This window comes from Dermacoccus sp. CCH2-D9 (genome assembly GCF_001556795.1).
In the GTDB taxonomy this organism is placed as follows: Bacteria; Actinomycetota; Actinomycetes; order Actinomycetales; family Dermatophilaceae; genus Dermacoccus; species Dermacoccus nishinomiyaensis.
Window position 1 is genome coordinate 1 of sequence record NZ_LSJT01000113.1, and the last position, 48646, is coordinate 48646.

At 70.3% G+C, this 48646-nt stretch carries 34 protein-coding genes, 1 tRNA gene and 1 pseudogene; 30 read left to right on the plus strand and 6 right to left on the minus strand.

The window, feature by feature from the left end:
* A partial coding sequence (locus AX669_RS09865; protein ID WP_156444982.1) for an ABC transporter ATP-binding protein occupies nucleotides 1–1284 on the plus strand: 1284 nt, incomplete at its 5' end.
* Nucleotides 1281–3101 carry an ABC transporter ATP-binding protein gene (locus AX669_RS09870; protein WP_062258162.1) on the plus strand — a complete coding sequence of 607 codons (1821 nt, stop codon included), beginning with the start codon at nucleotides 1281–1283 and terminating at the stop codon, nucleotides 3099–3101. The genes AX669_RS09865 and AX669_RS09870, both read left to right, overlap by 4 nt.
* Before the next feature lie 99 nt (nucleotides 3102–3200).
* On the opposite strand, the gene AX669_RS13960 is transcribed toward AX669_RS09870, so the two are convergent.
* The gene (locus tag AX669_RS13960) at nucleotides 3201–3488 is read right to left on the minus strand and encodes a WYL domain-containing protein (protein WP_050786432.1); all 288 of its coding nucleotides are present in this window, start codon (nucleotides 3486–3488) and stop codon (nucleotides 3201–3203) included.
* 634 nt (nucleotides 3489–4122) lie between these two features.
* Here AX669_RS13960 and AX669_RS09885 point away from each other — a divergent pair.
* The 18 genes and pseudogenes from AX669_RS09885 to AX669_RS09970 all read left to right on the plus strand — a co-directional run bounded on the left by AX669_RS09885 (nucleotide 4123) and on the right by AX669_RS09970 (nucleotide 24970).
* On the plus strand, nucleotides 4123–4821 hold the full coding sequence (locus AX669_RS09885) for an SDR family oxidoreductase (RefSeq protein WP_006943784.1): 699 nt from the start codon (nucleotides 4123–4125) through the stop codon (nucleotides 4819–4821).
* Nucleotides 4822–5141: 320 nt separating this feature from the next.
* Nucleotides 5142–6722 (plus strand): HNH endonuclease signature motif containing protein, encoded by a 1581-nt coding sequence (locus AX669_RS09890; RefSeq protein WP_082740820.1) that lies wholly within the window; start codon nucleotides 5142–5144, stop codon nucleotides 6720–6722.
* A gap of 574 nt (nucleotides 6723–7296) precedes the next feature.
* Nucleotides 7297–7659: pseudogene (hisI, locus tag AX669_RS09895) on the plus strand (phosphoribosyl-AMP cyclohydrolase); the annotation flags it as partial.
* Nucleotides 7660–7820: 161 nt separating this feature from the next.
* Nucleotides 7821–9380 carry an anthranilate synthase component I gene (locus AX669_RS09900; RefSeq protein WP_062258166.1) on the plus strand — a complete coding sequence of 520 codons (1560 nt, stop codon included), beginning with the start codon at nucleotides 7821–7823 and terminating at the stop codon, nucleotides 9378–9380.
* Complete coding sequence (locus tag AX669_RS09905) at nucleotides 9377–10057, plus strand: Trp biosynthesis-associated membrane protein (RefSeq protein ID WP_062258168.1); 681 nt, start codon at nucleotides 9377–9379, stop codon at nucleotides 10055–10057. The genes AX669_RS09900 and AX669_RS09905 overlap by 4 nt, the downstream gene beginning before the upstream one ends.
* A 2-nt stretch (nucleotides 10058–10059) precedes the next feature.
* Complete coding sequence (locus AX669_RS09910; RefSeq protein WP_074039567.1) at nucleotides 10060–10302, plus strand: HGxxPAAW family protein; 243 nt, start codon at nucleotides 10060–10062, stop codon at nucleotides 10300–10302.
* 91 nt (nucleotides 10303–10393) lie between these two features.
* On the plus strand, nucleotides 10394–11230 hold the full coding sequence (trpC, locus tag AX669_RS09915) for an indole-3-glycerol phosphate synthase TrpC (protein WP_062258172.1): 837 nt from the start codon (nucleotides 10394–10396) through the stop codon (nucleotides 11228–11230).
* On the plus strand, nucleotides 11227–12504 hold the full coding sequence (trpB, locus tag AX669_RS09920) for a tryptophan synthase subunit beta (protein WP_062258175.1): 1278 nt from the start codon (nucleotides 11227–11229) through the stop codon (nucleotides 12502–12504). Before trpC ends, trpB begins: the two co-directional genes overlap by 4 nt.
* Complete coding sequence (gene trpA, locus AX669_RS09925) at nucleotides 12501–13301, plus strand: tryptophan synthase subunit alpha (protein WP_006943817.1); 801 nt, start codon at nucleotides 12501–12503, stop codon at nucleotides 13299–13301. Before trpB ends, trpA begins: the two co-directional genes overlap by 4 nt.
* Complete coding sequence (locus tag AX669_RS09930) at nucleotides 13298–13801, plus strand: MauE/DoxX family redox-associated membrane protein (RefSeq protein ID WP_231729550.1); 504 nt, start codon at nucleotides 13298–13300, stop codon at nucleotides 13799–13801. Before trpA ends, AX669_RS09930 begins: the two co-directional genes overlap by 4 nt.
* 81 nt (nucleotides 13802–13882) lie before the next feature.
* Entirely contained in the window at nucleotides 13883–14602 is a 720-nt protein-coding gene (locus AX669_RS09935) for a thioredoxin domain-containing protein (protein ID WP_062258176.1), read from the plus strand.
* Nucleotides 14602–15501 (plus strand): prolipoprotein diacylglyceryl transferase, encoded by a 900-nt coding sequence (gene lgt, locus AX669_RS09940; RefSeq protein WP_006943814.1) that lies wholly within the window; start codon nucleotides 14602–14604, stop codon nucleotides 15499–15501. The genes AX669_RS09935 and lgt overlap by 1 nt, the downstream gene beginning before the upstream one ends.
* Nucleotides 15502–15669: 168 nt before the next feature.
* Nucleotides 15670–20205, plus strand: a complete 4536-nt coding sequence (gene gltB / locus AX669_RS09945) for a glutamate synthase large subunit (protein WP_062258178.1) — start codon at nucleotides 15670–15672, stop codon at nucleotides 20203–20205.
* Nucleotide 20206: 1 nt separating this feature from the next.
* A complete protein-coding gene (locus AX669_RS09950) occupies nucleotides 20207–21664 on the plus strand; it encodes a glutamate synthase subunit beta (protein ID WP_062258180.1) in 1458 nt (485 codons plus the stop codon).
* Nucleotides 21665–21834: 170 nt separating this feature from the next.
* Nucleotides 21835–23310, plus strand: a complete 1476-nt coding sequence (gene pyk / locus AX669_RS09955) for a pyruvate kinase (RefSeq protein WP_062258185.1) — start codon at nucleotides 21835–21837, stop codon at nucleotides 23308–23310.
* A gap of 86 nt (nucleotides 23311–23396) precedes the next feature.
* Nucleotides 23397–23477: transfer RNA gene (locus AX669_RS09960), tRNA-Leu, on the plus strand.
* A gap of 70 nt (nucleotides 23478–23547) precedes the next feature.
* A complete protein-coding gene (locus AX669_RS09965) occupies nucleotides 23548–24360 on the plus strand; it encodes a shikimate 5-dehydrogenase (protein ID WP_006943807.1) in 813 nt (270 codons plus the stop codon).
* A 10-nt stretch (nucleotides 24361–24370) separates the two neighbouring features.
* Nucleotides 24371–24970 (plus strand): ANTAR domain-containing response regulator, encoded by a 600-nt coding sequence (locus AX669_RS09970; protein ID WP_006943731.1) that lies wholly within the window; start codon nucleotides 24371–24373, stop codon nucleotides 24968–24970.
* 75 nt (nucleotides 24971–25045) lie between these two features.
* Here the strand turns inward: AX669_RS09970 and AX669_RS09975 are convergent, their stop codons facing one another.
* Nucleotides 25046–25507: a PaaI family thioesterase gene (locus tag AX669_RS09975; protein ID WP_369815081.1), complete on the minus strand. Its 462-nt coding sequence runs from the start codon at nucleotides 25505–25507 to the stop codon at nucleotides 25046–25048.
* A gap of 46 nt (nucleotides 25508–25553) precedes the next feature.
* Between AX669_RS09975 and polA the strand changes: the two genes are divergently transcribed.
* Nucleotides 25554–28223: a DNA polymerase I gene (gene polA, locus AX669_RS09980; RefSeq protein ID WP_062258187.1), complete on the plus strand. Its 2670-nt coding sequence runs from the start codon at nucleotides 25554–25556 to the stop codon at nucleotides 28221–28223.
* Between the two features lie 123 nt (nucleotides 28224–28346).
* Here the strand turns inward: polA and AX669_RS09985 are convergent, their stop codons facing one another.
* Both AX669_RS09985 and AX669_RS09990 read right to left on the minus strand, forming a co-directional pair.
* Complete coding sequence (locus AX669_RS09985) at nucleotides 28347–29435, minus strand: sugar phosphate nucleotidyltransferase (RefSeq protein ID WP_062258188.1); 1089 nt, start codon at nucleotides 29433–29435, stop codon at nucleotides 28347–28349.
* A complete protein-coding gene (locus AX669_RS09990; protein WP_197418891.1) occupies nucleotides 29432–31417 on the minus strand; it encodes an acyltransferase in 1986 nt (661 codons plus the stop codon). The genes AX669_RS09985 and AX669_RS09990 overlap by 4 nt, the downstream gene beginning before the upstream one ends.
* Before the next feature lie 94 nt (nucleotides 31418–31511).
* On the opposite strand from AX669_RS09990, the gene AX669_RS09995 reads away from it, so the two are divergent.
* The 4 genes from AX669_RS09995 (at nucleotide 31512) to AX669_RS10010 (ending at nucleotide 37141) form a co-directional block, all read left to right on the plus strand.
* Complete coding sequence (locus AX669_RS09995; protein ID WP_006943805.1) at nucleotides 31512–32102, plus strand: hypothetical protein; 591 nt, start codon at nucleotides 31512–31514, stop codon at nucleotides 32100–32102.
* A gap of 45 nt (nucleotides 32103–32147) precedes the next feature.
* Nucleotides 32148–34142, plus strand: a complete 1995-nt coding sequence (locus tag AX669_RS10000; RefSeq protein WP_062258192.1) for an acyltransferase — start codon at nucleotides 32148–32150, stop codon at nucleotides 34140–34142.
* A gap of 33 nt (nucleotides 34143–34175) precedes the next feature.
* On the plus strand, nucleotides 34176–36134 hold the full coding sequence (locus AX669_RS10005; protein WP_082740829.1) for an acyltransferase family protein: 1959 nt from the start codon (nucleotides 34176–34178) through the stop codon (nucleotides 36132–36134).
* A 134-nt stretch (nucleotides 36135–36268) separates the two neighbouring features.
* On the plus strand, nucleotides 36269–37141 hold the full coding sequence (locus AX669_RS10010; RefSeq protein WP_062258196.1) for a class I SAM-dependent methyltransferase: 873 nt from the start codon (nucleotides 36269–36271) through the stop codon (nucleotides 37139–37141).
* Nucleotides 37142–37269: 128 nt separating this feature from the next.
* Here AX669_RS10010 and AX669_RS10015 read toward each other — a convergent pair whose 3' ends face one another.
* The gene (locus tag AX669_RS10015; protein ID WP_156444983.1) at nucleotides 37270–38601 is read right to left on the minus strand and encodes a lipopolysaccharide biosynthesis protein; all 1332 of its coding nucleotides are present in this window, start codon (nucleotides 38599–38601) and stop codon (nucleotides 37270–37272) included.
* Between the two features lie 114 nt (nucleotides 38602–38715).
* On the opposite strand from AX669_RS10015, the gene AX669_RS10020 reads away from it, so the two are divergent.
* From AX669_RS10020 to AX669_RS13435, 5 genes are all read left to right on the plus strand, one after another.
* Nucleotides 38716–42966, plus strand: coding sequence for an alpha-(1->3)-arabinofuranosyltransferase family protein (locus tag AX669_RS10020; RefSeq protein ID WP_156444984.1), 4251 nt, complete (start codon nucleotides 38716–38718; stop codon nucleotides 42964–42966).
* Between the two features lie 2 nt (nucleotides 42967–42968).
* Nucleotides 42969–43811: a glycosyltransferase family 2 protein gene (locus tag AX669_RS10025; protein ID WP_062258203.1), complete on the plus strand. Its 843-nt coding sequence runs from the start codon at nucleotides 42969–42971 to the stop codon at nucleotides 43809–43811.
* Entirely contained in the window at nucleotides 43808–44881 is a 1074-nt protein-coding gene (locus AX669_RS10030) for a glycosyltransferase family 4 protein (protein WP_062258205.1), read from the plus strand. Before AX669_RS10025 ends, AX669_RS10030 begins: the two co-directional genes overlap by 4 nt.
* Entirely contained in the window at nucleotides 44865–46820 is a 1956-nt protein-coding gene (locus tag AX669_RS10035) for a hypothetical protein (RefSeq protein ID WP_062258207.1), read from the plus strand. The genes AX669_RS10030 and AX669_RS10035 overlap by 17 nt, the downstream gene beginning before the upstream one ends.
* Nucleotides 46821–46907: 87 nt before the next feature.
* Nucleotides 46908–47057 carry a hypothetical protein gene (locus AX669_RS13435; RefSeq protein ID WP_156444985.1) on the plus strand — a complete coding sequence of 50 codons (150 nt, stop codon included), beginning with the start codon at nucleotides 46908–46910 and terminating at the stop codon, nucleotides 47055–47057.
* 114 nt (nucleotides 47058–47171) lie between these two features.
* On the opposite strand, the gene AX669_RS10040 is transcribed toward AX669_RS13435, so the two are convergent.
* Entirely contained in the window at nucleotides 47172–48407 is a 1236-nt protein-coding gene (locus AX669_RS10040) for a glycosyltransferase family 4 protein (protein WP_062258209.1), read from the minus strand.
* Between the last annotated feature and the right edge of the window lie 239 nt (nucleotides 48408–48646).

Here is a 48646-nt window from a genome sequence, read left to right on the forward strand (position 1 = left end):
GGTTCGCTGCTCGTGGTCCTCGTCGGCGCCGAGCGGGTCGCGTCAGGCGCGATCACGGCGACCGACGTCGTCGAGGTGGCGTACCTGTTCAACCTGCTCGCATGGCCGGTGCGTGCGTTCGGCTGGATCCTGTTCAGCCTGCCGCAGGTCGCGATCGGGTGGAAGCGCGTCAAGCCAATCCTCGACGAGGCGGGCTCGACCGTGGTGCCCGCGCGCACGCTGGAGCTACCCGGTGGGCCGATCGGCGTCGAGGTCGAGCACGTGACGTTCCGTCACGACGCGCGGCCGGCGGTGGGGGCTGATGCTGGGAGCGAGTCGGAGGACGGTTCCGACGTGGCCGAGGGCCTTCAGGAGCGGCGCGCAGCGTTGACCGACGTGACGCTGCGCGTGCCCGCGGGCGGATCCCTTGCCGTCGTCGGGGCGACGGGTGCCGGCAAGACGACGCTCGCGCAGGTCATCGCGGGGCTGACGACGCCCGATTCGGGCAGCGTGCTCTATGACGGCGTGCCCGCCGCGCATGCCGTGGCACGCGAGGAGCGGGTGGCCCTCGCGACACAGGAGGCGTTCGTGTTCAACGAGTCGACGCGTGAGAACGTCGCGCTGGGGCGCGCCGGTGTGGATGCGGGGGCTATTGATGCGGCGCTCGGTGTCGCGCACGCCAAGGGGTTCGTTGCGGCGCTGCCGGAGGGGGAGGACACTTCGCTCGGCGAGCGCGGATCGCGGCTCTCTGGCGGTCAGCGTCAGCGCGTGGCGCTCGCGCGCGTGCTCGCGGGACGCCCCGGGCTCGTCGTGCTCGACGATGCGACGAGTGCCATCGACCCCGCGGTCGAAGGGCAGATCCTCACGTCCCTCGAGGAGGCGACGGACGGCTGCACAAGCGTCATCATCGCGCACCGCCGCTCGAGCATCCTGCTCGCCGACGAGGTCGCGTTCCTCGACGCCGGGCGCGTCGTCGCTCAAGGCACGCACGAAGAACTCATGGCGACGCAGCCGGCTTATGCGCTGTTGCTCACGGCGTACGAGACGCAGGACTCTTCAGCGTCCGGGGACGAGTCTGAGGGCGAGGGCCAAGGCGACTCAGACCGCAGCGCATCGGACGGGGCGACATCGGCTCCGCCTCATGCGGGGTCGGACGAGGCGCCCGCGGGGCAGGAGATCGCAGGGCAGACGGGGGTGTTCCACGAATCGGGTGAAGCGGGCGAACGCGGCGCGTTGGGAGCCATGACCGCGGCACCCGAAGCGTCGGTCGTCGATGCCGTCCGCGAGGAAGGCGAGGCGCGATGAAGCGGCGCTCGACAACCGCCACGGAGACAGCCGCCACGGCACAGGCGGCCGGCGCGACTCCCGTCGTCAGTGATCGCGGCACCCTGCGGCGCGGCCTGCAGCTCGCACCCGAGATGACGCGTGGGCTCGGGTGGACGCTGCTGCTCGCTCTCGTCGCGACGACGAGCAACGTCATCGTCCCCATGACGATCCAGCGCGCGATCGATGACGGCATCCTCGCGCCGGGCGGCATCGACCTCGGTGTCGTGCGCTGGACGTGTGCGCTCGCGGTGGTCGGCGTCGTCGTCGCCGGGCTGTGCTCGTACGTGATGAACGTGCGGCTGTTCAAGGCGTCGGAGGCGGGTCTCGCGACGTTGCGCGTCAAGGCGTTCGCGCACGTGCACGCGCTGTCGACGTTGACGCTCAATGCGTCGCGGCGCGGTTCGATGGTCTCGCGCGTGACGAGTGACGTCGACCAGATCTCGATGTTCGTGCAGCGCGGCGGCATGATGCTCATCGTCTCGATCGGGCAGTTGCTCGTCGCGACGGCCCTGATGCTGTGGTACTCGCCGCTGCTGACGGCCGTCGTGTGGGCGACGTTCGTGCCGCTCGTGTTCCTGCTGCGGCACTTCCAGCGCGTCGTCGGGCGCGCGTACGGCGTCGTGCGTGAGCGCGTCGCGGACATGCTCAGTGCGATCTCGGAGTCGGTCGCGGGTGCCGCGACGGTGCGGTTGTTCGGGGTGCAGGAGCGCACGCAGGCGCGCATGGACGAGACGATCGAACGTCAGCGTCGGGCGGCCATCAGCGCGCAGATCCGCGCGGTCGGTGCGTTCGTGTCGGGGCAGGGCATCTCGGGGCTCGCGCTCGTCCTCGTGCTCGCCGTCGGCGCGTGGCAGGGGGCGCACGGGCGGATGAGCGTCGGTGAGATCACGGCGTTCGTGTTCCTGACGAACCTGTTCACGCAGCCGGTGCAGACGGCGACGGAGGTGCTCAACGACCTGCAGAACGCGCTTGCCGGGTGGCGTCGCATCATCGAGGTGCTCGACACGCCACTCGAGGTCGAGCCGCCCACCGAGCCGGTGACGTTGCCGCGAGGGCCCGTCGGGGTCGAGTTCGATGACGTGACGTTCGCGTATCGCGCGGGCGACAAGCCCGCGATCGTCGGGCTGACGGCGTCGGTGGCCGCAGGTCGTCGTGTCGCCGTCGTCGGTGAGACCGGTTCGGGCAAGAGCACGCTCGCGAAGTTGCTGACACGACTCGTCGATCCGTCCGACGGTGTCGTGCGTCTCGGAGGCGTCGATCTGCGCGACCTCGACGACGCGTCGCTACGCGCGTCCGTCGCGTACCTGCCGCAGGAAGGGTTCTTGTTCGACGGCACGATCGCCGACAACGTGCGCTTCGCGCGCCCCGACCTGTCGAATGACGACGTCGCCGCCGCGTTCGACGCCATCGGCTGCGGCGCGTGGTTGGCGGGGCAGCCCGCCGGAGTGCTGACGCAGGTCGGCGCTCGCGGCGGGCGGTTGAGTGCGGGGGAGCGGCAGCTCGTGGCGCTCGCGCGCACGTACGTCGCGGGCCCCGACGTGCTCGTGCTCGACGAGGCGACCTCCAGCGTCGATCCCACGACGGACGTCGCCGTGGGTCGAGCGCTCGATCAGTTGATGACCGGCCGCACGAGCGTCGTCATCGCGCACCGCCTCGCGAGCGCCGAGAGTGCCGACGAGGTGTGGGTCATGGACACAGGGCGCCTCGTGCAGCGAGGCGCGCACACGGCGCTTGTCGCCGCCGACGGGCCCTATGCGCGCCTGCACGCCGGCTGGGTGGCGTCGCACGCGCATTGACGTCTGGGCCATGGCGATCTGTGCCGAGTGGCCCGAGCGCCGGGCGCCCGATGGCGGGTAACTCACACGGAGGCAGGTTGCTACTCGCCATCGCGTGAGTTACCCGCCATCCTGCTCGGCGCTCGCTGATTCGTCATCGCCTCGGCTCGTCGCCGAGTTGCCTCCCGGAAGATGGTTGGCCGGCAGGGGGCCTCGGTCGAAGTCCGATGTGAGCCACCTCTCGAGTGATTCGTCGGGGAAGGTTGGCGGTGACCGGCCGGTGACGGCGGGGTCTGCCGCGGCGGAGGTGATCCGGTCGAGGCGGAAAACGCGCCAGTCGCGACGGTGCAGGTCATGGCGGAGGAGGTACCAGCGGCCCTCGCGGATGAAGCAGATGAGCGGATGCACCTGTCGATCGCAGACACGGCCGTCGCCGTCGGAATGGCGAAGTGCACGATGCCACGTTGGGCGGCTGTGTCAACGAGCAGACCGTGCAGGCGCGCGTCGACAGGCTCGAGCCCACTCGTCAGCACGTTGGTCGCCGTCGCGGTCGCGACGGCTCGTCGACGCAGCGACCCCGGCAGCAGGCGTTCGAGCTTGGCGCGCACGACTGTGGCGTCCGTCGCCCCGGCGGTGTCTCCTTCGAGACCTGCCCCCTCGAGCACGAGCAGGGCCGTGACGAGGGTGGACACCTCGTCGGCGTCGAGTACGAGGGGCGGGATCGTGACGCCCGAGTCCAGGCGGTAGCCGCCGCCGGGACCGGGCGTGACCGCACGCTGTAACCGAGGCTGCGCAAGCTAGCGACACCGCGTCGGACGGATCGCGGCCCCGTGTCAAGACGCATGGCGAGATCAGCCACGGAGCACCATCGGCCCGTCTGGAGCAGACCCAACGATTCGAGGGTACGCGACGAAGGACTCGTGACGGGCTTGTGGGACATGCGTTCATTGTCGTGCGAGATGAGGACCGGAACCGTCTGCATCTGGTCCTAGCGTCATTCCACGAGGGCGCGGGCACACCGCCGCTCAGGAAAGGGTGATCGATGCGCATCGCCATCACGACACCCAATGGAAACGTGGGTCGCCACCTGATTCGTATGCTCGTCCGAGTCGGGGTACGGCCCGTGCTCTTGGCACGGCATCCCGCGCAGATCGCGCGGGAACTGCGCCCCCTCGTCGACATCGTCGAGGCGGATTCGCTGGACCGCGACGAGGTCGTCGCCGCGACTCGCGGGATTGATGCCGTGTACTGGGTGAATCCGAGCCCGATGACCGCTGATCCGCTCGCTGAGCATGCTCGGGCGAGCGAGGCAATCGTGGGTGCCGTCCGCGCGAACGGCATCAGGCGCGTCGTGTTCCACAGCAGCGTGGGGGCAGAGAAGCGCCACTGTGTGGGAGGGATCGACGGCCTTGCCGCGACGGAGTTGTCGCTCGACGCGCTCGACGTCGACGTCACGCACCTGCGGTGCGGTTATTTCTTCTCCAACCTCACCCGGCACCTGGCGGCGATCCGCCAGGGCGAAATCGACACGGTGCTCCGGGTTGATCACGCATTCAGCTGGGTGGCGCCGCGTGACGTCGCCGAGATGGCGGCACTCTGCCTCCTTGACGAGGGGTGGCAGGCGCGTCATGTCCGAGCGGTTCACGGGTCGCGGGATCTCTCGTGGCGCGACGTCACGCGCATTCTCTTCGACCACGTGGGAAATGCGGTGGCGGCGCGCCAGATCAGCGATGCGGCGTGATGTCCCGCTACCTGGGGCCGGGCTCGCCCGTGGTCTCGCGCAGGCGTTACTGGGGATGAGCACCGGAATCCGCGATGATTTCCGTCCCGAGCAGGGGCGGACCCCCGCCACCACGACGCCGACGCAGCTCGCGCGCTGGGTGTACGACGAGCTGCTGCCGATCATGGGTGCGTGACGATCGGGTTGGGCAGTCGCGTTTGAGGATCAGCGTTGGAAGCGCCGCCGGCGCCCGCGCGGGCGTGGTCAGTGAGAGCCGGCTCAATGGATCTTTCATGTGACGGAGCCTACCCCTATTCGAACATGTGTGCGATAATTGGGTCATGGAAACGCTAGAGATGACGGACGCGGCGAACATCGTCGCGCGTCTCTCTGAGCTGCCCGGTGAGGCTGTCCTGGCCGTTTGGGGCGAGCTGACGACGCGGGTCGCAGAGGAGGTTCTCACCGATCCGGCATCGCTCGTTCCGCTCACCGATGGAGGCGCGAGCCTGGACGGTCGGTTGGACGCCCTGATGAGTCACCGTCGCCACCTTGAACGCGCTGCGGCGCTCACACAACGTGTTGCACGCAGCGCCGAAGCGGTCACGCACATGCTGGCCTCCGAACACCATGACAGTGTGCGTCGCCACGACGTCCTCAGCGGCGAGGCGATGGGTGAGGGCGCGTCCGACGATTCTCGGGCCTACGACGTCGAGGCCGGCGAGTTCGCGGCCTCAGCGCTCGGCGGCGCACTCGGGCTGACGGCGCCCGCCGCCCGGGCGATGGCGGCGGGGGCTTCGACGCTGCGTGCGCGCCATCCCGGCCTGCTGGCGGCCTCGGCACGCGGAGACGGCTCCGTGCGGGTGGCGGCGATGCTGGCGGGGGAGCTCGCGCACCTCGAGGCGGACGCTGCGCGCTCCGTGGCACAGATGCTCATCGACAGCGGAGATCATCGACGCGCTCACCAGGCGGCGCGGCAGGCGTGCCGCAAGACCCTGCGTCGGCTCGGTCTCACTCGCCCTGCCGACGAGGTCGAGGTGGAGTCGACGCGCGGGGTGTGGTTCGAGCCGCACCTCGAGTTCGAGTCGCTGTGCACGATGACAGCCGTTCTCGACACCTACGACGCCACGGCCATCCAGGCCGTGATGGAGGAACGTGCGCGGCGCCTGCAGGAGAACTCTGCCCCCGGCGCTCGGCTTTTCGTCGGCGCAGCGCGGGCTGACGCGCTCACCGACCTCATCCTCGAGAACTGCACCGTGACGGCCACGCTGAACCTGCAGGTGCCGATCATCGCGCGACCTCCCGACCCGTCGAGATCCGCCGTCGCGGGGCTCCTCGACCCGCCGAGATCCACGGGCGTCCCGGACGCGGAGGACGTGTCCGACCTGCTTGACGCGAGGGTCCCTCGGCCCGCCATTGGAGTGCCGCCGGGTCATTCCCCGGCGTCGCCCGCAACGTCGTCGATGGTCCTGGGTGCCTGTGGCGTGCGCGGCGTCGGTGTTCTTTCTGCTGGCGTCGTCGCCCGCCTCGCCGCTACGGCTGGTGTGGGATTCACGGCGACGCTCGCGTCGCACCACGGGTGTGGTCGCATCACGACGCTGGCCACCACGACGGCTGCTCACCGCCCAAGTGTCGGCATCGCCAAGCTCGTGCGGGAGCGCGACGGCGTGTGCCGCTTCCCGTTCTGCGAAACGGCCGCCTCGCGGTGCGACCTCGACCACGTCATGCCGTTCGACCAGGGCGGGCCGACGAGCGCGACCAACCTGCAGGCGCTGTGTCGTCACCATCACCGCGCCAAGACCCACGGGGGCTTCCGCGTGAGGATGACGCCCGACGGCGTCTGCACGTGGCTGTCGCCCTCCGGTGCCCGCTGGGTCACCGAACCCGGCGGCATCACACACGCCGACGCCGTTCGCGCCGCCTGACGGCCCTCGCGGCCCTGCGGCCCCGGCTGCCTGCCGAACCCTGATCTCACGTGCTCCGCGCTCTCGGTGCGCCGCCGCTCAATCCTGGTCTGGCGAGGTCTGTGCCCGCTACCTACTGCTCGAACCTGGTCTGACGGCGCAGTCATTCCCCGGCCACAACCCGCGGCCCATTTCATGTCCCGGGCGCGTTCACTTTCCCGGGCGCAGCATCATCGACACGGCGGCACCACGCACGCCGGCGCCACACCTGTTCGCGCGGCCTGACGACTCGGTGACGCCCGCCTCCACCTCGCCAGTCGTGTCGGCGACACCGCGTCCGAACCCTCGCTCGGATGCCTGGGTGAGATCACGCTGAGGGAGAACTCCACCCGTTCATGCGACGTCAGCGTGGGATAAGGCCGCGCTGGATCCCCGCCGTCATCCGCCGTGCGCGGGTGCGGGGTCAGGCGCAGCTGCGTCCCCGTCGCGATCCGCGATGCGCGGGAGCGTGAGGTCAGGCGGCGTTGGGGCCCGCAGTGATCCGCGAGGTGCCAGCGCGAGACACCGCGACGGGTTGTCAGGGCCACTTGGCACAATGGCCCCCATGTCTTCGCCCGAGCCTTCATCGCCGCTCAGCCCTGACGTCGCGCAGCGCCTCAAGCGCGACGACGCGGGTCTCGTCGCCGCGATCATCCAGGACGACACGAACGGTGACGTGCTCATGCTCGGCTGGATGGACGACGAGGCGCTGCGCCGCACGCTGAGCGAGGGGCGCGTGACGTTCTGGTCGCGCAGCCGCGGCGAGTACTGGCGCAAGGGCGACACGTCGGGTCACGCGCAGTACGTGCGCAGCGTCGCTCTCGACTGCGACGGCGACGCGTTGCTCGTCCGCGTCGACCAGGTCGGCGCCGCATGCCACACCGGCGAACGCAGCTGCTTCTTCACCGACCTCGACGCCGCCGTCTGCAGTGATGGCGCGATCGCGTCCACCGGAACCGACGCTGACGCAGCTACCACGGCGCCCACCGGAACCGACGCTGCGGACGCAGCCACGACAACGTCAACCCCAACCGTCGCCGCAGACGTACCCGCCACCATGCCCACCCCCAGGAGCAACGCATGACTGCCGCAGCCGAGCCGGAGACGAGCCTCGCCGCCGACCTCACCTGGGGCGCGACGTGGCCGAGCGTCGAGTTGTTCGAGCACCTCGCGGGTGGGCGTCGCGTCATCCCCGTCGTGCGCAAGCTGCTCGCCGACGCGGAGACACCCATCGGCATCTACCGCAAGCTGGCGCGCGACGAGCCGGGCACGTTCCTGCTGGAATCGGCGGAGCACGGCGGCGTGTGGTCGCGCTACTCGTTCATCGGCGCCGCGAGCCGCGCGACGCTCACCGAGCGTGACGGCGACGTCGTCTGGCTCGGCGACGTGCCGACGGGGCTGCCGACGACAGGCCTGGCGGTCGATGCCCTACGCGCGTCCCTGCAGGCACTTCACACCGAACGCATCGCCGGCCTGCCGCCGCTGACGAGCGGTTTCGTCGGCGCGATCGGCTACGACGCGGTGCGTCGCTGGGAGAAGATCGGCAACCACGCCGACGACGTCCTCGCGATCCCCGAAGTCACGATGTTGCTCGCCACGGATCTCGCCGTCATGGACCATCAGGACGGCTCGCTCCTGCTCGTCGCCAATGCCGTCAACTTCGACGGCCTCGAATCCGGCGCGCGCGCCGCGTACGACGACGCCGTCGCCCGCCTCGACGCGATGCAGACCCGCCTCGCCGAACCGGCAGCTTCGACGGTGGCGATCCCGCACGAGGGCGCCCAGGACGTGCGCAGCAGCCACACGCGCGAGCAGTTCCACGACATGGTGGAGGCGTGCAAGGAGGACATCCGCGCGGGCGAGGCGTTCCAGATCGTCGTCAGCCAGCGATTCAGCGTCGACACGCACGCCGACGCGCTCGATGTCTACCGCGCCCTGCGCGCGAGCAACCCCAGCCCCTATATGTATCTGCTCCGCCTGCCGCACCCTGACGGCGACGCGTACGACGTCGTCGGCAGCTCGCCGGAGGCGCTCGTCAAGGTGACAGGCGAACGCGTCATCACACACCCGATCGCGGGTTCGCGCCCGCGCGGCAAGACCCCGGAACACGATCAGGAGCTCGCCGACGACCTGCTGGCCGACCCCAAGGAACGCAGCGAGCACCTCATGCTCGTCGACCTGTCGCGCAACGACCTGCAGCGCGTCTGTCGCGCGGGCACCGTCGAGACGGTCGAGTTCATGAACATCCGCAACTACAGCCACGTCATCCACCTCGAGTCGACCGTCATCGGCGCACGCCGTGACGACGTCACCGCCTACGACGTGCTCGAGGCGGCGTTTCCCGCGGGCACCCTCTCGGGCGCGCCGAAACCACGCGCGATGCAGATCATCGAATCGCGCGAGGGCACCCGTCGGGGCATCTACGGCGGCGTCATCGGCTACTTCGACCTCGCGGGCGACGCCGACGCCGCCATCGCCATCCGCACCGCCGTGCTCAAGGACGGTGTCGCGCACGTCCAGGCGGGCGCCGGCGTCGTCGCCGACTCGGTGCCGGAGAGCGAATACCAGGAGACGATCAACAAGGCCGCCGCGGCGTTGCGCGCCGTCGCGACCGCCGACGGCATGACGGGAATCGCATGAGCACCTTCACGACGAAACGCAGCGTCATCCTGCTCAGCCTCATCGCGGCCGTCCTCGCCGCGATCGTCTCGGGGCGCACGTGGATCAACGGCTCCCTCAACGATGGCGTCATCGCGAGCAGCAAGGTCGACGTCACGGGCAACCAGGCGGTGCCCGGCTACTTCGGCATCGCCCTCGTCGCCGTGGCCGGCGTCCTTGCCGCCGCGACGGCCGGCCGCATCGCGCGTTGGCCCGCCGCGCTCGTCTCGCTCATCGCCTCGGTCGCGCTGCTCGTCGTTACGCTGCTGACGCTGGGCGACCCGGCCTCGGCGGTCAAGACGCGGATGACGTCTGTCACCGGCCACAACGGTGAGGCTGTCGCGCGCGGCACGTTCACGCCATGGTTCTGGGCCGCGGTGTTCGCCGGCCTGCTCAGCGTCGCCGCGTCCCTGCTGGCGCTGCTCGGCGTGCGCCGCTGGGCGGGGCTGTCGAGCCGCTACGACGCGCCGACGGAGACCAAGGCGCCCACCACGCACGAGAGCGACTGGGATCTCATGAACCGCGGCATCGACCCGACGGACACCGAGACCGCCCCCGGCTCGCACGAGCCGGACGGGCCTGACACAATGACCCAGAACAGTTCATCAACGCGCGTGACGGAGACGTCGGCTGCGCAGCACGGCTCCAAGGAGAAATGACGATGTCCGGAGACAGCCCGTACCTCGACCACGGCCACAGCCCCGCCGCCTGGACGGGCGTCGGCATCTGCATGGTCGGTTCGCTCCTCATCGCGTTCGGCGTGTACTTCGGCAACGAACTGCTCGACATCATCGGCGCGGTCCTCGTCGTCGTCGGCGGCGTCGTCGGGTGGCTCATGGGCAAGGCGAACCGCCGCAGCGCTGCCGCGCACGGCTCGATGGACTCCGAGCGCAAGCCCGCCTGATCCGCGCCGCGGCCTGACGGGCCCGGCGCGCGCCGTGACCACACGCTGGAACCGGCGGCGCCGTGCCCTGTCACGCTGATTGGATTCGACCGTGACCACTGTTCTCGACTCGATCATCGCCGGGGTGCGAGACGACCTCGCCGAGCGCGTGCGCGCTCGCAGCCTCGCCGACGTCACGCGTGACGCCGACGCCGCACCGCCCGCACGCGACGCGCTCGCCGCGTTCCACGCCGCCCGCGAGGCGCGGCGCATCGCCGTCATCTCCGAGGTGAAGCGATCCAGCCCGAGCAAGGGCGCGCTCGCGCAGATCCCCGATCCGGCCGCGCTCGCCGCGCAGTACGCCGACGGGGGAGCGACCGCGATCTCGGTGCTCACCGAGCAGCGCCGGTTCGGCGGGTCGCTCTCCGATCTCGACGCCGTGCGCGCCGCCGTCGACATCCCGGTGCTGCGCAAGGACTTCATGGTCGAGCCGTACCAGTTCTTCGAGGCCCGCGCCCATGGCGCCGACCTCGTCCTCCTCATCGTCGCCGCCCTCGACGACGCACAGCTGCGCGACTTCGCGGCTCTCACGCGCGAACTCGGGATGACGGCGCTCGTCGAGGTCCACGACGCCGCCGAAGCGGAACGGGCACTTGCCGTCGACGCGCAGCTGCTCGGCGTCAACGCCCGTAACCTCAAGACGCTCGACGTCCACCCCGAGGTGTTCGGCCCGATCGCCGCGACGCTGTCGGCGCATGTCGTCAAGGTCGCCGAGTCGGGCATCTCCGGGCCCGCCGATGCCGCCCGCTACGCCCGCGAGGGCGCACAGGCGCTGCTCATCGGCGAGGCACTCGTCAAGAACGGTGACCCCCAGCAGGGGCTTGCCGACATCATCACCGCGTGCGCGGACGCCACGAACGCGTCAGCCGTCGAAGGGACGCCCGCATGACCGACCCCACCCCGCTCGGCGAACCGCGCCACGACGGTCTCGCGCCGCACGGCCTCGGGCGCTTCGGCGACTACGGCGGACGCTACGTCCCCGAGGCCCTCGTCGCCGCGCTCGAAGAGCTCGACGAGCAACGCCAGAAGGCGATGGTGGACGATGAGTTTCGCCACGAACTCGCCGAACTGCACCGCACATACACGGGCCGTCCGAGCCCGATCACGGAGGTCAAGCGCTTCGCCGAGCACTGCGGCGGCGCGCGCGTCTTCCTCAAGCGCGAGGATCTCAACCACACCGGCTCGCACAAGATCAACAACGTCCTCGGCCAGGCGCTGCTGGCCAAGCGCATGGGCAAGACGCGCGTCATCGCGGAGACGGGTGCCGGCCAGCACGGCGTTGCCACCGCGACGGCCGCGGCGCTCATGGGCCTCGAGTGCGTCGTCTACATGGGCAAGGTCGACACCGAGCGTCAGGCCCTCAACGTCGCACGCATGCAGCTGCTCGGCGCAAGCGTCGTGCCCGTCGAGCACGGCAGCCAGACGCTCAAGGACGCCGTCAACGAGGCGTTCCGCGACTGGGTCGCCAACGTCGACACGACGCACTACGTGCTCGGCACGGTGACGGGCCCCTACCCGTTCCCCGAGATGGTGCGCGACTTCCACAAGCTCATCGGTGAGGAGGCCCGCGAGCAGATCCTCGCCGAGGCCGGGCGCCTGCCCGACGCAGTCTGCGCCTGCGTCGGCGGCGGCTCGAACGCGATGGGTATCTTTCACCGCTTCATCGGTGACGACGGCGTTCGCCTCGTCGGCCTCGAGGGCGGCGGCGAGGGCATCGCGAGCGGCAAGCATGCGTCGCGCTTCAGCGGCCAGGGCACGCCGGGCGTCCTGCACGGTGCGTACACCTACGTCATCCAGGACGAGGAGGGCCAGACGATCGAGACGCACTCGGTGTCCGCGGGCCTCGACTACCCGAGCGTCGGTCCGGAGCACAGCTACCTCAAGGACATCGGTCGCGCCGAGTACCACCCGATCACCGACGTCGAGGCGATGGAGGCGTTCCGGCTGCTGTCACAGACCGAGGGCATCCTGCCGGCCATCGAGTCGGCGCACGCCCTCGCGGGCGCGATGAAGGTCGGCGCCGAGCTGGGCGAGGACGGGCTGATCCTCGTCAGCCTCTCCGGGCGCGGCGACAAGGACGTGCACACCGCCGCCCGCTGGTTCGGGCTCATCGATGAAGACGAGACCGTCGTCAGCGGCGAGGACGAGGAGACGAAGCTGTGAGCACCCCCATCCCGCTGGACGCCGTCTTCGCCGCCACCCGTGACGAAGGACGCGCCGCCCTCGTCGGCTACCTTCCCGCAGGCTTCCCGAGCGTCGCGGATTCGATCCGCGCCGCGCAGGTCATGGTCGAGAACGGTTGCGACATCGTCGAGGTCGGCCTGCCGTACACCGATCCGCTCATGGACGGCCCCGTCATCCAGAGCGCCGCGACGCAGGCTCTCGCGGGCGGTGTGCACACCGCGGACGTCTTCCGCGTCGTGCGGGCCGTCACCGACGCCGGTGGCGCGGCCGTCGTCATGACGTACTGGAACCCGGTGCTGCGCTACGGCATCCGCCGTTTCGCGGAGGAGTTGAAGGCCGCCGGGGGAGCCGGCCTCATCACCCCCGACCTCGTGCCCGACGAGGCCGACGAGTGGATCGCCGTCGCCGACGAGCTCGGCCTCGCGAAGATCTTCCTCGTCGCGCCCAGTTCGACGCCCGCCCGCGTCGCGGCGACGACGGCGAACTGCTCGGGCTTCGTCTACGCGGCGTCCGTCATGGGCGTCACGGGTGCGCGCACGAGCGTCGGCGACGCCGCGAAGGGTCTCGTCGAGCGGACGAAGGCCGCCACCGACCTGCCCGTCTGCGTCGGCCTCGGCGTCTCGACGGCGGAACAGGCGCGCGAGATCGGCCGATACGCCGACGGTGTCATCGTCGGTTCCGCGCTCGTCAAGACGCTGCTCGACACCGACCCCGAACGCGGCCTGGCGGCCCTCGCCGAGGCCACGAAGGAACTGAGCGACGGAGTACGACGTTGAGCACCAGCATGGACACGAGCACGACCAAGCCCACCGCCGAGCGCTCGAACCGCTGGCCGTGGATCGCCCTCGTGCTGCGCCTCGTGCTCGCCGGCGTCTTCCTCTATGCAGGCCTGCCGAAGCTCACGCACCTCGACGCCTCGCGCCGCTCGGTGCGCGCATACGACCTGTTCTCCTACGACGTCGCGAACGTCATCGGCACGATCCTGCCGCTGGCGGAGGTGGCGCTCGGCGTCATCCTGCTCGTCGGCCTGTTCACCCGCTTCGCGGCGATCATCTCCGCGCTGCTGCTCGTCATCTTCATCGCGGGCATCGCCTCGGCGTGGGCGCGCGGCATCTCGATCGACTGTGGGTGCTTCTCCGAGGGCGGGGCGGTTGCCGCGAGCCAGACGAAGTATCCGCAGGAGATCGGCCGCGACATCGTCTTTCTCATCCTCGCCGGGCTGCTCGCCTGGCGCCCGCGCAGCCGCTTCAGCGCCGACGGGGCGCTGTGGGGCTGAACGATCTTCGTGACTCAACGCCCCCGCCATCTGTGAAAGGCTTCACCCATGCGACCTGATGCTTCCACCAAGCTGCAATCCGTGGCGCCCAAGCAGGGCCCCAGCAAGGGCTTGATCGCCGCGATCGTCGGCCTCGTGGCCCTCCTCGCGATCGCGGCCGTCGCCTTCCTCTCGCTCAACAAGAGCGATGACACCGACACCCCTGTCGCTGCCGGTGACACCCCGACGGGTGCACTCGCCAACGGCCAGGGCATGCCGGTGTTCGCCGACAAGGCCAAGGCCGACGCGAAGAAGGTCGACGTCTACTTCGACTACCAGTGCCCGTACTGCAAGCAGTTCGAGCAGGCCCAGGGAGCCAAGCTCCTGGACATGGCGAAGGCCGGTGACGTCAAGCTGACGTACCACGTCAAGACCTTCCTCGATGAGAACCTGCCCGGCGACAGCTCTGCCCGAGCCGCGAACGCCGCGTTCTGCACCGCCACCGCCGGAAAGTTCTCCGACTTCACGACGAAGGTGTTCGAGAACCAGCCCAAGGAGGGCGTCGGCTACACGAACGAGACGCTCATCAAGCTCGCGAAGGAGGTGGGCGTCAAGGGCTCGTCCTATGAGAAGTGCGTCAACGACAACCGGTACTCGGCGTACGTCAAGAAGACCGAGTCCGAGACCAACAAGGCCGGGGTCAACTCCACGCCGGTCGTCAAGATCAACGGCAAGGACGTCGACAACGCCGACATGGCCGGCATGATGAACATCGAGAACTCGACGCCCACCACGATCGACAAGGTGCTGGCCAAGTTCTGATGCTGACGGAGATTCCTTCACCGACCGAAGGGGTGCTGTGGCTGGGCCCGGTGCCCCTTCGGGCGTATGCGATCTGCATCCTGGCGGGCGTCGTCATCGCGACGATGATCACCGGGCGGCGCCTCGAAGGGCGCGGCTACTCGCGTGACGCGGCCGTCGACGTCGCCCTGTGGATCGTGCCGTTCGGCATCGTCGGGGGGCGGCTGTACCACGTCATCACGACGCCGCAACCGTACTTCGGCGAGGGCGGGCACCCGCTCGACGCGTTCAAGGTGTGGGAGGGCGGCCTCGGCATCTGGGGCGCCGTCGTCCTGGGCGCCGTCGGCGCCTGGTTGGGCGCGCGCAAGGCGGGCGTCCCGTTCCCGGTGCTCGCCGACTGCGTCGCCCCCGCGCTGCCGCTCGCGCAGGCGATCGGCCGGTTCGGCAACTATTTCAACAACGAGTTGTACGGTCGCGCGACGAACGTGCCGTGGGCCCTCGAGATCCACCAGTGGGACATGAACAAGGGGCGTTCGGTCGTCGACTCGACCGGTGCCCCCGTCGTCCTCGGCACGTTCCACCCGACGTTCCTCTACGAGGCGATCTGGTGCATGCTCATCGCCCTCGTCATCTGGCGCCTGTCGGATTCGGGGCGGCTGCGCCAGGGGCAGGCGTTCGCGCTGTACGTCATGCTGTACCCGCTAGGCCGCATCGTCGTCGAGTTGATGCGCAGCGACTTCGCGAACCGCATCCTCGGTGTGCGCGTCAACGTGTGGGTGTGCGGCATCGTCTTCCTGCTCGGCCTCGCGATCTTCATCGCGCGCCGGCGTGCGTCCGCCGACCCACGGGCGGCGCACCAGCTCGAGCCGGATGCCCACGGTGCACACGATGCGGACACCACGGCCGACGAGGCCTCCTGAGCTGTATCGTCAGCTGAGACGCGCTCGTCCACGTGGTGAGCGCGCATGAACATTCGATAGAATGCATAAAACCCGCAGGCCAATGCCGTCCCGCGGTGGTTTCGACCCGACCCGATGCCTCGTGCGCCCTGCGCTCGGGCGTCCCGACGACGAACAGGACGGTGAGTCATGTCTGCTCATGCTTTCTCCGCCCAGCCCGCTGCCCAGGGGTTGTACGACCCCACGTTCGAGCATGACGCCTGTGGTGTCGCGCTCGTCGCGACGATGCGGGGCCACGCCGGCCACGACATCGTCGACGCGGCGCTGCTGGCCCTGACCAACCTCGACCACCGCGGTGCCACGGGCGCCGACCCGCTCGTCGGCGACGGCGCCGGCATCCTCACGCAGATCCCCGACGCGTTCCTGCGCGAGGTCGTCGACTTCGAGCTGCCCGCGAAGGGCTCCTACGCCGTCGGCATCGCGTTCCTGCCGCAGGACGCCGACGGCCAGTGGCACGTCGGCGAGGGCTTCGACCGCATCGCCGACGAGGAAGGCCTCGTCGTCCTCGGCTGGCGTGACGTCCCCGTCAACCCCGACGTCGTCGGTGAGTCGGCGCGCGGCACGATGCCGGTCTTCCGCGAGGTGTTCGTCGCGGCGAAGGACGGCGACGCCTCGGGCCTCGAACTCGACCGTCTCGCGTTCTGTGCGCGCAAGCGCGCCGAGAACGAGCTCGACGTCTACTTCGCGTCGCTGTCGGCGCGCACCATGGTCCACAAGGGCATGCTGACGACGGCGCAGCTCGAGCAGTTCTACCCCGACCTGTCGGACGAGCGGTTCGAGACGGCGCTGGCCCTCGTGCACAGCCGGTTCTCGACGAACACGTTCCCGAGCTGGCCGCTCGCGCACCCGTTCCGCTTCATCGCGCACAACGGTGAGATCAACACGGTGCGCGGCAACCGCAACTGGATGAGCGCACGCGAGTCGCAGTTGCGCAGCGACATCATCCCCGGCGACCTGTCTCGCCTGCTGCCGATCTGCACCCCGAACGCGTCCGACTCGGCGACGTTCGACGAGGCCCTCGAACTGCTGCACCTGTCGGGTCGCAGCCTGCCGCACTCGGTGCTCATGATGATCCCCGAGGCGTGGGAGAACCACGCGACGATGGACCCGGCGCGTCGCGCGTTCTACGAGTACCACGCCGCGTTCATGGAGCCGTGGGACGGCCCCGCGTGCGTGACGTTCACCGACGGTTCGCTCATCGGCGCCGTCCTCGACCGCAACGGCCTGCGTCCCGGGCGTTACTCGGTGACGAAGGACGGCCTCGTCGTCCTCGCCTCCGAGGCGGGTGTGCTCGGCCTCGCGCCGGAGGACGTCGTCGAGCGTGGGCGCCTGCAGCCGGGCAAGATGTTCCTCATCGACACCGAGGCCGGGCGCATCATCCCGGACGAGGAGATCAAGGGCGAACTCGCCACGGCGAAGCCGTATCAGGAGTGGCTCGACTCGGGCATCGTCAAGGTCGGCGACCTGCCGGATCGTGAGCACATCACCCACTCGCTCAGCTCGGTCACGCGCCGTCAGCAGACGTTCGGCTACACGAACGAGGAGCTGAAGATCCTGCTGACGCCGATGGCGTCGACGGGCGCCGAGGCGCTCGGTTCGATGGGCACCGACACGCCCGTCGCCGTCCTCAGCTCGCGTCCGCGCCTGCTGTTCGACTACTTCACGCAGCTGTTCGCGCAGGTGACGAACCCGCCGCTCGACGCGATCCGCGAGGAGCTCGTCACGAGCCTCGGCACGACGATGGGTCCGGAGGGCAACCTGCTCACCGACGGCCCCGAGCACGTCAAGCAGGTCGAGTTCGGCTTCCCCGTCATCGACAACGACGAGCTCGCGAAGATCGTCCACATCAACGCCGACGGCGACCGCGCCGGCTTCGCGGCGTACGTCATCCGCGGCACGTACCGCGTCGACGGTGGTGCGAGCGCGCTCAAGGCGCGCCTGCAGGGCATCTTCGCCGAGGTCGACCAGGCGATCGCCGACGGTCACCGCTTCGTCGTCCTGTCCGATCGTGACTCGAACGCCGAGTTCGCGCCGATCCCGTCGCTGCTGCTGACGGCGGCGGTGCACCACCACCTCATCCGTCAGAAGACGCGTCTGCAGGTCGGGCTCGTCGTCGAGGCCGGCGATGTGCGCGAGGTCCACCACGTCGCGCTGCTCGTCGGCTACGGCGCGGCGCTCGTCAACCCGTACCTCGCGATGGAGTCCGTCGAGCAGCTCGCCCATGAGGGTGCGCTCGGTGACACGACGCCCGAGCAGGCCGTCAAGAACCTCATCAAGGCGCTCGGCAAGGGCCTGCTCAAGGTCATGTCGAAGATGGGCATCTCGACCGTCGCCTCCTACCGCGGCGCGCAGGTGTTCGAGGCGCTCGGCCTCAGCCAGGAGGTCGTCGACGAGTACTTCACCGCGACGACGTCGCGTCTCGGCGGCATCGGTCTCGACGTCATCGCGGCCGAGGTCGCGGCGCGTCACGCGAAGGCCTACCCGAGCGACGGCCAGGGCCCCGCGCATCGCGAGCTCGAGGTCGGTGGCGAGTACAAGTGGCGCCGCGAGGGTGCACCGCACCTGTTCAACCCGACGACGGTGTTCCGCCTCCAGCACTCGACGCGCGCGCGTCGTTACGACATCTTCAAGCAGTACACGCAGGCCGTCGACGACCAGTCGGCAGAGCTCATGACGCTGCGCGGGCTCTTCAAGTTCGCCTCCGACCGTCCGTCGATCTCGATCGACGAGGTGGAGCCGGCGAGCGCCATCGTCAAGCGCTTCTCGACGGGCGCGATGTCGTACGGCTCGATCTCGAAGGAGGCACACGAGACGCTCGCGATCGCGATGAACCGCCTGGGCGCGAAGTCGAACACCGGAGAGGGCGGCGAGGACGTCGATCGCCTGCTCGACCCGAAGCGTCGTTCGGCGATCAAGCAGGTCGCCTCGGGTCGCTTCGGCGTGACGTCGCTGTACCTGACGGAGGCCGACGACATCCAGATCAAGATGGCGCAGGGCGCGAAGCCCGGCGAGGGCGGTCAGCTGCCCGGGCCGAAGGTGTACCCGTGGGTGGCGCGCACGCGTCACGCGACGCCCGGCGTGGGTCTCATCTCGCCGCCGCCGCACCACGACATCTACTCGATCGAGGATCTCGCGCAGCTCATCCACGACCTGAAGAACGCGAACCCGAGCGCGCGCATCCACGTCAAGCTCGTCTCCGAGGTCGGCGTCGGCACCGTCGCCGCGGGTGTCTCGAAGGCCCACGCGGACGTCGTGCTCATCTCCGGCCACGACGGCGGCACGGGAGCCTCACCGCTGACCTCGCTCAAGCACGCCGGTGGGCCGTGGGAGCTCGGCCTCGCCGAAGCGCAGCAGACGCTGTTGCTCAACGGCCTGCGCGACCGCATCGTCGTGCAGACCGACGGCCAGCTCAAGACGGGCCGTGACGTCGTCATCGCCGCGCTGCTCGGCGCGGAGGAGTTCGGTTTCGCAACCGCGCCCCTCGTCGTCAGCGGCTGCATCATGATGCGCGTGTGTCACCTCGACACCTGCCCGGTCGGCATCGCGACGCAGAACCCGGAGCTGCGCGAGCGTTTCAGCGGCAAGCCGGAGTTCGTCGAGACGTTCTTCGAGTACATCGCCGAGGAGGTGCGCGAGATCCTCGCCGAGCTCGGTTTCCGTTCGATCGAGGAGGCCGTCGGGCACGTCGAGGCGCTCGACACAGACGAGGCCGTCGAGCACTGGAAGGCCAGTGGTCTCGACCTCGCGCCGATCTTCGCGAAAGCGAAGATGCCGTTCGGCGGTGAGCTGTTCAACACGCAGGGTCAGGATCACCACCTCGACGCTGCGCTCGACAACGAACTCATCGCGAAGGCGAAGGACGCCATCGAGCACAAGACGCCGGTCGCGTTCGAGACGAAGGTGTCGAACGTCAACCGCACCGTCGGCACGATGCTCGGCCACGAGTTGACCAAGCGCTACCTCGATGAATTGCTCCACGACGACTTCGTCGACATCACGCTGCGCGGTGCGGGCGGGCAGAGCTTCGGCGCCTTCATCCCGAAGGGCCTGACGCTGCGGCTCGTCGGCGAGGGCAACGACTACGTCGGCAAGGGCCTGTCGGGTGGGCGCATCATCATCCGTCCCGACACCGAGACGGCCCTCGTCGCCGAGGAGAACGCCATCGCGGGCAACGTCATCGGTTATGGCGCGACCAGCGGTGAGATCTTCCTGCGCGGCGAGGTCGGCGAACGCTTCTGCGTCCGCAACTCGGGAGCGACGGCCGTCGTCGAGGGCGTGGGCGATCACGGCTGCGAGTACATGACCGGTGGTCGCGTGCTCATCCTCGGCGCGACCGGACGCAACTTCGCGGCCGGCATGTCGGGCGGTGAGGCGTACGTCCTCGATCTCGACGCCGACCTCGTCAACCGCGAGCTCGTCGAGGTCACCGGTCTGCGCGCCGAGGACGAGGACGTCGTCAAGGAGCTGCTGACGAAGCACGCCGCCGAGACGGGTTCATCCGTCGCCGAGTCGTTGCTGAACGACTGGCCTGCGAGCCTCGTCCGTTTCTCGCTCGTCACGCCGCGTGAGTACCAGCGCGTGCTGAGCATCCGCAAGGACGCCGAAGGCATGGGCGTCGACCCCGACAGCGCCCAGGTGTGGGACAAGATCATGGAGGTGAGTTGACGTGGCTGACCCCCGCGGATTCCTCAAGACCCGGGAGCGCGAGCTGCCCGAACGTCGCCCCGTTCCCGTTCGCATCCGCGACTGGAAGGAGGTGTACGAGGAGCAGCAGCTCGGCACCCTGCAGCGTCAGGCCGGCCGATGCATGGACTGCGGCATCCCGTTCTGTCACTCGGGCTGCCCCCTCGGCAACCTCATCCCCGAGTGGAACGACCTGTCGTGGAAGGGTGAGTGGGAGGAGGCCATCGAGCGCCTCCACGCCACGAACAACTTCCCCGAGTTCACCGGACGCCTGTGCCCCGCGCCCTGCGAGACGGCGTGCGTGCTCGGCATCAGCCAGCCCGCCGTCACGATCAAGCAGGTCGAGAAGACGGTCGTCGAGGAGGGCTTCGAGCGTGGTTACGTCACGCCGCAGGTGCCGACGCGCCTGACGGGCAAGACGGTCGCCGTCGTCGGTTCGGGGCCCGCGGGCCTCGCCGCCGCGCAGCAGCTGACGCGCGCCGGGCACACCGTCGCCGTGTTCGAGCGCGACGACGCCCCCGGTGGCCTGATGCGCTACGGCATCCCCGAGTTCAAGATGGAGAAGGGCATCCTCGATCGTCGCATCGAGCAGATGAAGGCCGAGGGCACCCGTTTCCGCTGCAACACCGAGATCGGCGTGACGCTGACGGCGGAGCAGCTGCGCTCGCGCTACGACGCCGTCGTCCTCGCGATGGGCGCGACGGTGCGTCGCGACCTGCCGGTGCCGGGGCGCGAGCACACGGGCACGTACCAGGCGATGGAGTACCTGCCCCAGGCCAACCGCGTCGCGCTCGGCGGCGAGGTCGAGGGTCAGATCCTCGCGACCGGCAAGGACGTCGTCGTCATCGGTGGTGGCGACACCGGAGCCGACTGCATCGGTACGGCGCTGCGTCAGGGCGCGAAGTCGGTGACGAGCCTCGAGATCATGCCGCAGCCCGGCGAGGAGCGTCCGGCCAACCAGCCGTGGCCGACGTACCCGATGATCTTCCGCGTCGCCTCGGCGCACGAGGAGGGTGGCGAGCGCGTCTACTCCGCCTCGACGAAGGAGATCCTCGCGGACGACGACGGCAACGTCAGCGGTCTGAAGATCGTCGAGGTGAAGTTCGTCGACGGCAAGTTCGAGGAGGTCGAAGGCTCGGAGCGAGTCATCCCGGCGCAGCTCGTGCTGCTCGCGATGGGCTTCCTCGGCCCGCAGGGCGAGGGTCTGCTCGAGCAGCTCGGCGTCGACACCGACGAGCGCAGCAACGTGCAGCGCGACGCGAACTACATGTCGAGCGTGCCCGGCGTGTTCGTCGCCGGTGACTGTGGGCGCGGCCAGTCGCTCATCGTGTGGGCGATCGCCGAGGGCCGCAGCGCGGCGCGCGGCGTCGACATGTGGCTCATGGGTGACTCGACGTTGCCCGCGCCGATCAAGCCGACGGATCGTCCGCTGACGGTGTGATCGTCCGCATGTGTTGACGCCTGATCGCGCGTCGTGGAAGCCCCTGCCGCCCTCGTGGCGGCGGGGGTTTCCGCGTCGTCGCGGGCCTACCCGCGAGTACGGTGACGGGGGTCTCACCGGGCGAGATGGTCGACTGAGGGAACGCTCGCGCGGGCGATAGGGTTGGCAGCATGCGTCGCGCGAAAATTGTTGCCACCCTTGGCCCTGCTACCGACTCTGCCGAACGGACGCGTGAGCTCGTCGAGGCCGGCCTCGACGTCGCCCGCTTCAACCTCTCCCACGGTTCGTACGAGGAGCACCAGACCCGGTACGACCACGTCCGCGCCGCCGCTGCGGCGACGGGTCGCGCCGTCGGCGTCCTCGCCGACCTGCAGGGCCCGAAGATCCGCACCGCTCGTTTTTCCGCGGGCCCGGTCGACCTCGCGAAGGGCGACCGCTTCACCATCACGACCGAGGACGTCGACGGTGACTCCGAGCGCGTCGGCACGACGTACAAGGGCCTGCCGGGCGACGTCAACGTCGGCGACATGCTGCTCGTCGACGACGGCAAGGTCGCGCTGCGCGCGGTCGAGGTGACGGCCACGGACGTCGTGACCGAGGTGGTCGTGCCGGGCCGCGTCTCGAACAACAAGGGCATCAACCTGCCCGGTGTCGCGGTGAGCGTGCCCGCGCTCAGCGAGAAGGACGAGGCTGACCTGCGCTGGGCGTTGAAGGCCGGCGCCGACCTCATCGCGCTGTCGTTCGTGCGCGACGCCGCCGACATCACGCGCTGCCACGAGATCATGGACGAGGTGGGCATCCGTCGCCCCGTCATCGCGAAGATCGAGAAGCCGCAGGCGGTCGAGAACCTCATCGAGATCATCGAGGCGTTCGACGGCATCATGGTCGCGCGCGGTGACCTCGGCGTGGAACTGCCGCTCGAGGACGTGCCGATCGTGCAGAAGCGTGCCATCGAGCTCGCGCGCCGCGCGGCGAAGCCCGTCATCGTCGCGACGCAGGTGCTCGAGTCGATGATCGAGAATCCGCGCCCGACGCGCGCCGAGGCCTCCGACTGCGCCAACGCGGTGCTCGACGGCGCGGACGCCGTCATGCTGTCGGGGGAGACGTCGGTCGGTGCGTGGCCGATCGAGACGGTCAAGACGATGGCGCGCATCATCTCCTCGACGGAGGAGCACGGCCTCGAGCGCGTGCCCGACCTCGGCATCCAGCCGCACACGAAGGGCGGCGTCGTGACGAAGGCCGCCGTCGAGGTGGGGGAGACGCTCAGGTGCACGCATCTGGTCAACTTCACGACGACGGGCGACTCGGCGCAGCGCATGTCGCGTCTGCGTCCGCGCCTGCCGATCGTCGCGTTCACGCCGTCGGAGACGGTGCGTTCGCAGCTCGCGCTCGTGTGGGGCGTGCAGACGGAGTGCAGCCCGAAGGTCAAGCACACGGACGAGATGTCGATGCAGGTCGACGAGATCTTCCTCGGCGACGGTCGCTGCATCGAGGGTGACCTCGTCGTCATCGCCGCCGGTTCGCCTCCCGGCATCCCCGGTTCGACGAACGCGCTGCGCGTGCACAAGATCGGCGACGCGAAGAACCGCGTCGCGCCGGCCTACGAGGACCACGAGAAGGCCCGTAGCGCCGCCGCGCAGAACTGATCCTGCCTCAGTCCTTGATCGGCGCTGCTGCCCCCGCGCCCGGTGCGCGGGGGCAGCGCGCGTTCGGGTAAGGTGAGCGGGCACCAGCCGACGTGGTGGAATGGCAGACACGGAGCACTCAAAATGCTTTGCCGCAAGGCGTGGGGGTTCGAATCCCCCCGTCGGCACGCGCACAGGGCTCGACCGTCGAGGTCGAGCCCTTCGTCGTTCCGCGGCGGCGGCGCTAGGCTGGCGCGCATGCTCTCCAAGGACACGCAGCTGTGCATCTCGATGTCGGGGCGCCCGAGCAACATCGGCACGCGCTTCCACAACCGGCTCTATGACGAGCTGGGGCTCGACTTCGTCTACAAGGCGTTCTCGCCGGTTGATCTCGCGCAGGCCGTCGCCGGCATCAGGGGGCTGCCGATCCGGGGCGCGGCAGTGAGCATGCCGTTCAAGGAACAGGTCATCCCGATGCTCGACGCGCTCGACGAATCGGCGAAGGCCATCAACTCCGTCAACACGATCGTCAACGACGACGGCGTCCTCACCGGCTACAACACCGATTACGTCGCCGTCGCGTCGCTGCTGCAGACCCACGGCGTGCCGACCGACCTGCGCATCGCCGTGCGCGGCTCGGGCGGCATGGGCAAGGCGGTCGTCGCCGCCTGCCGCGACACCGGCTTCACGCACGGAACGGTCGTCGCGCGCAACGTCGAGGCGGGGGAGAAGCTCGCCGCGCAATACGGCTGGGAGCACTCGCGCGATGTGCCGGAAGGCACCGACGTCCTCGTCAACGTCACGCCCCTCGGCATGGCCGGCGGCGAGGGCGAGGGGCAGTTGAGCTTCACCACCGACGAGATCGACGCGGCGACCTGGATCTTCGACGTCGTCGCGAGCCCGAGCGACACGCCGCTCGTCGTCGCCGCGCGGGAGCGGGGCAAGAACGTCATCACCGGCGCCGAGGTCATCGCGCTGCAGGCCGCCGAGCAGTTCGTCCTCTACACCGGCGTACGCCCCAGCGACGAGCAGATCCGTACCGCGTCCGAGTTCTCGCGCCAGGACGCGTAGGATTTTCGCCGTGAGTGAGACGAGCGACCAAGACCAGCGCCTGCGCGTCGTCGTGGCGGAGGACGAATCTCTCATCCGCCTCGACCTCGTCGAGATGCTCGATGCGGGCGGCTACGACGTCGTCGCCGCCGTCAGCGACGGGGAAGCGGCCGTGGCTGCGATCGCCGAGCACCGACCCGACCTCGCGCTGCTCGACGTCAAGATGCCCCGCAAGGATGGCATCAGCGCCGCCGAGGAGATCGGCGCCGACGGCCTCACCCCCGTCGTCCTCCTGACGGCGTTCAGCGACCGCCACCTCGTCGAACGCGCGAGCGACGCGGGCGTCATGGCCTACGTCGTCAAACCGTTCACCTGGAACGACCTCGGCCCGGCGCTCACCGTCGCGACCCGCCGATGGCGCGAGATGCGCGCCCTGCGTGACGAACTCGCGGCGATCAACGCCAAGCTCGAGACGCGCAAACAACTCGACCGGGCGAAGGGCATCCTCACCACCAAGCTCGGCCTCGACGAACCCGCGGCGTTCCGCTGGATCCAGAAGACCGCGATGGATCGTCGTCTGTCGATGCAGCAGGTCTGCGACGGCGTCATCGCCGAGTTCGGCGACGCCTGACGCGAGAAGGGTTGTGGAGGTTCGGGCGATGGGTATCGCGAGCCTCCACAACCCTTCGTCGCCAGAGGAGACGTCTCAGCCCTTCGGCAGATCCCGCAGCATGCACGTGATGCGGGCGGTGCAGGTGCGATTGCCCTCATCGTCGGTGATGACGACGTCGTACGCCGCGAGGGTGCGCCCGATCGACAGCGCCGTCGCGGTCGCCGTCACGATGCCGCTCCTCGCGGAACGGTGATGCGTCGCGTTGATGTCGAGCCCGACGGCGAATCGTCCCGGCCCGGCGGCCATGTTCGCGCCGATGGAGCCGACGCTCTCGGCGATGACGACGTTCGCGCCGCCGTGCAGCAACCCGAACGGCTGCGTGTTGCCCTCGACGGGCATCGTCGCGACGACACGCTCGGGGGAGGCCTCGAGCACGCGGATGCCCATGCGCTCGTCGAGCGTGCCGCGGCTCATCTGCGCGAGTTCGTCGAGCATCTGCTCCTGCGTCATCTCGGGCGCGTGGGTTGCGTTCTCGGGCGTGGGGGAGCTCGTCATGGTCTCGCCTTTCGGGTTGTCGGTGCTGGGACATAGGCTGCCACGTGTGAAGCGCTTGTTGTTGTTGGACGGACATTCCCTCGCCTACCGGGCCTTCTTCGCGCTGCCCGCGGAGAACTTCTCGACCTCGACGGGGCAGCACACGAACGCCGTGTACGGCTTCACGTCGATGCTCATCAACCTGCTGCGCGACGAGGAACCGACGCACCTCGCCGTCGCGTTCGACGTGTCGCGTCAGACGTTCCGCAGCGAGGAGTACGCCGAGTACAAGGCGGGCCGTGCGACGACGCCGAGCGAGTTCAAGGGGCAGGTGAGCCTCGTCAAGGAGGTGCTCGACGCGATGGGCGTCACGCACCTCGAACTCGACGGGTACGAGGCCGACGACATCCTCGCGACACTCACCACCCAGGCGACGCAGGCCGGTTTCGACGAGGTGCTCCTGTGCTCCGGCGACCGCGACGCGCTGCAGCTCGTGCGCGACAACGTCACCGTGCTGTACCCCGTCAAGGGCGTCTCGGAGCTGACGCGCATGACGCCCGCCGCCGTCGAGGAGAAGTACGGCGTGCCGCCCGAGCGCTACAGCGACCTCGCCGCGCTCGTCGGCGAGAAGAGCGACAACCTGCCCGGCGTGCCCGGTGTCGGCCCCAAGACGGCCGCGAAGTGGATCGGGCAGTACGGCGACCTCGAGGGCCTCGTCGCCAACGTCGACCAGATCAAGGGCAAGGCCGGCGAGAACGTGCGCGCCCACCTCGATGGCGTGCTGCGCAACCGACGCCTCAACCAGCTGCTCGTCGACGTGCCGCTGCCCGTGACGCCGGACGACCTCGCACGCCACGACTGGAACCGTGACGAGGTGCACCGCGTCTTCGACGGTCTCGAGTTCAAGGTGCTGCGCGACCGCCTGTTCGCGACGCTCGGCACGGCGCAGCCCGAGGCGGAGGGCGACGTCAGCGTCGACGGCGTCGTGCTCGGCGACGGCGAGGTCGAGACGTGGCTCGCCGGTATCACCGGGCGCGCCGGGCTGTTCGTCGACGGCACGTGGGCGAAGGGCGCGGGTGACGCGAGCGGCCTGGCGATCGCCGACGGGAGCGGCCGCGCCGCGTACGTCGACCTGACGACCCTCGCACCCGAGGACGAGCAGGCGCTTGCCGAGTGGCTCGCCGACGTGACGAAGGCGAAGGCCCTGCATGACGCGAAGGGCCCGATGCACGCCCTCGCCGCGCGCGGTCTCACCCTCGCCGGGCTGACGAACGACACCGCCATCGCGGCCTACCTCGTGCGACCCGACCAGCGCTCGTACGGGTTCGAGGATCTGCTGCTGCGCTACTGCCACATCGAACTGCCCGAGACCGGCAAGCAGGCAGCCGGTCAGGGGATGCTCGACCTCGGTGACGTCGGCGCTACGCAGGGCGACGACGCCATGGCGCGCGCCGCGGCCGTCGCGACCCTGGCCGCCGCGCTCGACGAGGCGGTCGCCGACGTCGGTGGCATCGAGCTCATGGCCGAGCTCGAGCTGCCGATCGTCGAGGTGCTCGCGACGATGGAGCAGGCAGGCATCGCCGTCGACCTCGACGCGCTGCACGAACTCGAAGCCGACTACGACGCGCAGGTCGTCGCCGCGCAGCAGGACGCGTGGGACGCGATCGGTGGCGAGCAGGTCAACCTCGGCTCGCCGAAGCAGTTGCAGGTCGTGCTGTTCGAGACCCTGGGCCTGCCGAAGACCAAGAAGACGAAGACGGGGTACACGACGGACGCCGAGGCGATCGCCGACCTGTCGGAGAAGGCGCCGCACCCGTTCCTCGACGCGCTGCTTCGTCACCGTGACGCCTCGAAGCTGCGCTCGACGGTGCAGGGCCTCATCAAGTCGATCGGTGACGACGGCCGCATCCACACCACCTACCAGCAGACGATTGCGGCGACCGGGCGTCTCAGCTCGACCGACCCGAACCTGCAGAACATCCCGATCCGCACCGAATCGGGTCGACGCATCCGTCGTGTCTTCGTGGTCGGCGAGGGCTACGACTGCCTCATGTCCGCCGACTACAGCCAGATCGAGATGCGAGTCATGGCGCACCTGTCCGGCGACGAGGGCCTCATCCAGGCCTTCAACGACGGCGAGGACCTGCACCGGTTCGTCGGCTCACGCGTGTTCGGCGTCGAGCCGAGCGAGGTGACCTCCGAGATGCGCGCGAAGGTCAAGGCGATGTCGTACGGCCTCGCGTACGGGCTGTCGGCGTTCGGCCTGAGCAAGCAGCTGCGCATCTCCACGGCCGAGGCGCAGCGCCTCATGGACGGCTACTTCGAACGCTTCGGTGGGGTGCGCGACTACCTGCGTCAGATCGTCGACGACGCGCGCGCGACCGGCTACACCGAGACGATGATGGGTCGGCGCCGCTACCTGCCCGACCTGACGAGCGACAACCGTCAGCGCCGCGACATGGCCGAGCGGATGGCGCTCAACGCGCCGATCCAGGGCTCGGCGGCCGACATCATGAAGAAGGCCATGCTCGGCGTCGACGAGGCGTTGCGCGCGGCGAACCTGCGCTCGCGGGTGCTCCTGCAGGTGCACGACGAACTCATCGTCGAGGTCGGCGCGGGCGAACGCGACGAAGTCGAACGCATCGTGCGCGAGCAGATGGGTGCGGCCGCCGACCTCGCGGTGCCGCTCGACGTCAACGTCGGCACCGGACGCAGCTGGCAGGACGCCGAGCACTGACGGCCGCCGCCCGTGAGGGTCGACAGCCGGCACGTCGGGTCGGCCGGTGAGAAGAAAACGTTCGCAGCTGCCTCTCGGCCGAGCAGCCGACCTAGAGTGGAAGATTCCGGTTGGGGATCTTTTTCACTCATCTCGGAGGTGCTCATCACCGCTTCGGGCCCGGGGGCCCACGGTTTCGGCCGGGGACCCTTCGAGCCGTTGATGGGGCTCTTGGCCCAGTCGCTCACCCACGTCGAGTGTCACACGGCGGGCGCGCACACCCGGTGTGACGACGGCGTCGTCCCCGATGACGCAGTCGTCCAGCACGGCGCCCGCCCCCACGACCGCGCCGGGCCCGATGATGCAGCCGTTCACGATGGCGTCGGCGGCGACGCGTGATCCGCCCAGCAGCAGGCTGCCGCGGATAGCACCCGCGTCAGGGGTGCCAGCAACCGCCCCCGCCCGCAGGTCGACGGCGTCGAGGTCACGCTCACGCGCCCAGGCGAGGTTCGCCGCCAGCAGGGCGGCGGGCGTGCCGATGTCGTGGAACGGTGCGTCGTCGCGGTGGACGAACACCCCGCCTCGCTCGCTCGCCTCAGGAAACACCTCGCGTTCGAGGGAGACGACCGCGTCGACGGGCACGAGATCGACCAGGGCGGGGGAGACGACGTACGTGCCCGCGTTGACGACGCCCGCAGGCGCGCCTGGCGGCTTCTCCTCGAACGCCGTGACGCGCCCGGCCTCGTCGAGGTGTAGCAACCCGTACGCCGACGCGTGGGGCACGGCGCGTCCGTGGATCGTGGCGAGCACCGGGGGTGCGTCGCCGGCGCGAACGGCACACTCCCGGTGCGCCCGGTGCGCGGCGACCTGCGCGCCGAGGTCATGCTCGGTGATGAGGTCGCCGTTGAGGACGAGCACGTCGTCGTCGGACGCGAGATCGAGCAACCCGCACGCGTGACGCAGCGCGCCACCGGTGCCGAGCGGATGCTCCTCACGGCTGTAGCGCAACCGGACGCCGTACGCGTCGCCGTCACCCAGCGCCGGACGAAAGGCGTCCGCGTGGTACGAGGTCGCGAGCACGACGGATTCGACGCCCGCCGCCGCGAGACGATGAAGTTGGTGCGCGATGACGGGTTCGTCACCGATCGGCAACAGGTGCTTCGGCGTGCGGCGCGTGAACGGCAGCAGCCGGGTGCCGTACCCACCGGCCAGGACGACGGCGTGCAGGCTCATCGGCCGCTGGTGCTTGACGCACTCGACGAGCTGGTGCTGGACGCGCCCGACCCGTCACCGTGCTGCTGGATCTGCGGGGCGAGCCAGTTCCAGAAGATCGGGCCGGACTCGCTGGTGAAGTGCAGCCCATCGGCGTAGAGGTTCACGCCGTTGATGCGGCCGTGATACTGCCCGCCGGGGCAGAGGAAGCCGAACTGGTCGATGAGGGTGACTCCGTTGGAACTCGCCCAGCCCTTCGCCACGTCGTTGAGATGCTCGACCTTCGCGGTGTCGTTGGTCGCGACGACCGTCGGGTCGGTTCCTATCGTCGGCACGCGGTGGCACGACAGGTCGACGAGGTAGGGGTGGGTGATGTTCTGCTGCTTCGCCTTCTGCGCGACGCCGTCGAGGCTGGAGCGCACGAACGCGTCATGCTCGGCGCTGCCGGCGCGAAGCATCCGTCCGTCGACCGCGTAGTCGTTGAGCAGGTTCTGCGGCAGGAAATACAGCATCGTGTCGCGCCCGGCGAGGCCGTAGTACCAGTCGTCATGGAACTGGTCGCACTTCGACAGCGACGGCACCGGCTGGCCGCCACTGCTCTCCTGCCCGGCGAACGTCGTGCATCCAAAGCTCGCTGATTCCGTCAGCTGCAGGTCGGGAAAGCGTGTCTGCGGGAAGTTGGCGAACAGGCTGTGCGGGATCGAGTTGCCGACGAGGATCGCCTTGACGTCCTCACCGGGCGTGTATGTCTTCATCGCGTACGTCAGTTCGCCGCCACCCGAACCGGCTTCCAGATCGGAACCGCCACCCGAGACGTGCGGTAGCGCCAACGCCCCACCGGCGACGACGAGTGCCGCCGCGGCGGCCGCGATCGGGGCGAGCCGACGAGGTGCAGGCGAGCGCGGCCACAGGGCGCGCACCCCGCCACGGCGCACGGGCTGCTCCACGAAGCGGTAGGTCGCCGTCGCGAGCACGAGGGCGGCGACGGCCTGGACGACGCCCGCCCACGCCGCGTCGAGGCCGAGACGCTCGGGCGCGAGGTAGACGTGCAGCGGCCAGTGCCACAGGTACAGCGCGTAGCTGATGAGCCCGAGCCGGCGCAGCCACTCGAACGACAGCACGTGCTGGAAGCTGTTCGGGTGCGGCGAGGCTGCCGCGAGGATCGGCACGAGCGCGACGACGCAGAACGCGACGAGCCCGCCACGGAACAGCCCGGACGACGACTCGTCGAACGTCAGCATCGCGATGACCAGCGCGAAGAGCGCCGGCCACGCGAGACGTTCGAGCCACAGCAGCCACGGCGCGGGGCGCGCATGACCCCACTGCGACGGCCCGATCCAGGCACCCGCGGCGGCGCCGATGAGCAGTTCGAACGCGCGGGTGTCGGTGCCGTAGTAGACGCGCGTCGGGTCGACGCCGGGCACGTACAGGTGCGCCATCCACAGCGCCGACGCAGCAGCGAGCGTGAGCAACCAGAACGCGAGGTGGCGGCGGCGCGTGAGGAACCGCGTGAGCGCGAGCAGCAGGAGCGGGAACAGCAGGTAGTACTGCTCCTCGATGGCGAGCGACCATGCGTGACGCAGGGGAGAGGGCGTGCCGTTCGAGGCGAAGTAGGCCTCGTCACCGGAGATGAAGTGCCAGTTCGCGACGTACGCGAGGGTCGAGAGCACGTCGAGCGAGACGGCGTAACGACGCGACGGCAACGTCCAGAACGTCGCCATGACGAGCACCGCGAGAAGGACGACGACGAGCGTCGGCATGAGCCGTCGGGCGCGTGCCAGCCAGAACCCGCGCAGGTCGATGCCGCCGCGTTGGACGTACTCGCGCACGAGCAGCGTCGTGATGAGGTAGCCGGACAGGACGAAGAACAGGTCGACGCCGAGCCACCCGCCGCGCGCCGCGTTCGGCCACAGGTGGAACACGAGGACACCGAGCACCGCGAGCGCCCGCAGGCCGTCGAGGGCCGGGCGGTATGTCAGGGGGGTGTGGGGGCGGCGAGCCACGGTCGATCCTCTTCCACGAGTCATTCGTTCGAAGCCCTGAGTGTATTTGTGACATACACCTCATTGCAGGTGAATCCACCGCTAGCATGCGGTCATGCTGAACACGAACGATGAGGCGGGCCCCACGGGTCTCGCGACCGGCACGAAGATCGCTGCCATCATCTCCGCGCTGCTCCTGGCCGTCGCGGTCTACTTCTTCGTCTCCCCGACGAACTTCCGGGGCAAGGACGGCAGCCTGTTCGGCTGCGGTTCGCCGATGTCCCCCAACACCTCCGGCCTCGCGAAGGGGCAGTGCAACATCATCGAGGGGCAATCGCTGCACCGCGCGCTGCTGTTCCTCGCGCTCGCGCTCACCACCGCCGCGCTCGGCTACCTCCTGTTCGGCACGCACGGCTCCGGGCGCGCCGCACGCGGACGCGAGCGCTACGACCGTTATGACGAGCACGACGACGATGACGACGAGCGTCCGGTGCGTCCCGCGCGGCGCGAGCGTCGTGACGCCGAGGAGCGTCCCGCACGTCGTGCACGCCTCGGTGACGAGGACCGCGACGCAGAGCGCCACGAGCGCGGCGTGCGCATCGGGAAGGTCGAGCGGGCCGCAGGCGACGACGGCGAGGACGACGACGTGCACGAGCGCCGCACCGCGCGCGGGCGCAAGCGCCTGTCGGACCAAGAGCGCGACTGACGCTGCCCGTACCGGCCCCGCGAAACGAGGCCAGGAGAAACGACGATGGCCTCAAAACTGTTCGCCTACCGCCCCGGGCTCGACGGCATCCGCGGCTACAGCATGGTCGTGTTCATGCTGTGGCACGTCGGTGTACTGACGTTCCTGCCCGGCGCGTGGATCCTCATGAACGTCTTCTTCATCCTCTCGGCGTTCCTCATCACGCGCCTGCTGCTCGCCGAGCAGCGTGAGTTCGGGTGGATCAGCGTGCGTGAGTTCTACCGACGGCGCGTGCGTCGCCTCGCGCCGGCGCTGCTGGTCATGGTCGGCGCCGTCACCCTCGACGGGTGGGCGTTCGCGCCAGCCGCGGAGCGCACGTACCTGCGCGGCGACATCCTCGCGACCCTGACGTACGTCATGAACTGGCGCCTCGTGCTGCGCGACGATCAGTACTTCGAGGAGTTCACCCACCCGAGCATCACGCGCCATGCGTGGAGCCTGTCGGTGGAGGAGCAGTTCTACCTCGTCGTGCCGCTGCTCATCATCGCGGCGCTGACGTACGCGCACCGCCGCAGCGCGCGCACCGCGGGGTTCGTCGTCCTCGCGCTCGCGTCGGCGGCGTGGGCGTCGACGATCGATCTCGACTCACCGGGCGGGCAGGCACACGCCTATTACGGCACCGACGTGCGCATGCAGGCCCTCGCCCTCGGTGTCGCGGCGGGCGTGTGGACGGGGCATCGTGGACGTGGTGGTGGGCTGCTGCGGGCACGGGATCGTCGCGATCCGCTCGATGCGGGAGACCGCCGGCTCGAGATCCTCGGTTGGGTCGGCCTCGTCGCGACGCTCGCAGGCATCGCGCTCATCGAGCCGCTGAGTGACTGGATGTTCACCCGCGGCGGGATGCTCCTCACGAGCCTCGCCGGCCTCGCGTGGATCATCGGGTGCGCCCAACGCGTGCCCACCCCCCTGGTGCGGCTGCACGCCAACCGTCTCGCGGTGCACACCGGCAAGATCTCCTACGGGCTGTACCTCTACCACTGGCCCATCTACCTGTGGCTCGTGCGCGCCTTCGGTCACGGGCACGTCATCCCGCTCGCGGTGGCGACGCTCGTGCTCTCGTACGCCGCCGCCGACGCGAGCTACCGCTGGCTCGAGAAGCCCGTCATCAAGCGCGGGGTGCGGGCCTTCGGTGGGCGGCGCGCGGGCGGCGCGGGCGCCGTCGGTCTCGTCGGGGTCCTCGTCGCGGCGCTGGCCATCCCCGCCGGGGCGAGCACGGCGGCCCACGAGGTGTCTGCGCCGCAGTACCCGCAGTACGTCGCGCACATCCCGACGCTCGTCGAAGGCCAGGCGACGTACACGCCGCCCGCCCGACCACTCGCCGTCACGCTGTACGGCGACTCGGTGCCGTACTTCCTCGCCCAGCGCATGCCGAAGGACAACTTCTCGAACCTCGTCGTGACGAACGCCGGCGCCCCCGGCTGCGACCTGCTCGACGCGCCCGTGCAGTGGACGGCGACGCGTCAGCAACCCAACGACGCGCCGTGTCGCGAGGCGAAGGCGGCGTTCGGGCCCACGGTGCGTTCTTCCGACTCCCGGCTGGCCGTGCTCATGCCGACGCTCTACCTCGCACTGCGTCACGACGTCGACGGCAAGGTGCTGTGGCTCGACGACGCGGCCTACCGCGACCTCATCACCCGCACGCTGACGAAGACCCTCACCACCGCGCGCACCTCGGGCGCGGCGAAGTTCGCCGTCACGACCGTGCCGTGCCGCACCATCGACGAACTGCAGGTGCCGCCCGAGTACCGTGGCGACTTCGACAAGTTCCCCCAACTCGTCGCCGAGGCTGGGCACCCGAAACGGGTCAACGCGATCATCACGGCGTGGGCGAAGGAACACCACGTGCCCGTCCTCGACCTCGCGGGCGCGGTGTGCGGTTCGTCGTACCAGCCGACTCGCCACGGCATCACGCTCTACGACGACGGCATCCACTTCTCGCCCGAGGCGACCCCGATGATCTGGGGCTGGCTCGCGCCGCAGATCGTGGCGGCCGCCCGATGAACGAGGCAGCCCGATGAACATGGTGGCCAGACGATGAGCACATCCGCACGCTCGCGCGGGAGCCGTGTCGAGCGTCCCCGCACCGATCGTTACGCGGCCATGGACGGCTACCGCGGCCTGTTCGTCCTGCTCGTCATCGCGTATCACTTCGGCGCGACGGGCCTCGTCGGCGGCTGGGTGGGCATCAACCACTTCTTCGTGTTCTCCGGCTTCCTCATCGCGCGCATCCTCATCAAGGAACGTCAGCGCACCGGTCGCATCGACGTGCGCCGCTTCTACCTGCGTCGCGCGCGGCGCGTGCTGCCGGCGATGTTCGTCCTCGTCGCCGCAGTGCTGACGCACACCGCCTTCTTCGAGCAACCCGCCCAGCAGAAGCAGTTCGGCGGCGACGCACTCGCCACCCTGGGCTTCTACCTCAACTGGAGGTTGATCGGCCGGAGCGACAGCTACTTCGACCAGATCGGTAACCCGTCGCCGCTGCGTCACGCCTGGACGCTGTCCGTCGAGGAGCAGTTCTACGTCGTCATCCCGTTCCTCATCCTCGCGATCTGCGCACTCACGCGCTCGCGCCGCCTGCGCTTCACCCTCGTCATGGCGCTCGCCTGCCTCAGTGCGTGGTGGACGGCGCACCTCGGGCTCGCCTCGTTCGAGGATCAGGCGCGCCTGTACTACGGCACCGACACCCGCGTGCAGGCGTTGCTCGTCGGTGTCGCGTTCGGGTTCGCCTTCGGCGTCGGCGCCGACGGACGGGGGCCGCGCCTGCCGTCGCGCGAGGTGACACAGACCCTCGGCGTCCTCGGCACGATCGTGTCGATCAGCGCGGTATTCCTGCTCGACGCGCAGACCGAGTGGGTCTACGCGAAGGGCGGCGTGCTGCTGTTCGCGCTTGGCGCCTCGCTCATGGGCTGGTCGAGCATCGACCCGCGCGGCCTTGCCATCAACCGCGTCTTCGGCTGGCGGCCGCTGGCCTTCGTCGGACAGATCTCCTACGGCCTCTACCTCTACCACTGGCCGGTGCACCTGTGGCTGCGCCCCGACGTGCCGCAGCCCGCGCTCGGGTTCCTCCAGTTCGTCGTGACGTTCGCGCTCGCCGTCGTGAGCTTCCGCTACCTCGAGGCGCCGATCCTGCAGGACGGGTTGCGTGGCATGTGGCCGCACCTGCGACGCAGCCGTCGCCGGGCCCTCGCCATCGGCGCGTCGGGGGTGCTCGCGGTGGCGAGCGCCGCCCAGGCCCGCACGAGCGCACCCGGCGTGCCGACGGACGTGCCGCCGCTCGTCGCGGGGACGCCCGCGTACCGCACGGGCGCGCACCAGGACGCCGGCATCGTGGGCGACAGCGTGAGTTCCTCACTCGCGCAAGGTTTTTCGCCGTCGGTCTACACCGACCTGTCGATGAGCGATGCGACGATGATCGGCTGCGACCTCGTGCCCGCGCCGATCAGCCACGACGGCCAGGACGTCGCCGAGTCCACGCGCTGCGCGAGCTGGCGCGCGGGCGTCGAGAAGCAGTTGCGCGACGCGCACGCGCGCACTCTCGTCATCGTCGGTGACGCCCACTTCCTCACGACGCACCGCCTTGACGGCGTGCTCGCCGCGCCGCAGACGCCGCAGGGCGCGAAGTCGATCGAGCTGGCCCTCGACTCGTGGGCGCAGCGAGCCCGCGCCGCAGGTGTCGAGCGCACGGTCGTCGTCAATCTCCCGTGCCGACGCATCGACCCGGTGCGACTCGATCCGTCGTTGCGCTTCTTCGCCGAGCAGGGCTCGAGCGACGCCGCCGTCGGCTGGGCGAACGGCGTCATCGCGGCGTGGGTGAAGCATCACCCCGATGCGGTGCTCGCCGACCTGCACGCCCAGACGTGCAGCGCCGGGTACCGCTCCGTCATCAACGGGGTGAGCCTCTACGAGGACACGCTGCACTTCACCCCGCGCGGCGCCGCGATGATCTGGACGTGGCTCGCGCCGCAGGTGCAACGCGAGGGCGCCGCACGGTGAGGTTCGCCCCGGGCGGGGCGACGCGCGAGTTGGCGAACACCGCATGCGAAAGTGCGCCCGACGTGTGACCATGGTCACCGGTTACCGCGCGGTACGCGCGCGCACTTCTTGACCCTCACGACGGACGGACCGCCATGGACACCTCGACCTTCTTCCGCGACCTGCCGGCCCTTTTCGCCGGTGAGCCCGCGACGTCGGAACCGATCGACCCGCGTTGGTCGGCCCTGTGCGACGACGTCGCGGGGTACACCGCGCCCAACGAGCTCGCCGTCCTCAACCATGCCGCCGCGACGATGCCCGCCGACGAGGCATACCTCGAGGTCGGCACGTTCAAGGGCCGCTCGATCTGCGCTGCCGTGCAGGGCAACGGCGACAAGACGTTCGTCGCGATGGAGAACTTCATGGAGTTCGGCATGGCGGGAGAGCTCGCGCGTCGCGAACTCATGACGAACCTCGAGACCCACGCCGGGGAGGCCGACGTCACGCTGCTCGAGGGTGACTGCTTCAAGCTCATGGTGCGCCCCGGCGCACTCGATCGCCCCGTCGGGGTCTACTTCTACGACGGCGAGCACACGCTGCTGTCGCACTACCTCGCGCTCGCCGCCGTCGAGCCGCTGCTCGCCGACGAGGCGCTCGTCCTCATCGACGACGCGTCGTGGCCGGTCGTGCAGAAGGCGCACAGGCTGTTCCTGAAGCAGCACCCGGGCTGGCAGATCGTCGAGCAATGGGACGCGGCGCACGCCGACGACCCGCGCTGGGCGAACGGCCTGCACGCGCTGACGTTCCGTCGCCGCCCCGGCACCACGAAGCGCCTCAGCCGTCAGGACGAGATGCTGCGTCGCTACCAGACGACGGTGCAGGACCGCCTCAACGCGGCGATGTGGAAGGCCGTCGGCGTCGTGCCCGGGCCGATCACCGCCGTCGCGAAGGTGCTGCTCGGCCGCTCGCGTCAGATCGGTGACGACGGTGTGAAGAGCGACGGCCAGAAGAGCACTGACCAGCACTGAGCCCTGTTGGGCCGCGCCGAGCGAAACCGGCCCCCCGATGGGGGCGGTAGGACTAGGCCGACCAGCCTGAGCGGATGGGTCCGGTTCGAGCGGTGCGAGCCGACCTTGAGGTCGAAGGACGTCGGGGGTCAGCTCGTGTGATCGAGCACGAGCAGGTCCTGGGCGTCCTCGACGTGGGTGACGCGCGTGCTGCGCGAGCGCCACGCGCCGGCCACGACGACGACGCCCGCGCAGGCCGCGGCGAGCGTCACGATCTGCCAGACGCTGTCGTGCCACCAGAGCCACCCGGCGACGAGTTCCACGGCGACCATGACCCACGTCAGCATGCCGAGGCGCGTGTCGTCGCCCGCCATCTGCGAGAACAGCCACAACTGCGCGAGCGCCCAGACGGTGCCGAGTGCGAGGCACGCGATGACGAGGGAGCCGTTGCCGTCGAACGCGTGGCCACCGACGGAGGCGACCACGGCGTCAGCGTCGAGCAGCGACCCGACGACGCAGCCGGTCACACCGAGCGCGACGACGAAACCGGCAGCCCGCCACAACGCGCGGGTGCCGTTCGTCACGCGAGTATTCGCACCCGAATCGGCGTGCGCCGCGGAGGCGCTCGAGGCTGCGAGGCGCGGCACGATGAGCAGCGCGAGGAACTGCGTGCCCCAGCACATGGCGCGCGCGAACGTCGAGGCGAGACCGTAGGCACCGGACGTCTCGGGGGCGAGGAAGTGACGCACGAGGACGACGTCGACGTTCGTCAGCGCCGTGAACGCGGCGAGCGTCGAGTTCGATCGCCACATCTCGCGCGCCAACCCGTCGCTGCCCGCGCCGACGCCGACGAGCGCGTCGCGGCTCGCCCACAGGCCGAACGCGGCGGCGCACCACGCGGTGAGCGCCATGACGACGAAGACCTCCGTGACGTTCGCGCCCGCCGCCGCGCACCCGAGCGCGCCGGCGACGCGGGTCGCCGCCGTCACGACGTAGAGCGCGGCGAGGCGGGCGATGGCGCCGCTGCCGAGCAGGACACCCTGGTAGGCGCCCGTCAGCGTCATCGGCAGGAGCATGAACGCCATCGCGATCGTCGGCTCGAAACCGCCGAGGTGGAACAGCGCGTCGACGCCGGGGGAGGCGAGCATCGTGACGACGCTCAGCGCGACGCCGACCCGCGCGGCGAGCCCCAGCCCGCTCGAGCGCAGCGACGGGTGCGCCCAACGTCGCGCGATGACGACCTGCAGCGCGCCTGCGGGGATGACGAGGACGATGCCGAGGGTGATGAGCGCCGAGTACGCGCCGAATCCGGCCGGCCCGAGCGCGCGCGTGAGGATGAGGACGAAGACGTAGCTGAGCAGGTTGCCGAGACCCATCGCGACGGCCAGCACGACGCCGCCGCGCCCTGACGGTGCCTCCGACGTGGCCTGCGTCGAGTCGGGAGCCGGAGCCGGGCGCGCGTCGGCGGATGTGGCGTTCACCTGCACGACCCTTCTTCCGAACGCCCGTGTGACGTGGGCTACCTGCTGGTTATATTAGGTGCTTCACGGTCGACCGTCCGTGAACCCCCTCGGCCCAGGCCCGGAAGGACGCTCGTGCGACGACCCATCCTGCGCCGCGGACGCCTCGATGCCTACGCCGTGGCCTGTGCCGTCGCCGCCGTGGTGCTCGCGGCCGTCGTCTTCCTCAACGATCTCGGCCACTTCAACACCGACATCAAGCCCGAGGTGTACCTCGCGCCGTGGGAGATGGTCGGCCGGTACCTGTCGTCGTGGACGGCGTCGCCGTACCTGGGGTCGGCGAACTTCAACGTCGGGCTCGTGCCCGTCCTGCTCGTGCTGTCCGCGCTGCGCGGCATCGGGCTGTCGCCGGAGTGGACGTTCAAGGTCTTCCACCTCGCACTGTGGCTCGTCGCGGCCTGGGGTGCCGCGCGCCTGACGCGCACCGTCGCGCCGCGTTCGACACGCTGGCTCGGGCTCGCTGCAGCCGTGTTCTATCTCGCCAATCCGTACGCGATCGCCGCGGGCAACACGCTCGCCATCGCCCTGCCGATGGCGTTCCTGCCATGGCTGCTGCTGTGCTACCTGCGCGCCCTGCAGCGGCCGTCGTCCTGGGCGTGGCCGGCGCTGTTCGGGCCCGCGTTCTTCGCGATGAGCGGCATGAACGTCGCCGTCGTGCCGCTGTTCCAGCTGTTCGGCATCATCCCGATCGCCGCCGTCGCGCGCTGGCACCTGCACCGCACCTGGCGCGAGGTCGCCGCCGTCACCGCGAAGTGCGCGCTGTTCGTCATCGCCGTGTCGCTGTACTGGCTCGTGCCGGCGATGTCGGCCGTCGCCACCGGCAGCCAGATCGTCGGCACGTCAGAAACTCTCGACGGCATCCACAAGGTCTCCTCGTTCACCGAGGTGCTGCGCGGGCTCGGGCTGTGGCCACTGTACGGCCACGGCGACGCCGGACCGTGGGTGCCGCAGAACGCCGCCTACATCACGAGCCCCTGGGTCATCGCCCTGACGGCCCTGTGGCCCGCGCTGGCGCTCGTGTCGCTGCGCTGGGCCCGCACCGGGGTGCGGCGCGCCGCGGCGCTGACGGCGGCGATCGCGGCCGTCGTCATGGTCGGGCTGTTCCCGGGTGAGAACGATGCGGAGAGTCCCGCGGGCTGGCTCATCCAGGCCGTGCTGGCGTTCCCGCCGCTCGCCGCCTTCCGCACGACCAACAAGATCGGTGCGCTGCTCGCGCTGTCGTTCGCCGTCGCCCTCGCGTTCGGCGCCGTCCATCTCACGCGTCTCGTGCGCCGCCGTTCCGGTCTCGCGCCGATCGCCGCGGCGCTCGCGAGCATCGTCGTCGCCGCCTGGATGCTGCCGGCCCTGGCGAACGGGCTCTACATCTCGCGCATGGACATCCCGTCGTACTGGGACGACGCCGCCCGCGCCGCCGATGACGGCGCCCCGCACTCCTCGACGCTCGTCCTGCCGGGCCAGACGCGCCCGACGTACCGCTGGACGGTGCAGCGCCCCGACGACCTGACGAACTCCCTGCTGAAGCGCGACGCCGTCGTCCCCGAGACGACACCGAACGCGAGCGCCCCCGGCGGCAACTTCCTCGCGGCCCTCGACGACACCGTCCAGTCCGGTACGGCGTCGGGCGACATGGTGTCGACGTTCGCGCGCTACCTCGGCTCCGACAACGTCCTCGTGCGCCACGACACCGTCTGGGAGAACGACGGGGGAGCGCGCCCGGCCGTCGTCCAAGCCCTCATCGGCACCGACACCGGCCTGTTCGGTTCCGGCAACTTCGGCAAGCCCGGGCAGAACGTCCTGTCGCCGGTCGCCTCGCCCGCCGGGTACGACGAGGCGAGCCTGCGCCCCGTGCAGCTGTACACCGTGCGTGACCCGCGAACGGCCGTGCGGGCGCAGAGCATGGCGAACTCCCTCGTCGTCGCGGGTGACGGCTGGTCGTTCCCCGAGATGGTGAACGCCGGGCTGCTGCGCACGTCACCGAGCGTGCAGTACGCGCAGGATCTCGACGCCGCAGCCCTGACGCGCGCGCTGCAGGCCAAGGGGCGCCTGGTCATCACCGACACGAACGCGCGACGCTCCGCCATCGCGCAGCGCCTCACCGCGGGCAACGGCGCGCTGCTCGCCGCGGGCGACCCTCTCGGCACGACGCGCACGCTCGGCGATTCGCCCGACGATCAGACGGTGCTGCTGCGCTCCGGGACGCTCGTCACCGCGACCACCTCCGGCGGCACGTTCTTCGACCTGCCGTACGCGGTGCCCGAGAACGCGTTCGACGGCAACCCCGACACGAGCTGGCGCTTCGGCGACTTCCGCCGCGCCGTCGGTCAGCGCCTCGACCTCACCCTGCCCGCGAGCCAGACGCTCGGTGACGTCACGATCGCCCAACCCGACCTCGGCCCCGTCAAGATCGACAAGGCGACGATGACGGCGGGTGGCCGCTCCGTCACGGTGCGCGTCCCCGATTCGGGCAAGGCCACCTTCCACATGGGCGGCGTGAGCGCGGACCGCGTCAGCGTCCACATCGACAGCATCCGCGGCGACGGCTTCAACCTCGTCGGCATCTCCGAACTGGGCCTGCCCGGGCCGAAGGCGACGCGTGCCGCGCGCACCCCGACGACGCTGACACGCCTCTACACAGGCCTCGACGACGCGGGCCGCTCGGCGTTCTCGTCCGCGCCCCTCGACGTCCTGCTGCGCCGCGTCGAGAACACGCCCGCGGCCGCCGACGACAGCGAGATCGCGCTGCGCCGCGTCGTCTCCCTGCCGCAGGGCCGCACCTTCAACGGGGATGCCCGCGTGCGGATCGACGGCGACGACCTGGAGAAGATCTACGACGAGGTCGCCGGGTACAGCGACGCGGTGCGTGCGACGTCGTCGGGCGTGTGGTTCGACAAACGCCAGTACCGTGCCTCGGCCGCGGCCGACGGCAAGAGCGACACGGGCTGGGTGCCCGGGGGAGCCTCGCCCAAGGGCGCCTGGTGGCAGCTGACGACGGCGCCGCGCGACATCACCAGCGTCGACCTCACGCAGAAACCGACGCTCGGCGACGCGAAGCGCACGCAGTGGGCGACGAAGGTGTCGGTGCTCGTCGACGGCAAGAAGGTCGCGAGCTCGTCGGTGAACAAGAACGGCGACACGCACATCGCGCTGCCCGACGGCACCCGCGGCTCGCGCGTGCGGGTCGTCATCGACGCCTCCGACGGCCCGGAGCTCGCGACGCCCGCCGAGTTCACCCGCATCGACACGGGCGCGTCGATGAAGACCTCCGACCTCGGCCCGTTCGACTCACCCGGCAAGAACCGCTGCCTCGACGTCGCGACGATCGACGGGCGCGCCGTGCCGATGCGCCTCGACGACGACACGATCACCCGCTCCTCGCAGGAAGGCACGCGCTGGGTCTCGTGCACGCCAGTGACGCTCGACGCCGGCGATCGCCGCATCGAGCAGGCCCCAGGGTTCGTCCTCGACTCCCTCGACCTGCGCGACAACCGCAAGCAGGCGACGAGCGTGCCCGCGGCGCCCGCGTTCCGCGTCACCGACGACACGCCGACGCACAAGACGATCCGCCTCGAATCGAGCGCGACGCCGAGCGCCGTCGTCATCGGCCAGAGCTACGACGCACGCTGGAGCGCGACGCTCAACGGCAAGGCGCTTCCCGCCCCGACGACGATCGACGGCTACAGCACCGGCTGGATCCTGCCCGCCGGCGCGCAGGGCACCGTCGAGATGCGGTTCGCGCCGCAGCGCTGGGCGAACGTGGCGCTGATCGTCACGCTGCTGACGCTCGCGGCGATCGCCGCCATCGTCATCGTCGCCGCCCGACGCGGCGGCCTGCGCGCGCCCGTGCCGCACCGCAGCGAGACGTACACGCGCAGCATGCGCCGCGCCGACGCACTCGCACGGCGCAGCGACGCTCAGTACCTGCGCCTCGACGTGGCATGCGTCGTGGTCGCGACGTTCGGCGTCGGCGCCGCGGGGCTCGTCGCCTCGCTCGTCGCGGTCGCGGCGCTGCGCCTGACGCGGGTGCGCTCGCGTCATCTCGTCGTCGCGGGGGCGCTGCTCGTGCTCGCAGGCGTCGGGGCGTTCCTCCTGCTCGACCCGAGCCTCGGGCAGGTGAGCGCCGACGCCATCGCCGCGAACATGTGGCCGCACCGCATCGCGGGCGCCGGCTTCGTCATCGCGCTCATCGGGTTGTTGCGTCAGCACGACGCGCCACGAACCGCACGCCGCAGCGGCGGCAGCCACCGCGCGGGGCCGCACACCGAGGCGGCCACGGACCCAGCCACGAAGACAGCCACGACCGACCGGGCGATCGCAGAACGAGGATGATGATGGACGAGCGAACCCCTGACGCGATGTTCGAGCGTGGTGTCAGCGTCATCGTGCCCACGCGCAACAACGAGCGCACCCTCGAAGCGACGCTGCGCTCGGTCAAGGAGCAGAGCGAGCCGGGCGTCACGCTCATCGTCGTGGACAACGCCAGCACGGACGCGACGAAGGACATCGCGCGCCGCTGGGCCGATGTGTACCTCGAGGGCGGGCCGGAACGTTCCGCGCAGCGCAACCGCGGCATCGAGGCCGCGCAGACGCCGTGGATCGTATGGCTCGACAGCGACATGATCCTGCCGCCGCGGGCGATCGAGGTCGCCCTCGACACGGCGCAGCGCACCGGCGCCGACGGCGTCGCGCTGCCCGAGCGCACGATCGGCGACGGTTTCTGGACGGCCTGCCGGGCCCTGGAGCGCGAGTGCTACCTCGACCAGCCGTGGTTGCACAACCCGCGGCTGCTGCGGCGTGACTTCATGCGCACCGACGGCGAGTTCCACCTCGCGATGTCGGGGCCGGAGGACGCGGATCTGCGGCTCAAGATGCGCCGCGCGGGTCAGCGGATCGAGCTCGCCCCCATCATCATCGACCACGACGAGGGCCGCCTCACGCTGCGCGACGTCTTCTCCAAGCGCTATTACTACGGGCGCAGCATCCCTGCGTTCGCGGCCGAGCACGACGGTGCCGTCGGGCAGCAGGGCCGGGACGTGCTGACGGCGTACTGGGCGCACCGCGACGACCTCGCGCGTCGCCCGCTGCACGCGGTCGGCATGGTCGGCATGCGCGCGATGGAGGCCGTCGGCTACGCCCTCGGCGCGGCGAGCGCACGGCGCGATCACGCGCGATGACCCGCGAGCTGCTGTGGCTGTCGCTGCCCGATCAGCGGCCGCGCCGTGAGCTGTATTGGATGTCGCGGATGCCGGGCACACACGTCACGGCGATGGCGCGCGAGGAGCCGTTCGGCGACCTCACCTGGATGCCGACGACGTACCGTCGCCCCGTGACGCGCTTCATCGAGGCCGGCGCGTTCGCGTGGGCGCAGGGGCTCGACGAACAGCTCGAGCGGACGCGCCCCGACTGGGTCGCGAGCCTCGAGCTGTGCTCGCTCGTCACCGGCCAGCTCAGCGCGCGGCGCCGACGCCGCCCGGGGCTGCGGCAGGCCGTCATCACGTGGGAGAACCTGCCGCGCCAACCGTTGTACGCGCTGCCGCCGTACCGTCAGGCGTTCGAGAGCACCCGGGACGCCGACCTCATCCTCTGCATGGTCGACGCGGCGCGCGACCACCTCGAACTCAACGGATTCGACCTGTCGCGCGTGCGCGTCGTCAAGCCGGGCGTCGACGTCGAACTGTTCCACCCCGCAGCCGAACTCGCCGACCGACCGCGGGTCGTGTTCACCTCGCCGCTCGCGGCGAACAAGGGCATCGACACCGTCCTCGACGCGATGCGCCTCGTGCGTCGGCGCGTGCCCGACGCGCAACTCGTCGTCGCAGGTAGCGGGCCGCTCGCGGGGCTCGTCGAGGAGGCCGAGCAGGCCGAACCGGGCGCCGTCGTGCGCGCCGGATCACTCGACGCGCACGGCGTCGCCGAGCTGCTGCGCTCCGCGCGCGTCTTCACGACGGCGCCGCGCCCGACGTGGAAGTGGACCGAACAGCTCGGCCTCGCCTACCTCGAGGCGCAGGCGTGCGGGTTGCCCGTCGTCACGACCGCGTGCGGCACCAATGACGAAGCCGTGCGCGCACCCAACCTGCTGACGGAGTCGGGCGCGTACGCGCTCGCCGAGGGTCTCGTGCACTTCCTCACCGACGACTCGGCCGCGCGTGCGGCGTCGGCGGCGAACCGCGCGCGGATGCTCGCCGAGCACGACATCCGCCGTCAGAGCGCGAAGATGGGCGAGGCCTTTGCCGAGTTCGAGTGACGCCGTCACGACGTCCGGCCGGGGAGCGACGCACGGGGCTGCGTGGGGCGCGACGCGCTGGGCGGGCCGTCACGCCGGGCTGCTCGCGAGCGCGGTGTGCGCCGCCGTCATCCTCGGCCCGATGCTGCTGACGCGCGGGTTCTGGCTGCACTACGACATGGTGTTCGTCCCGCACCTGCCGTTGTCGGACACGACGCTCGGTACGGCCGGGCAGGTGCCGCGCGCGGTGCCGAACGACGCGATCGTCGCACTGCTCGACCTCGTCCTGCCCGGGGACATCACGCAGAAGATCATCCTGCTCGGGGCGTTCCTCGCCCTCGGCGCAGGCGTCGATCGATGGCGCGCGCCGGTGCTCGCGCGCGTGTGCGCGAGCGTCCTGCTCGCCTGGAACCCGTGGGTCGCCGAGCGTCTCGCGATCGGCCACTGGGGGTACCTCTGGGGCTACGCGGCGTGCGTGTGGGCGATCGTCGGGGCGCTCGAGGCGCGCCGCGCTCGCACACGTTCGTCGGACGGCGTCGCGGCCGGCCGCGCGGAGGCCGAGACTGCTCGCCGCGCTGATTCGGCGGGAGAAGTCGACGCCTGGATCGACACGTACCGCGCCAGAGAGAGCGTCGCTCACCGCGACGCCGATGCGACGCACGCCCGCCGCAGCGTCGCCGTCGCGCTCGTCATGTCGGCGGCGTCCGGTTCGACGGGGGCCGTCCTCGTGGCCTTGGCCCTCGCCGCTGTGACGTTCGCACCCGGCGCGGGACGGCTGGCATGGCGCGCCGGGTGGCGCCCGACGTTGCTGACGGTGCTCGCCTGGGTCGGCCTCAACGCCTCGTGGTGGTGGCCGTTCCTCACGGCCGCGCCGAGCGACGCCGCCGACGCGGCCGGCGTCGAGGCGTTCGCGGCCCGCAGCGACGGCGCGGGGCCCGTGTGGACGTCCCTGCTCGGCGGTGGCGGCATCTGGCACGCGCCGTCATGGTTCGCCGAACGCAGCTCAGCGCCCATCGTGCTCGCCTCCGCCCTCGTGTGCGTCGCCGGCGTCATCGCCGCCCGGCGCCTCGGTCGCGGGCCGATCACGGCGCTCGCCGTCACGGGGCTGTTCCTCGCGGGCGCGAGCACCGTGCCGGGGCTGCGTGACGTCATGACGGCGATCGTCCTGCACGTGCCCGGCGGCGGGCTGCTGCGCGACGGGCAGAAGTTCGTCGCCCTCTGGGTCGTCCCGGCGGCCCTCGGCTGGGGGCTGCTCATCGACGCCGAGGTGCGCCGCGCTCGCGGCAGCATCCTCGCGCCCGTCGCCCTCATCGGCGGCATCGTCGCCCCGCTCGTGCTCCTGCCGGGCCTCGCGTGGGCACGCGGCGGACAGTGGCGCGGCGTCGATTATCCCGCGCCGTGGACGCAGGTCGCGCGCGACCTCGACGCCGGGACCAACGGTGCGACGCTCGTCCTGCCCTGGTCGACCTACCGTCGCTACGCCTGGAACGGCGAGCGCACCGTCCTCGACCCCTGGAACCGTTTGCTCACCGGCCGCGTCATCGCCGACGACGCGCTGGCCGTGCGTCAGGGCTCTGGCGTGCGGGTCGTCGCGGGGGAGGACCCGCACGCCGCCGCCGTCGGTCGCGCTCTCGTTCACCGCTCGGCCGACGAATTGCGTGACGCGATGGCTCGGGCCGGCGTCAGCCGCGTCATCGTCCAGACCGACCAGCCGGACGCCGCCGCCGTCGCGGATCTCGTCCGCCGCGCGGGGGCGACGCCGCTCGCCGCCGCGCCGCCGGTCTCGCACCTCACGACGTGGTCCGTCCCCGGTGCGACGCCTCGCCCGGCGACGCCGTGGTGGCGCGCGATCGGCCTCGTGACGAGCATCATCACCGCCGGTGTGGTCGTCGCGGGTACGAGCCGAGGCGGGGTTTTGCGTCGAAAGCGATGCACCCGCGCGCCGGAGCGGCTAAGCTGAACCAAACGCGTCGCCTCGGCGATGCTCCGTCGTGCCACCCGGTGGCGCGGCGGCTGACCACGAGCGAAGGTGAAGGCGGTCAACCCCATGGGCGCATCCACGAACAAGACGATGTACAACATCATCGGAGCCGTCGTCGGCTTCCTGCTCGCTCTGTTCGCGATCTGGGGTCTCGTCCAGTCGCAGAACTCGAGCCAGCCGCAGCAGTACCAGTCGAAGATCAGCTACGACGGCTGAGCCTCCGGCTCCCTCATCTCAGACGAGAGCGGGGAACGACCTCGACGGTCGTTCCCCGCTCTGGCATGCCCTGACTCGGCTCAGCGGCAGCCCGCGCCGGGCGGCGCCAGCCCGTCAGCTCAGCTCGGCAGCGCCGCGGCGGGCATCGCGTTCGGCGACGAGCTCGCGCAGGCGTCGCACGTGCAGGGGCGTGTCGGGCGGCTGGGGTGCGCGCTCGGCGCGGCCGAGGACGTCGAGCAGCGTGTGGTGCACGTTGCGGCCGGCCGATTCCCAGCTGAACGAGCGCGCGTACGTCACAGCGTTGCGTCCATAGGCCTCACGCACGTCGTTGCGCGACAGCAGCACGCGCACGTCGTCGATCATCTCCGCCGTCGTCGAGGCGAGCGCGCCCGTCGAGCCGTGCTGGATCGACTCGCTCGGCCCTCCGGCTTGCGCGAACGCGACGGCCGGGGTGCCGTGCAGGCCGGCCTCGACGATCGTCAGGCCCCACCCCTCCTTGTAGGAAGGCATCATGACGACCCAGGACGAAGCGAGCAGCGTGTGCTTCGTCGCCTCGTCGACGAACCCGTGGAAGTGGACGGCGTCCTCGACGCCGCGTTCACGGGCATGGCGCTCGATGTTCGGCTGCCAATAACCCGAGCCGACGACATTGAGGTGCAGGCCCGGGAACTCCTCACGCAGTTCGGCGAGGGTGTCGACGGCGATCTCGACCTGCTTGTGCGGCACGAGCCGGCCGAGGACGGTGAGCGATGGCGCGGCGCTGCGGGGCACGTCGGCGTAGGATTCGAGATCGCGCGGGTGGTCGTTGCCGGAGTAGACGAGGTCGATGCGCTCGGCGTCGACGCCGAGGCTCGCGAGTTCGCTGCGGCTCGCCTTCGAGACGGTGATGTAGCGGCAGCGCCGGTACACCCACGGCGCGACGCGTGACTCGAGCAACCAGCCGAACCTTGCGAGGCGCGGGCTGAAGATGCTCGCCCACTGGTCGCGGTGGACGTGGTGGACGACGGCGACGACGGGGATGCGCGCGACGAGCGGCGACCAGAACGGCACGCCGTTCTGCACGTCGATGACGACGTCGTAGTCACGCTGGTGCCGCACGAGGTGCCACAGCCCCGCGGCGTAGCAGGTGAACCGGTTGCCGGCGCGAATCACGGTGACGTCCCCATGCATCGTGCGGCGTGCGGCGCCGGGGAAACGAGCCGTGTGGATCGTGACGTCGGCGCCAAGCTCGCTCATCACCTCGCTCGTGCGTTCGACGAACACCTCCGAGCCGCCCGACTCGGGGTTCTCGCGGTCGCGCCACGACAGATAGAGGACGCGCAGAAGCTCGGCGTCGCGCTCGTCGTGCATCCTGTGGCTCTCCTCGCCGTTCGGCTGCCTGCTTCCGGGTCGCCCGTTAGAGTATCGGGGTCGAGGAAGGCAGGTGGCCCGTTTCCATGAGCGCGTGCGAAGTGTGCGGTGGTCCGTGCACGGATCTGCCCCTGGGAGGCTCCGTCCTCGACGCCTGCACCCGTTGCGGGCACCTGCGTCGCGACCTCGATCGCGCGCCCGCGCGCCACCGCGATCATGCCTACGGCGGTGACCCGACC

Excerpts from the sequence above, each read along its gene's own strand:
- AX669_RS09870 (WP_062258162.1), top strand. The coding sequence starts at position 1,281 with ATGAAGCGGCGCTCGACAACCGCCACGGAGACAGCCGCCACGGCACAG.
- AX669_RS09885 (WP_006943784.1), top strand. The coding sequence starts at position 4,123 with ATGCGCATCGCCATCACGACACCCAATGGAAACGTGGGTCGCCACCTG.
- AX669_RS09890 (WP_082740820.1), top strand. The coding sequence starts at position 5,142 with ATGGAAACGCTAGAGATGACGGACGCGGCGAACATCGTCGCGCGTCTC.
- AX669_RS09900 (WP_062258166.1), top strand. The coding sequence starts at position 7,821 with ATGACTGCCGCAGCCGAGCCGGAGACGAGCCTCGCCGCCGACCTCACC.
- AX669_RS09905 (WP_062258168.1), top strand. The coding sequence starts at position 9,377 with ATGAGCACCTTCACGACGAAACGCAGCGTCATCCTGCTCAGCCTCATC.
- AX669_RS09910 (WP_074039567.1), top strand. The coding sequence starts at position 10,060 with ATGTCCGGAGACAGCCCGTACCTCGACCACGGCCACAGCCCCGCCGCC.
- trpB (WP_062258175.1), top strand. The coding sequence starts at position 11,227 with ATGACCGACCCCACCCCGCTCGGCGAACCGCGCCACGACGGTCTCGCG.
- lgt (WP_006943814.1), top strand. The coding sequence starts at position 14,602 with ATGCTGACGGAGATTCCTTCACCGACCGAAGGGGTGCTGTGGCTGGGC.
- gltB (WP_062258178.1), top strand. The coding sequence starts at position 15,670 with ATGTCTGCTCATGCTTTCTCCGCCCAGCCCGCTGCCCAGGGGTTGTAC.
- pyk (WP_062258185.1), top strand. The coding sequence starts at position 21,835 with ATGCGTCGCGCGAAAATTGTTGCCACCCTTGGCCCTGCTACCGACTCT.
- AX669_RS09965 (WP_006943807.1), top strand. The coding sequence starts at position 23,548 with ATGCTCTCCAAGGACACGCAGCTGTGCATCTCGATGTCGGGGCGCCCG.
- AX669_RS09975 (WP_369815081.1), bottom strand. The coding sequence starts at position 25,507 with ATGACGAGCTCCCCCACGCCCGAGAACGCAACCCACGCGCCCGAGATG.
- AX669_RS09985 (WP_062258188.1), bottom strand. The coding sequence starts at position 29,435 with ATGAGCCTGCACGCCGTCGTCCTGGCCGGTGGGTACGGCACCCGGCTG.
- AX669_RS09995 (WP_006943805.1), top strand. The coding sequence starts at position 31,512 with ATGCTGAACACGAACGATGAGGCGGGCCCCACGGGTCTCGCGACCGGC.
- AX669_RS10000 (WP_062258192.1), top strand. The coding sequence starts at position 32,148 with ATGGCCTCAAAACTGTTCGCCTACCGCCCCGGGCTCGACGGCATCCGC.
- AX669_RS10005 (WP_082740829.1), top strand. The coding sequence starts at position 34,176 with ATGAGCACATCCGCACGCTCGCGCGGGAGCCGTGTCGAGCGTCCCCGC.
- AX669_RS10010 (WP_062258196.1), top strand. The coding sequence starts at position 36,269 with ATGGACACCTCGACCTTCTTCCGCGACCTGCCGGCCCTTTTCGCCGGT.
- AX669_RS10025 (WP_062258203.1), top strand. The coding sequence starts at position 42,969 with ATGGACGAGCGAACCCCTGACGCGATGTTCGAGCGTGGTGTCAGCGTC.
- AX669_RS10030 (WP_062258205.1), top strand. The coding sequence starts at position 43,808 with ATGACCCGCGAGCTGCTGTGGCTGTCGCTGCCCGATCAGCGGCCGCGC.
- AX669_RS13435 (WP_156444985.1), top strand. The coding sequence starts at position 46,908 with ATGGGCGCATCCACGAACAAGACGATGTACAACATCATCGGAGCCGTC.
- AX669_RS10040 (WP_062258209.1), bottom strand. The coding sequence starts at position 48,407 with ATGCACGACGAGCGCGACGCCGAGCTTCTGCGCGTCCTCTATCTGTCG.